This is a genomic window from Candidatus Thiothrix phosphatis, from assembly GCF_035668035.1.
In the GTDB taxonomy this organism is placed as follows: Bacteria; Pseudomonadota; Gammaproteobacteria; order Thiotrichales; family Thiotrichaceae; genus Thiothrix; species Thiothrix phosphatis.
In genome coordinates, this window is sequence record NZ_JAYMYJ010000012.1 from 1 (window position 1) to 57,170 (window position 57,170).

Genomic DNA, 57,170 nt, shown 5'->3' on the forward strand with positions numbered 1-57,170 from the left:
TCAAACTATGCACGTCTCCCCGGCAAAGCCGGGGGATTTCCCAATAGATTAAAAATGGCGTCACGCAGTTTAACACAGCAACAAAAACCTTGCTCCTGCCCGGAAAAGCAAAACACCCCCTTGCCCCCGTGACAAGACTTTTCCTAATACCATCCCCCAATCCAAGCATCCTGACGGACACTCCCTGAAAAGGCGCGCATGGAGGAAAAACCCTGTGCTAGAATGGTTATTATTTTTGGCGCCACACCCAGCAAACATGCCACGGAAATTTTTTCGCAAGATTTCACCCACTCCAGAAACCTTTAAGCGGCATAAGCATTTACAGTTCTTGGGCGATGCCTTGCATGTGGCTTGCCTATGGCATATCAACCGCCGCACAGCCGCCAAAGGGGTGGCCATCGGCATGTTCGTCATGTGGCTGCCGCTCCCGTTTCATGTGCTGATGACGGCAACGCTTGCCGTAATATTGCGCGCCAACCTCCCAATTGCCCTTATAACCGTATTCATCAACAACCCGCTGACCATGGGGCCGATGTTCTATCTGGATTACTGGTTAGGCAGGCATTTGCTCGGCGGACATTTTCATCCCTTCAAGTTCGAAGCCAGCCTGCACTGGTTGGTTCATGGCCTTCCCCACATTTGGCAGCCGCTGTTGACTGGCACCGTAGTGGTCGCCAGCATTTCTGCCCTGGCGGGCTATTATGGCGTTCACCTGCTGTGGCGATTGAGCATCCTGCATCACCTGAAAAAACGCCAGGAACGCAGGGCCGCCGCCATCCCCCCCTCAGAGCCAACCAGTTGAATTACCTGATATGGCAAACATAATAAAGATGCCACAGACGATAAAACCATGGATAATGAACGCCCTTCCCGACCTGTGATTGAATGACTCCATGCCACGGAAATTTTTGCGGAAACTGTCGCCCGACCCCGAGAAACTCAAACAGCAAAAGCACCTACAGTTTTTGGGCGACACTCTGTACTTACCCTGCCTGTGGCATCTGAACCGGCGCAATGTCGCCGCCGCCTTCGCCATCGGCCTGTTCTGCATGTGGATACCGATACCGTTTCAGAGCCTCCTGGCGGCGATTCTTGCAGTGTTTTTTCGCGCCAACCTGCCGCTTTCCGTTGCGCTGGTGTTCGTCACCAACCCAGTCACCATGCCCCCTATGCTGTACGCCGCCTACAAACTGGGAGTGTTTCTGCTCGGGGGCCCCGACGCCGGATTCAATTTTCAGGCAAGCCTGGAATGGCTGACCCACGGGCTGGTGCTGATCTGGAAGCCGTTTTTGTTAGGGATTATCCTGATGGCGGTTTGCTCATCCCTGCTGGGTTATTACGGCGTCCATCTATTATGGCGTTTGCATGTCTTACAGCATTGGAAAAACCGCTGTGAACGCCGTTCGCAGAAGCGCCAACTCAAAAAAGCACAACGGGCGGAGAAACCCTCCAACCCTGACGACACTCCCTAACCGCCTTGGTGGGTAACGGATCTTACACCCGTCCCAACACCCCGTCCGCCAGCCGGTACACCGTATCCATCTTGCCTGCCAGTTGCAGGTCATGGGTCACGACCACAAAGGCGGTTTGCAGGGCTTCATTCAACCCCTGCATCAAGTTGAACACCTGCTCGGCTGTATGCTGGTCCAGGTTCCCGGTCGGTTCGTCCGCCAGCACCGCTTTCGGGCGCGTCACCAAGGCGCGGGCAATCGCCGCACGCTGGCGTTCACCGCCGGAAAGCTGCGCAGGTTTATGGTCAAGACGCTCTTTCAAACCCACTTTGCCCAACATATCGGCAGCCTGATCCCGCGCCTCGGGGACTTTTACCCCACGGATCAGCAACGGCATGGCGACGTTTTCCAGCGCGGTGAATTCCGGCAACAGGTGATGGAACTGATAGACGAAACCCATGGATTCATTACGCAGCACGCCACGGGCAGTGTCCGACAATTGGTCCATGCGTTGGCCCAGCACTTCCACATGCCCGGAGGAAGGCAAATCCAGCCCCCCCATCAGGTGCAGCAGGGTGCTTTTGCCGCTGCCGGAACTGCCAAGAATGGCGATCTTCTCACCTGCATGCACGTCCAGGTCGACGCCGCGCAGCACCTCCACATCCAGCCGCCCTTCCTTGAAACGCTTGCCCAGTTGCTGGCAGGCAATGATCACATGGTTGTCCGTGGTGTTACTCATAACGCAGCGCCTCCGCAGGCTGGACTTTGGACGCGCGCCAAGCGGGATACAAGGTCGCCAGCATCGACATGATCAGGGAACTGGCCATGATGACCAGCACATCGCCCGGATTGACCTGCGACTCCAGTTCACTGATGAAATAAACGTCCGAATTGATGAAATGGGTATTGAACAGGCGTTCCAGCACCGGCACGATGACATCCAGGTTGGAGGCCAGCAGCACGCCCAGCACCACCCCCAAAAACGTGCCCAGCACCCCGATCAGGGTTCCCTGCACCATGAAGATTTTCATCACCCGCCCGGATGACAGCCCCAGGGTGCGCAGGATGGCGATGTCGCCTTCCTTGTCCGTCACCACCATCACCAGCGTGGACACCAGATTGAACGCCGCCACCGCAATGATCAGCAGCAGGATGATGAACATCACCGATTTCTGCGCCTGGATAGCCTTGAACTGGTTTTTGTTCAAGTTGGTCCAGTCATTCACCCACATGTCCGGCCAGTTCAGGCTCATGCGGCTGAGGATTTCCTGCCCAACCTTGGGTGCCAGATACAAGTCGTCCAAAGTCAGGCGCAAGCCGGTCACATGGTCGCCCATTTCGAAGGTTTTGGCCGCGTCCTGCAAATTGATGTAGGCGAAACTGCTGTCATACTGCTGCATGTCGACACGGAAAATGGCAGCGATGGTGAAACGTTGCAGCGCAGGCAATTCGCCGGTTTCCAGCGCATTTTCTCCAGGGCTGACCAAGGTCAGGGAATCCCCCACCTTGACCTTGAGTTCTTTGGCCATGGTTGCGCCGATGGCGATATTGAAACTGCCCGGCACCAGCTTGGCCATATCACCGGAAACCACATGCTTGAACACCGTGCTGACCTGGCTTTCCATATCCGGCTCCACCCCCTGCAACATGGCACCACGCGCCTCATCACCCTGATTGAGCATGGCTGCCTTTTCGATGAACGGGGAAACTGCCTGCACATGCGGATAATCCAGCAATTCTTCCCGCACCTTGCGCCAGTCCGGCACCATCAGGTTGGTTTCAGACACGGTGATATGCGCCAGCATCCCCATGATGCGTTCGCGCATGGTCTGTTCGAAACCGTTCATCACCGACAGCACCGTAATCAACACCAGCACGCCGATGGCGATGCCGACGATGGACGCCAGCGAAATGAAGGAAATGAAATGTTTCTGCCGCCGCGCACGGGTATAGCGCAGGCCAACGAACAACTCCAGCGGGTGGAATATCTTGTCATTCATAACGCAGGGACTCCGCAGGCTGGACTTTGGATGCGCGCCATGCCGGATAGACCGTCGCCAGCACTGAGGCAATCAATGACGCAAGCGCAATCCACCACACATTTTCCCAACGCAGGTCGGACGGGATCTCACTGATATAAAACACGTCGGAGGAGAAGATCTGGAATCCAAACGTTTTCTCAATCGCCGGAATCACAACATCGATGTTCAGCGACAGCCACACACCAAGGGCGACGCCGACCAGGGTGCCGAACACGCCAATGATGCTGCCCTGGATCATGAAAATACGCATGACACGCCCGCCATCCATGCCGAAGGTGCGCAAAATGGCGATGTCCGACTCCTTGTCATTCACCGTCATCATCAATGACGCCACCAAGTTGAACAGCGCCACGCACACCACCAGGAACAGGATCAGGGTCATGGCGATGCGCTCAGTCTTGACGGCGCGGAAGAAATTGCCGTGCTCCTCGCTCCAGTCCGTCACCTCATATTGTTTGCCCAGCCTGGCCTGCAACGCATGGCCGACATCCTGCGCCGCAAACATGTCATCCAGCTTCAAACGGATGCCGCCGACATCGTCCCCCAGCCGGAACAGCCGTTGGGCATCGCTGAGTTCAATAAAGCCGGTCATGCCATCGTATTCCGGGTGGCCGATCTGGTAGATGCCGACCACCGTAAAACGTTTCAGGCGCGGCAAGATACCAGCGGGCGTCACCTGCACCTGCGGCACAATCACCGTCACCTTGTCGCCTGGCGTCACGCCTAGACCGGAGGCCACTTCCACACCCAGCACAATGCCGTATTCGCGCGGTTTGAGCTTGTCGAAACCACCCTCCAGCATCTTGAAATTCACATCGCTGACCTGCCCCTGCAAGGACGGGTCAATACCCTGCAACACAACCCCCCGCATCAGGTTGCCATTGGTCAGCATCACCTGTTTTTGCACGTAAGGTGCCGCACCAATCACACGTTTTTGCGCCTTTAATCCATCCAATTTCGCCGTCCAGTCAGCAAGCTGGCCATTTGTCCCTGAAACCGTGACATGCGAAACCACCCCCAGTATCTTGTCCCTGAGTTCCTTTTCAAACCCGTTCATGATCGACAGCACGGTGATCAGCACCAAAACCCCCAACAGGATGCCGAGCATTGAAGCAAACGAGATGAACGAGATGAAACGGTTACGCCGCCGTGAATGCGTGTACCGCTGACCGATGAATAATTCGAGTGGTGTAAACATGGCTGGCGATTGTACCGTGCTGACTGTAAAAACACAGCATTAACTATTGAGTGTCGTCCAATAATAAAAGTATCGGGAGATAAGACATGCGTCTGTCCAAATGGTTTAGCGTCCTGCTGCTTTCCGTCCCATTTTTCATCACTTCAGCGTTCGCCGACTACCCCACGCGCGGCATGAGCATGAAAACCGTCAAAGCCCACTATGGCGCGCCCTATTCCGTGCATAAATCCGCCGGGCCTGTCAAAAAACGCTGGCCGCGCATCACCGTGTGGAATTATGGCGGGTTTTCGGTTTATTTTGAGCGCAACACGGTGCTGCATACAGTAGTGCATTGAACTTACACACCAAGTTCAGCCATCTGTGGATTCGGCAAAGTTGGCTTCAATTTCAACAACGCCTTCTTTTTCCGGCGAAACATCACCCATGGCACTGACCGAGCCTGAATCTTCCCGTGCGAGTTCAACACCCTGTGTATAACCCAAAGTTTCCATCGACTCCGAGCGGCGGATGACTTCATCACGTTGCTCCTCCAGCAATGGATAACGCACGGTGCAAAAACCCAGCCCATTATAAACAATCCGGCAAAACCGCTCCTTGCGCGATAACCATCATCCTTTTACATGCGGGCACCCTGAGTCGACCACCAGAATTAGCTGAAATTTCTGTAAGTTTGTCTACAATTGGCAACTTTACCGTAAGACTCGCAGGCATCCAGTTTGGCGTTCACCCAACTTCAACAAGCAGAAAACCCATGACAACACATCACCAACCCCACAACCTGCTCGTGACCGGCGGCGCTGGTTTCATCGGCACCAATTTCGTCCATTACTGGCTACAGCAATATCCTGACAACCGTTTGGTGGTGCTGGATGCGCTGACCTACGCTGGCCGTCACGAGAACCTGCAACCGTTGGAAGGCCAGGCCAATTTCCGGTTTGTGCATGGCGACATCCTCGACCAAGCGCTGGTGGAAACGCTGCTGCGCGAAGAAAACATCGACACCATTGTGCATTTCGCCGCCGAATCCCATGTCGACCGCTCGATTTACGGGCCGGACGCCTTCCTGAAAACCAACATCGACGGCACCCACAGCCTGCTGAAAGCGGCGAAAAAGGTCTGGCTGGAGGAAAAACCGGGCTTCGCCCACCGTTTCCACCACGTTTCCACTGATGAGGTGTACGGCACGCTGTCGCCAACTGACCCTGCGTTCACCGAAACCACGCCGTATGCACCGAATTCGCCCTATGCCGCCAGCAAAGCCTCATCCGACCATATTGTGCGCGCCTACCAGCACACCTACGGCTTGCAGACCACCACCAGCAACTGCTCCAACAACTACGGGCCGTACCAATACCCGGAAAAGTTGATCCCGCTGGCGATTTCCAACCTGCTGCAAGGCAAGCCGGTGCCAATTTACGGCGATGGGCAACAGGTGCGTGACTGGTTGTATGTGGATGACCACAACCGTGGCATCGACCTGATCATCCGCACTGGGCGAACGGGCGAAACCTACAATATCGGCGGCAACAACGAACAGGCCAACCTGAGCCTGATCCATGAATTGTGCGCGTTGCTGGATGCGTGCTTCCCGGATTCCCCACATGCGCCGCACCAACAGCACATCACTTACGTGGCTGACCGGCCAGGGCATGACCGCCGCTACGCCATCGACAACCGCAAGATTTGCCGCGAACTTGGCTACGAACCGGCTGAAACCTTCCAGTCCGGGCTGGCGAAAACACTCGACTGGTATCTGGCGCATCCGGCGTTCTGGCAAGGCGGCGTCAAGCTGTTCGGCGTCCATGGAGGCAAAGCTTGACACAGTGCCGTATCTGCGGCAGCGAAGGCGCGCACCGGAGCTATGTCGCCAGGGAAATGATGCTGGGATTGCGCAGCGAACACCGCTATTTCCAGTGCATGGACTGCGAGTGCCTGCAAATCGAGCAAATCCCGGACAATCTGGCAGATTATTATCCGGATCATTACTATTCCTACCGCGCCCCTGGCGGTTCCGGCAACCCCTTGCAGAAAGCCCTGACCCGGATGCGCGACAGCTATGAAATAACCGGCAAAAACCTGCCAGGGCGCATCATGCACCTGCTGGCGCCGAACGCGAAACTCGCCACCTTGCGCCCCCTCCAGCTTTCCCAAGACGCCCGCATCTTGGACGTAGGCTGCGGCGCAGGCATTTTGCTGCATTCCCTGCGCGAAACCGGCTTCCACAACCTGTTGGGCATTGACCCTTTCAACCGCGACGACATCGTTTACCCGAATGGCCTGCGGATCGAAAAGCGCGACATTTTCAGCGAACAGGGGCAGTGGGATCTGGTGATGTTCCACCATTCGTTTGAGCACCTGACCGACCAGCAGGCGCATTTGCAGCAAGCGTTCAAGCTGTTGCAGCCGGGCGGTGCGGCGCTGGTGCGTTTGCCGACAGTTTCTTCCTATGTCTGGCAGGAATACGGTGTGAACTGGGTGCAACTGGATGCGCCACGCCATCTGTACCTGCATTCGCTCAAAAGCATGGAAAGGCTGGCGCAGCAGTGCGGGTTCCTGAGCGAACGGGTTGTGTATGATTCCAACGCCCTGCAATTTTGGGGCAGCAAGCAGTACGAACAGGACATTCCCCTGCGCGACCCGCGCTCCTGGACGGAATCACCGGAAAACTCACTGTTTACCGCCAAACAAATCCGCCATTTCGAACAGCGGGCGCAAGAACTGAACGCACTCAACCAGGGCGACCAGGCGGCGTTCTACCTAAGGAAACCGGCATGAACAGGCCGCCGAAATTGCTGGCCATCTCTTCGCCGGGCGGACATTGGATCCAGCTAACCCGTTTGTGCCAAGGGCTGGAAAGCCGTTACACGCTGGTTTACGCCCTGCCCTCGGCCTTGTTTGGCGCGCCGAAGATGGCGGATGGCCAGAAAGTCTATTCCGTCCTTGATGTCAGCGCCGATGACAAATGGCGGCTGGTTCCCTGCGCCCTGCAAGTGCTGTATATCCTGCTGAAGGAACGCCCCAGGGCGATCCTTTCCACCGGCGCGGCTCCCGGCGCCATCGCCATCTGGTTGGGCAGCCTGCTCGGCGTGCGCACCATTTGGGTGGACAGTATCGCCAATGTCAAACAGTTGTCCAGGGCGGGCAGGCTGGCGCAAAAGCGTGCAGATGTGTTCCTGACCCAGTGGGAACACCTGAGCAATGGGCAAACCATCCTCTACAAGGGAGCCGTGCTGTGATTTTTGTCGCCGTCGGCACCCAGTTTCCGTTTGACCGCCTGATCCGCTGTGTGGACGAATGGGCCGCCCCGCGCCACATCGACGGCGTTGCCCAGATTGCCGATGGCACTTACCTGCCCCAACACCTGCGTTGGGAACGCTTCATGAACACCGATGTTTTCAACCAGCACTTGCAGGCCGCCAGCCTGATTATTTCCCATGCAGGCATGGGCAACATCATCACCGCGTTGGAAAACCGCAAGCCCATCATCGTCATGAACCGCCAACACGCACGGGGTGAGCACCGCAACGACCACCAGCTTGACGGGCTGGCATGGATGGGCAAACTGCCCGGCGTTTACACCGCTTCGACCTGTGAGGATTTGTGCGCCTTGCTGGAGCGGCGGCATGAACTGGCGGCGGCAGCCGTCAGCACGGCGGCGCGCAGGCAAGCCCTGGTGGATTTCATCGACCAGGCCATCCGCGCATGACCCGGAAAGATCCTTCCCTGCTCCTCACCAGCATACTCTCCACGATCGCCCGCTTTGCCGGGGTCGGGCTGAATTTCGTGGTCGCCATCACCCTGACCCGCACCTTGCCGATGGACGAGGCGGGAATGGTCTTCATGCTGATGACGCTGGTGACGGGCGTTTCCCTGTTCAGCCGCATGGGGGTGGAACAGTGGCTGGTGCGGGATGTGGCGCGCATCCAGGAAACCGCCACAGACCAACAGGGCATGCATTTGCGCGCCGCCTACCGCCTGGTGCTGGTCAGCAGCGGCGTTTTCATGTTGGGCTGGCTGGTCTTCGCGCCATTGTCGCAACACTGGCTGTTTGATGACGCCATCCGGATGCCGCCGTTGCTGCTGGCGGGCGGCGGCATCCTGTTCTTCAATCTGGTGATGCTGAATTCATCGTTTTTGAAAGCCATCCGCCATACATCCGAATCCATCCTGGTGCAGAATTCATTGCCAGCGGTGGCCTATATGTTGCTGATCCTGGCGTTCTGGCCGGTGTTCAGGGAAAACCAGCATTACCTGTTGCTGTATACCGCTTCGCTGTTGCTGGCGGGCGTTGCGTCCTTTCACTGGCTGCGGCCATGGTGGCACTGCCTGCATCCGACCCAGAGCGGCCACTTCAGCGTGCGCGATGTTTTGGCGCAATCACTGCCGCTGGCGCCAGTGTCGTTTTTTTCTTTCCTGATGCTGTGGGCGGACACCCTGCTGACCGGCCTGCTGTTGAACAACGCCGATGTGGCGCTGTTTACGGTGGCGGCCCGGCTATCGTTTGTCAGCCTGTTTTTCCTGGGGGCGCTGGACGCCACCATCTACCCGCGCCTGCTGAAGATCCACAAGCATCAGCCGGAACAACTGGCGCGCTTTTTCTGGCAGGCAACCGGATTGGTGGCGGGCGTGCTGGGTGCCGTCACCTTGCTGCTGCTGTTGCTGGGCGATACGTTGCTGGCAGTGTTCAAGCCGGAGTATGTACAAGCAGGAGGGACGCTGGCGATCCTGCTGGCAGCGCAACTGGCGCGAGCATTGAGCCTGACATTTTCCTTCATGTTCATCATCCAGGAGCAGGTTCGCCACCTCAACATCATGTTGGGAATGGCGCTGGTTGTGAACATTATCGCCAACCTGCTGCTGATTCCGGCCTACGGCATTGAGGGTGCCGCCAGCGCCACGCTAGTGGCCAATCTGGCGCTGACCAGCGGCGTGGCGGCGCTGTTCTTTAAAAACCATCTGCTGGGCAAACATGATGGGGTTTTATAGGGCAGCTGCATGTTGAGAGTCATCGCCATCCTGTTTGTCATTTCGATTTTCATCCCGGTGGAGTTCTATACCATGCTGGGGTCGGTGCGGATCGAAGCCTACCGCGTTGTGCTGGGGTTGGCGCTGCTGTATGCAGTCTTCAATTTCCGTCAGGTGTTACAGGATGCCGATCTGGTGGATATTCTGCTGGTCGCCCTGACCGCCTTGGTGTTCGCCAGCTTCTGGGCCAATCACGGCATACAAAAAGCGGTGGAGTCGACAGGGATTTTCGCTATCGAAACCCTTGGCGCGTTTTATCTGGCGCGCCTGTTCATCAATTCACCGCAGCGTTTTTACTGGTTCAACCAAATTTTTATTACGGTGTTGGCCTTGCTGACGGCCTTCACCTTGTACGAAGCGTTCACCCAGCACCGTGTCCTGCATGAAATCGCTGAAAAAATTACCGGGCATCAGGCGTTGGACCCTAGGCTATACACACACTATTACATTCGTGGCGGCATCATGCGGGCCACCAGCCTGTTTGCCCATCCAATACTGTACGGGACGTTGCTGGCGATGTTTTTCCCGTTTGCAGTGCTGCTGGCATGGCGCAGCCATAGGCTGGGAACTTGGGCCAGTTTGGGCGGGCTGGTGACATCCATGGTTCTGACGCTGTCTTCCGCCCCGTTGCTGTCGATCATTTTTCAGACGCTCATCGGCATCCTGGCGACCTTCTGGCATAACGCCCGTAAATTCTGGGTATCGCTCTTTTTTGGCGGGCTGGCGACGGCGATGCTGATTGAGGCGATGTCCAACCGGGGTTTTTTTGGCGTCCTGATTTCCTACCTGACCTTCAACCCCAACACTGGCTATTTCCGCATCCTGCAATGGCAGTACACGGCTGATGACATCGCCGACAACCTGACCCTGGGGATCGGCCATCACGACTGGACACGCCCGTATTGGATGGAATGGATGGGCAACAGCATCGACAGTTTCTGGCTGTTGCTGATCCTGCAACATGGCCTGTTTGCCCTGATCCTGTTGTTGGCCGCCTGCCTGTATGCGGCCTTCCACACCCTGAATCTGGCGCACCGGCATTGCGGGCAGCACCGTTGGATGGTGACAGCCTGGATATTGTCATTCATGTCGCTGATCCTGATTGGTTTTACGGTGGATTACTTCGGCAAGCTGCACCCTTTGTTTTTCTTCATGCTGGGGGCGATCAGCTGGGCGCGTGACTACCCGCAATGGAACCGTCAAGCGGAAGAACTGGCGTCCAGCGGCGATTCCTCCAATACTGTCAACCGCGATGATAGGGAAACGACGGCATAAAATGAGACTACGTTTTATCAACCAAAGAGTGTTTATGTGGCTGGTGGGTCTCCGTAATGGCTTATTATGGCTACGGACATGGGGCTTCCGCACGTTGTACGGCATGAATATCGCCCCTGACGTGCGCATTTCCTTCAAGGCACGCTTGGACAAGACCAACCCGCGCTGCATCGAAATCGGGGAAAAGACCTACATTGCGTTTGACGCCATCATTCTGGCGCATGACTACGCCACCCGGCGTCACGGCGGCCGGTTTGAGCAAAAAACACGTATTGGCTGTAACTGCTTTATTGGTTGCGCCGCCATTATTTTGCCGGGCGTCACTATCGGCGACCAGGTCATCGTGGGCGCTGGCAGCGTTGTCACCCGAGATGTCCCCGCCCATTCCATTGTGGCAGGCAATCCGGCCAAGGTGGTGCGCTCCGGCATTCAAACCATTGCCTATGGGAGGCTGGCATGAGCCAAACAGCCCCTGAAATCAGCGTCATCCTCGTTTCCTACAACACGGTTGGCTATATCCGCCGGGCGTTGGAGTCCCTCTACCGGGAAACACAACTGGCCACCTTTGAAGTGATTGTGGTGGACAATGCCTCCAGTGACAATTCCGCCGCCATGATCCGGCAGTTTTTCCCACAGGCCACGCTGATCGAATCCGGCTCCAACCTGGGGTTTGCAGGCGGTGTGCAATTGGGGGCCAAACAGGCGCAGGGGCAATACCTGCTGCTGCTCAATCCCGACACCATCATCTTGAACGCCGCTGTTGACCGCTTGTTGCACTTCGCCAAACTGTGCCCTGACAATGGCATATGGAGCGGCGTCACCCGCAATCAGGACATGAGCCTGAACACCCAGCACGCCTGGGCCAGACCCAGTTTCCCCGACCTGTTGTTCAGCGCGTTGGGCCTGAGCAAACTGTTCAGCAACACCTGCCTGTTCAATCATGCCAATTACGGTTGCTGGAAACGTGACAGCGTCAAGGAAGTCGATATTGTTTCCGGCTGCTTTTTTCTCACCAGCCGCGCGTTGTGGGACAAGCTGGGCGGGCTAGACCCCAGTTTTTTCATGTACGCCGAAGAAGCCGATTATTGCCTGCGGGCCAAAGCGCTAGGTTATCAGCCGATTGTGACACCTGACGCCCAGATTGTTCACCATGGCGGCGTCAGCCACAGCCATTTTTCCGGCAAATTGGTCAAGCTGTTGAAAGGCAAGGTGGAACTGATCAACCGGCATGTCTCCCCGGCCAAACGCCCGGCATACAGGTTTCTGCTGTACCTGTATGTCCTAAACAAATACTTGTTGCACAGCCTGTTGAAGCCCCGTTCCGAACAGCGCCGGGAATGGCAGGCTGTCTTCGCCCAACGCGCCGACTGGCTACAGGGATACCGTTGATGGCCACCGTCATTGTCCCTGCGCATAATGAGGCCAGCGTCATCCGCCGCTGTCTGGATAGCTTGGTGAAACAGCCAGGGATGGATACCCTGATTGTCGCCTGCAACGGTTGCACCGATAACACCGTTGAAATTGTCCGCAATGAATACCCACAGGCGATCTGCCTGGAAATTGCCAAGCCTTCCAAAGTCCATGCATTGAATGAGGCGGAAAAATGCCTGACAAGTTGGCCGGTGTTCTATATCGACGCCGACACGCAGCTGGCACCGAACGCTGTCCAGGCCATTACGCAAGCATTGGCGGCGGACAGCGGCACCCTGCTGGCGGCACCAGAGCCAGTGATTGACACATCCCAATCTTCTTGGCCAGTGCGGCAGTATTACCGCCTCTGGCTGCAACTGCCGTATATCCGCGATGGCGTGGTGGCGACTTGCAGTTACGTCATTACCCAATCCGGCCGCCAACGCTTCCGTGAATTCCCGCCCATCATCAATGATGATGGCTTTGTCCGCTGCCAGTTTGAACGCCAGGAACGCCGCAATATTCCAGGGGCGCAAATTTTCATTACTGCGCCGCGTAACCTTGCGTCACTCATCAAGATCAAGACCCGCGCCCGGCTTGGCAATATGCAGCTGGCTGCTGCCAGGTTGTGTCCCAAAACAGACAAAAAGCTTTACGCGCGTATCTTGCGCGACAAACTCCTCAGCTGGGAGTTCATTCCGGCCATCGTCTATTTGTTGATTGCCAGCGCCATCCGCTTTCGGGCTTCCCGGCAATTCCGCCAGATTCATAGTTATACATGGGAGAAAGACCAGTCTTCCCGGTGATGCAATTGCAACAAAATGTGTCCCTGCCACCCCAATCAGGAGGTTGTTACTTGTGTTTTTTTTACGACAAAGCTGCTGTAAATAAGCTATATTAGGAGGCAGTTTAAGCAGCCGATGAGTGTCTTCAGGCTGCGTGGCGGTTGAACAATCATATTATATAACAAATGGATGGTTGTTTTTGTGCCACTTATGAGCTTGCTTGTAAAGTAAAATGAGGTGTTGTTTTCTTGCATCAGCCATCACGCCTATTGCGCGAGGGGAAAGTTGGTTCATTAATAATACACTCCATGGCGATGTCTGCGGCAGACGCCATTAGAGGACAACAGTTGAATGGAAAATTTGAAAGCAAACAATAAAATCAGCTCCGAACTGATCTACCGGACAACGGATACGCTCATCATTATGGGCATCCTCCTGCTCGCTTCCCTATATTCCCGCACCTACAACATGGAAGGCTATCTGGCCGTCGCATTAGGCGGCGCACTCCTGTTTGGTTTTGTTGGCCGCTTCAGCGACATCTACACCTCCTGGGGCGGACGCCCATTTCTGCGCGATGAGGTCATACGTTTGGTTATGACCTGGCTGATCACCTTTTTGTTCCTGATCTTTTTCATTTTTGCATTAAAAATATCCGAACAGTTTTCCCGCTTTATATTGATCAGCTGGCTATTGCTCACACCACTCTTACTGATTGGCAACCGTTACGCCCTGCGCTCCCTGCAACGGTCGCTCAAGCGCATTGGCCTTAACAACCGCACCATCGCCATTGCGGGCATTACTGAACAAGGCTTGCATTTTGCTGAAATGCTTGAAAAACAACCAGAATCAGGATTTCAGATTGCCGGTTTCTACCATCTTGACGACGAGGCAGACGCCACGAATTTGCCTAGCTGCTACGCTTGCCTGGGAAATATCCAAACCATGGTGAAGGCAGCCCGTACCGGCGAATGGGACCAAATCTATCTGGCTCCGGCGGCAGGGCAATCCGCATCCTCCTTGCGCTTAATCAATGAACTTGCTGACACGCTGACCCCTATCCGCCTGATTCCTGATGACTTCACCAATTCATTGCTGCACAGCCGTTACATGGAAATCGCCGAGACACCCGTCCTGCATATTTATGACGCGCCTTTGTCATTGCAAAGTGCTGTCATCAAACGCCTGGAAGACCTGTTCCTGGGGTTGTTGATCCTGTTGCTGGTGTCCCCGTTATTGGCCATGATCGCCATCGCCATCAAGCTCGACTCCCCAGGGCCGGTGTTGTTCAGGCAAACCCGTCATGGGTTGCGCGGCGAGAAATTTGCCGTGTTGAAATTCCGTACCATGCGCGTCTGTGAAAATGGCTGCAACATCAGGCAAGCCACCCGCAACGACCACCGGATCACCCGTGTAGGCGCATTTTTACGTAAGACCTCCCTGGACGAACTGCCCCAATTCATCAATGTCCTGCAAGGTCATATGTCCATTGTCGGCCCCCGCCCACACGCCGTCGCCCATAATGAAGAATACCGCCAACTGATTCCCGGCTACATGCTGCGCCATTTGATGAAGCCCGGCATTACCGGTTGGGCGCAAATCAATGGTTGGCGGGGGGAAACCGACACCTTGTTCAAAATGCAGAAACGCGTGGAGCTTGATATGGAGTACATCCGCGCCTGGAGCCTGGGGTTGGATTTGCGGATTATCCTGGTCACCGCCGTTAAGACCTTGTATGACAAAAATGCTTACTGAGCCGGTCATCCAGTGAGGGTTGAACAGCTTACCTTTACCCGTTACGTGGCGGCGCTGACGGTGGTCTTTTTTCATTATGGCAAAACGGTTTTTCCTGCCGACATTCCATTGCTGAATCCTGTGGTGGCGGCTGGGCCGGTGGCAGTGAGCTACTTTTATGTCCTGTCCGGCGTCATCATGGCGATTGCTTATTACCAACCAGGCCAGCAACGGCCCTTGAAGGCATGGCGCTACTGGCTGGCGCGGGCGGCGCGCATTTACCCCGTTTACCTGTTGGCGCTGTTGCTGATGATTGCTGCCAAGCGGCATGCATCCGGCAGTGACCCGGTAACAGTTGGGTTAAGCCTCAGTATGTTGCAGGCTTGGTTTCCAGGCTTCCCGTTGACGCTGAATTCGCCGGGCTGGTCCCTATCGGTGGAGGCGTTTTTCTACCTGTGTTTCCCTTGGTTGGTCATGCTGGCGCATCGCCGCATCCGGCAGCTTGGCATTGCGGCGCTGCTGTTGTGGCTGGCGACACAAACGGGGCATACGTTATTGCTCAACTCCGGGTATTACGCGCCATTCAATTGGCTACATGACGCCATTTTCTACAACCCGCTGATGCACCTGAACACCTTCCTCATCGGCTTCGTCGCAGGCGTATGGCTACTGGAAGGCAAATTGCGCTGGCTGCACGATCCTGGCATGAATTTGGCCGGATTGGCGGTGGTTTCATTCCTGACCCTTGCATTGCTGATGCTCCGGCCGCTATTGATCGAATACAGCGGGATAAAATTTGACTACACCAATGGCCTGATCGCGCCGTTATTCCTACTATTCATTCTGTTGCTGGCGCTCAATGATGGCGGAATCAGCGCCTTTTTGCGCCATAAGTGGCTGGTGTTGCTGGGGGAAGCCAGCTTTTCACTGTATATCCTGCAAAAACCCCTGCACGGCCTGTATGAAAAGCTGGTGCCTGCCGCCATACCGCCCGACAGCGCCGTGCATTTCTACCTGTTCGTCATTGTGCTCACGGCTACAGCGCTGTTTTCCTTCTGGTTCTTTGAAACCCCGCTGCGCCGTTCCATCAACAACTTTGTTAACCGCTCCCCATAAGAATTGCTACAATCGGGCGCTGAAAATCAATCTGCCCATACAGACCATCCAACCATGCAATACGACAAGCACAATACCAACCAAAACCGCAATAACCCTGCCCAGAACCCCAACCTAATGAAAGCCCAAGACAATCTTGACTTGCGTGAATTTGGGCGAACCCTGGCGCGGCGCAGGCGGATGATCCTGCTGGTCACCGCCGTCACCATTTTTCTGACGCTGCTGATCACCCTGTTCAGCAAACCCGTGTACCGTGCAACCGCCACTGTGCAGATCGAGCGTGAAGCCGCCAAGGTGGTCGACATTGATTTTCTGGGGGCTGGCGACATCCGCGACACCCGCGACTTTTACCAGACCCAGTTCGAACTGATCCGCAGCCGTGCATTGGCGGCAAAAGTCATCAGCAGCCTGAACCTGGGGGAAAAACTTTCCAGCACCTCCATCCTCGGCCAGATCAAGGAATGGCTCCACCTTGTCGACAAGGAAAGGGAACAGGCGGCGCTTGAAGAGCTGCTGCTGGATAACCTGACGGTGGAGCCGGTCAAGAATTCACGCTTGGTCGCCGTCAGTTATACGTCGTCAGAGCCGGGGCAGGCGGCGGAAATCGCCAACGCTGTCGTGCGCACGTTCAAGGACATGAATACCGAACGCCGCCTTTCGGCCACGTCCGAAGCCAAGGAATACCTGGACAAAAGCGTTCAGGAAACCAAGGCCAAACTGGATGAATCCGAGGCACGCTTGAACCAGTATGCGCGTGAACATGAAATTTTCCAGCTGGAGGGGGAAGACTCCACCACCTCTGCGTTTGCCCTCAAGCAGCTTTCCGAAGAGCTCGTCAAAGTGCAAAAGCAACGTATCGAACAGGAAAGCAAGCTTGAAATCCTGGCGGACAAGAACCGCTCCCTGAGTGACCGTGCCGGAGTCCTTGAACATGACGCCGCTTACCTTCAGGAACTGGGGCAGCGGCTGGACAAGCTAAAAGTCCAGCAACGGGAAACGCCCAACAACAATATCACCACCCAGATTGACAAACTCGAACAAGATATAGGGCTTGAGATCACCGCCCGGCTCGACACCATGAAAACGGAACTGGATGCAGCCAAGAAGAAAGAAGCATTGATCCGCGAAGGCATGGCCAGAGCCAAAACAGAGGCCATGCAGGAACAAGACAGCGCCTCCGCTTACAACACCCTCAAGCGCGAAGTCGCCACCAACCAGGAACTCTACCAAAACCTGCTGCAACGCCTAAAAGAGGTCAATATCGCGGGGGGCGTCAACACCAACAATATCGCCATCATTGACCCTGCGCAGGCACCGCTGGAAAAATTCAAGCCCAATTTGCCGACCAACCTGCTGTTTGGCTCCTTGTTGGGAGTGTTGCTGGGCATCGCGGCTGCATTTATGCGTGAATTCCTGGACGACACCGTCAGCGATGCTGGCGAATTGGAGCGCATCACCCAACTGCCGTTGCTGGGTGTCCTGGCGGAAACGCCTGGGGTAGGCAGCGGACAAATGGCGCGCATGAGCGTCAACAAGCCGCGCTCGCCCATCGCCGAAGCCTTCCGCTCCTTACGCACCAGCCTTCGATTCCAGTTGCAAGATGTGGAAAAACCAATCAGTTTCGTCACCAGCACCAACGCCAGTGAAGGCAAAAGCACAACGTCTGTCAACCTGGCAGGTTCCTACGCCAGCGCTGGCAACAAAGTCCTGTTGATAGACGCTGACCTGCGCAACCCTTCCCTGCACAAGCTGATGGGGATCAAGGCCGCGCCCGGACTGGCCAATTACCTTTCCGGAGCCATTGACGCCCGCACACTGGCGCAGGAAACCGACATCCATAACCTGTACCTGATTCCGGCGGGCGGCTTGCCGAATGACCCGACCGAATTGTTGTCCTCCCCCAGTATGCAAGCGCTGCTGGACGCTTTCCGGAAAGAGTTTGACCAAATTATCCTGGATGGCCCGCCCGTCCTCGGGCTGGCGGATGCGCCGATATTGGCGTCCTTGTCCCATGCGACCATAGTGACAGTCCGCGCTGGACACACCCGTAAGGGAATGCTGGAAAACGCCCTGACCCGCTTACGCCGCTCACACGCGCCATTGGCGGGTGTCTTGCTGAACCGGGTGGATTTGGATAGTGGTTACGGTTACGAATACGGCAGCTATGTCTATCAGGCTGAAAGTGTGGAGGCCAAGCACAGCGCTTTCAGCAAGTGGATCAGCGCCCTGAAAAAACTGTAATTCACCGGCTGCACCCGTAAAATGTGTGCGACTTAGATCATCAGGAGAAATATTGTGTCTGTTGCGCTCGCCTTACATGTCTTGTCTGTTGTCGTCTGGGTCGGCGGCATGCTGTTTGCCCACCTGTCATTGCGCCCGGTTGCAGCCTCTGTGCTGGAGCCACCGCAACGGCTGACATTATGGGTGGGTGTTTTTGGCCGTTTTTTCCCTATGGTGTGGGTGGCGATAGCCCTGATCCTCACTTCCGGTTACTGGATGCTGTTGGGGCCATTCGGTGGTTTCGCCAATGCGCCTGTCTTCGTCCATATCATGAATGGCTTGGGCATCATCATGGTGCTGATTTTCCTGTACGTCTATTTCATGCCTTACCCACGCTTGTGCAAAGCCGTTGCTGAACAACGCTGGCCGGACGGAGCCAAAGCCTTGGCACAAATCCGGATGCTGGTTGGCGTCAATATGAGCATCGGCGCGCTTACCATCGTGATCGCGGCGGGCGGAAAGTATTTTCTGTGATGGATGATGTCTTACGCTTGCAGGATATTGGCGCGGCTCCCATTGTCGCCTTGCTTGCACGGTATGGTTTGACGCTGCGGTTGGTGGCCGACAACACCCCCATTCCGGGCAGCTACTGGCATGAGGACGAGGCCGGAATCATCGCCCTGGATGTGTTCGCGCGCCAGGACACGCCCTTGCATTCCATCCTGCATGAAGCTTGCCACACCATCTGCATGGATCAGTCGCGTCGCGCCGCGCTGCACACGGATGCCGGGGGCGAATATGCGGAGGAAGACGCCGTCTGTTATCTGCAAATCTTGTTGGCCGATGGCATTCCCGTGTTTGGACGCAGACGCATGTGGAAGGATATGGATGCATGGGGCTACACCTTCCGGCTGGGTTCGGCCAGACGCTGGTTTGAAGACGATGCGGAAGATGCGGAGGCATGGTTGATCCAGCACGGACTGCTGATGGCCAACGACGAAATAATTTTCAGGTTGAGGGCTTAAAGGATAAGCATCCTGGGGATTGAAAGCCTTCCCCCTCGTCGGAGGAAGGCTTGGGAAGAACTTATCAGTTCTTGCTCTTGTCCACGATTTTCTGAATCCACGGCATCATGGCACGCAGCCTAGTACCAGTCGTTTCGATTGGGTGCGCTGCATTGTTGCGGCGGTAGGCAGTCATGGACGGGTAGCCCATCGCGCCTTCGGTAACAAACATTTTGGCGTATTCGCCGTTCTGGATGTCTTTCAACGCTTGGCGCATGGCCGCGCGGGACTGCTCGTTGATGACCTTCGGCCCGGTGACATACTCACCATACTCCGCATTGTTGGAGATGGAGTAGTTCATGTTGGCGATGCCACCTTCGTACATCAGGTCAACAATCAGTTTCAGCTCGTGCAGGCATTCGAAATAAGCCATTTCAGGCGCATAACCGGCTTCCACCAGGGTTTCGAAACCTGCCTTGACCAATTCAACCGCACCACCGCACAACACCGCCTGTTCGCCGAACAGATCAGTTTCAGTTTCATCCTTGAACGTGGTTTCGATAATGCCGGTACGGCCACCGCCGATAGCGGAGGCGTAAGACAATGCCAGATCCTTGGCCTGCCCGGACGCATTGCGGAAAACCGCGATCAGGTCAGGGATGCCGCCGCCCTTGACGTATTCGTTGCGGACAGTATGGCCCGGTGCTTTCGGCGCCACCATGATGACGTCCAGGTCAGCGCGCGGCACAATCTGGTTGTAATGGATGGCGAAACCGTGGGCAAATGCCAAGGTTGCACCTGGTTTCAGGTTCGGCTCGATTTCCTGGCGGTACAATTGGCTTTGGAATTCATCCGGGGTCAAGACCATGACCACATCAGCAGCAGCGACCGCTTCCACAACAGACGCCACTTTCAAGCCGGCGTTCTGCGCCTTGGCGACGGAGGGGGAATTCATGCGCAAGCCTACGGTAACATCAACGCCGGAGTCTTTCAGGTTGCAGGCATGGGCGTGGCCTTGGGAGCCATAACCAATGATTGAAACCTTTTTACTGCGAATAATGGAAAGGTCAGCGTCTTTGTCGTAATAAATATTCAGTGCCATGTCAGTACCTTAAATCAATCAACTATTGAGTTAAACACGCAAGGATGTTTCGCCGCGCGCAATGCCCATGCTGCCGGAACGCACCACTTCCACAATACGGAATTCCTTCAGGGCGTTGACAAAAGCATCCAGCTTGGTGCGGTCGCCGGTCAGCTCGATCGTATACATCTTGTCGGTGACATCGATAATGTTGCCACGGAAAATGTCCGACAGGCGCTTGACCGCCTCACAGGCAGTGTTCTTGTCCACCGCCACTTTGATGAACATCATTTCGCGTTCAATGTGCGAATTCTGGTAAAGGTCCATAACCTTCACCACGTCGATCAGCTTGTGCAATTGCTTGACAATCTGTTCAACAATTTCCTCGCTGCCGCGCGTCACCAGGGTCATGCGCGACAGGGTTGCGTCTTCGGTCGGCGCAACGGTCAGGGATTCAATATTGTAGCCGCGGGCGGAGAACAGTCCGGCCACACGCGACAACGCGCCTGATTCATTCTCCATCAGAATGGAAATTACATGCCGCATCGTGTCACCTATACCAGAATCATTTCATTGTGGCCTGCGCCAGCAGGAACCATGGGGTAAACATTGTTTTCCTGGAGCGTGATGAAGTCCATGAACACCAGCCGGTCTTTCATCGCCAGCGCCTCCTTGATGGCACCTTCCACATCGCCCGGCTTTTCAATGCGCATGCCGACATGGCCGTAGGCTTCCGCCAACTTGACGAAATCCGGCAATGCCTCCATGTAGGACATGGCGTAACGCTTCTGGTAGAAAAATTCCTGCCACTGCCGCACCATGCCCAGGAAGCCGTTGTTCAGGCACAAGATTTTGACCGGCAGGCGGTATTGCAGGCAAGTCCCCAGTTCCTGGATGCACATCTGGATGCTGCCGTCGCCAGTCACACAGGCCACGGTTTCTTCCGGGAACGCCATCTGCACGCCCATGGCGGCGGGCAAACCGAAGCCCATGGTGCCCAGGCCACCGGAGTTGATCCAACGGTTTGGCTTATTGAACCGATAGTATTGCGCCGCCCACATCTGGTGCTGGCCGACATCGGAACAGATGTAGGCATCGCCATTGGTGATTTCCCAGAATTTCTCAATGACATACTGGGCGCGGATTGGGCCATCCATGTCCTGGTTGTATTTCAGGCAATTTGCCTTGCGCCACTCCTCAATCTGTTTCCACCACCCAGCCAGCGCCGCCGCGTCCGGGCGCTCCTGGCGATGGCGCAGCTCTTCCAGCAAGTCAATGATGACATGTTTGACATCGCCCACAATCGGCACATCCACCTTCACATTCTTGGAGATCGACGCAGGGTCGATGTCAATGTGGATGATCTTGGCATACGGGCAGAACTTCTCGATATTGCCAGTCACCCGGTCGTCGAAACGCGCGCCGATGGCGATGACCAGATCGGCATGGTGCATGGCGTTATTGGCCTCGTAAGTGCCATGCATCCCCAGCATGCCGATGAACTGTTTGTCCATCGATGGGTAAGCGCCCAGCCCCATCAGGGTTTCGGTAATCGGGAACCCCAATTCCTGGGTAAGCTCGGTCAGCTCATTGGCCGCGCCAGACAACACCACCCCGCCGCCGGTGTACAACACTGGCTTTTTGGCTTCCAGCATCAGGTCGATGGCGCGGCGCACCTGCCGCTTGTTGCCTTTGTAGGTCGGGTTGTAGGAGCGCATGGTGATTTCCTTCGGGTAATGGAATTCACAACGCGCGGTCGTAATATCTTTCGGAATGTCCACCAGAACCGGGCCTGGACGGCCAGTGCTGGCGATATAAAACGCTTTCTTGATGGTGGAGGCCAGCTCCTTGACATCGGTCACCAGGAAATTGTGCTTAACGCATGGCCGGGTGATCCCTACGATATCCACTTCCTGGAATGCGTCGTTGCCGATCAGGTTACGCGGCACCTGCCCGGTAAACACCACCAGCGGCACCGAATCCATGTACGCATCCGCAATGCCGGTCACCGCATTGGTCGCGCCGGGGCCGGATGTCACCAGCGCCACCCCCGGTTTGTTGGTCGCTTTGGCATAGCCTTCGGCTGCATGCACAGCCCCCTGCTCGTGTCTTACCAGAATATGGTTGACTTTATCCTGCTGCTTGTACAATTCATCATAGATGAACAGCACAGCCCCGCCGGGATAACCAAAGATGGTATCAACCCCTTCTTCCTTAAGACACTCGACGAATATCTCGGCACCGGTCAGTTCCACGCTAAACTCCGTAAATCGCTAATGGCGAAGGAAAAGACTCGCATCATAATACGAATTATTCGGGAATACACCCCCGAACGTTTACGATTCATGCTTTTTTCAGAAGGTGAAAAATCGCTGTGCGTCACGCTGGAGCGGACATTGGCAGGAACAATATGGCGGCGGCCGATGGCATAATAACATTCCGGATCGGCCCGGGGACTAATCTGTTTGCCCGCATGGTGCGCACCCATTACAATTGCGCCCTTATTGCAGATTTAACATTCTACTGGAGCAACAACTGTGGCTATTGAGCAAACCATTTCCATTATCAAACCCGACGCTGTCGCCAAAAATGTCATCGGGCAGATCTACAGCCGCTTTGAAAACGCCGGTCTGAAAATTGTCGCGGCCAAAATGGTCCATCTGGACAACAAAGGCGCTGAAGGTTTCTACGCCGTTCATAAGGAACGCCCTTTCTTCAAGGATCTGGTCGCGTTCATGACATCCGGCCCAGTCATGGTGCAGGTGCTGGAAGGTGAAAACGCCGTCGCCAAAAACCGTGAGCTGATGGGCGCCACCAACCCGAAAAACGCTGACGCAGGCACTATCCGCGCCGACTTCGCCGAATCCATCGACGAAAATGCGGTTCATGGTTCTGACAGCCTGGAAAACGCAGCCATCGAGATTGCATATTTCTTCAGCAAAACAGAGCTGTGCCCCCGCACTCGCTAATTACAAGGTGAACGTCATCTGTGTCCGACACTGTCAATAAGGTCAACTTACTGGATTTCAGCCATGAAGGCATGAAGGCGTATTTCACCTCTATCGGTGAAAAGCCCTTCCGTGCCACCCAAGTCATCAAGTGGCTGCACCAGATGAATGCCAGCAGTGTTGACCAGATGACCAACATCAGCAAACCGTTACGCCAATTTCTGTCGGAACATGCGGTTATCCGTGCGCCAGCCATCATTATGGATCAGCAATCCGCCGACGGCACCCACAAGTGGCTGTTGCGGCTGGATGACGGCAATGCCATTGAAACCGTCTTCATCCCGGAAGATGACCGTGGCACTTTGTGCGTTTCCTCCCAAGTTGGTTGCGCGCTGGACTGCACCTTTTGTTCAACGGCACGGCAAGGCTTCAACCGGAACCTGACCACAGCGGAAATCATCGGCCAGTTGTGGGTCGCCAAACGCACCTTGCAGGCCGACCCCAAAGGCGCACGCGTCATCAGCAATGTCGTCATGATGGGCATGGGCGAGCCTTTGCTGAATTTTGACAACGTGGTCGATGCGTTAAAGCTGATGATGGATGATAACGCCTATGGCCTCAGCAAACGCCGCGTCACCTTGAGCACTTCCGGCGTCCTGCCTGCCCTTGAGCGTCTTGCTGAGACGATGGATGTGTCGCTGGCGGTTTCACTGCATGCGCCCAATGATGAAGTGCGCGACCAACTGGTGCCGCTTAACCGTAAATACCCCATCCAGGAGCTGTTGGCGGGCTGCCGCCGTTTTCTTGCCAAAAAAACCACCGAACGCAACCACATCACTTGGGAATACGTCATGTTGGAGGGCGTCAATGACCAAGACGAACATGCCCGCCAACTGGCGAAGCTATTGCAGGGAATTCCCTCCAAAATCAATCTGATCCCTTTCAATCCATTTCCGGAAACCCGCTATAAGCGCTCCAGCAATAACCGGATACACCGCTTCCGTGATATTCTGGTTGAAGCCGGATATACTGTCATTACAAGAAAAACACGGGGCGATGATATTGACGCGGCATGTGGCCAACTGGCCGGAAAAGTTAATGACAAAAGCCGCCGTGAAATTCATTTCGCCCGCATTGAACAGGGATAAAAAACAATGAAAACAATAAAATATGGCATTTTCTTGATGCTGTTTATCGGCATTCTAGTGGGGTGTTCCAGCACAGGCTCTTCGAAATCTGCCAAAGCGGCGGACTATTACTCCCAATTAGGCGTCGGTTATCTGCAAAAAGGCCGTTTGGATCTCGCCACCCTAAATCTGGAAAAAGCCTTAAAGGAAAACTCACGGTCGGCTGACGCCCACCACTATTATGCGTTGTTGCAGGAACGGCTAGGCAATGATGACATGGCAAACAAACATTTCCGTGAAGCCCTCAGCATTACGCCCAAGGATTCTGACCTTCTGAACAATTATGGCTCCCACTTGTGCCGCACCGGCAAATATGCCGCCGCCGAAGAGGCATTCATTGCGGCAGTGCATGATCCACTCTATAAGACTCCAGAATTTGCCTATACTAATGCTGGCATTTGTGTGCGTAAGACCGGAAATGTGGCACGGGCGGAAGAATATTTTCGGCTGGCACTGGAAAAGAACAACCGCTTTTCGGAAGCCCTATACCAGATGGCCAAACTGAACCGGGAAAAAGGCGAATACGCCAAGGCGGAAGCATTTCTTTACCGCTATAATGAGAACGCGGCTCCCACCCCTGAAAGTCTGCTACTGTGTTATCAGGTGCAAACCAGCCTGCAGGAAATGGATAAGGCCGAATCCTGCGCCGTTGCATTACGGGGAAAATTCCCGGACAGTGCGGCGGCCAGTGAGGTTGATTGACATAAAAAGTCGGAAGTCGGAGGACACGTGACAGATACAGCTCCCCCAGTTGAAGAAAAGGCTCCATTTGCGGTACAAGCCGGTGATTTGACGGCAAAACTTGTGGAATGCCGGGAAAAGGCTGGCCTTGATATTGATCAGGCGGCAGAAGAACTACACCTGTCTGTTCATATTTTACGGGCGCTGGAAAAGGAAGACTTTACTCATTTACCCGAACCGCCCTACGTCCGCGGCTACCTGCGCGGCTATTCGAAACTGGCCGACACGGATGCCCGTGACCTGATCCGGATTTATGAGGCCCTGCGCGGAGCCAATCCGGATGACACCGCCCATCATTTCGCCCCATCCCGGCCACTCAACAAAGTTGTCCAGCCTGCCATTTCCAGCTCAACCCTCAAATTCATCGGTTTTGGTGCATTGGTGTTGCTATTGGGGCTGGTTTCCATGATCCCAGGCGTGCGGGAGTGGGCAACGCACACATGGTCTTCATTTTCCGCCCAGACCAATCCACCGGATGTTCCGCGCCCGCCATCCGCAATGGAAGCCTACGTGGCCGAAAAGGCAGCCCAGGAACGGGAAAAAGAGCGGGAAGAACAACAAGCACAGCCCCCTCCCGCAACCCAGCAGACAGCACCACAGAGCCAAGCTCCTGTAGCGGCAGCCAGCATTCAGGATGCCCCGCACAGCGACAATACTGCCGGGGTCGCGCCCACAACAAGCGTTTCGACAGCGGCAGCCACACCTCCCGCCTCCACCACTGCCGGAAATGCCCAAGCAACAACCACTACAGCCAATACTACCCCACCAGCGAATGCAAATACGGCGGCCAATACCGCCACACCCCCAAGCCCAGCCGATGCACCTCCAGCAACTGCTGATGGAGCAACCACAACCCCGGCACCTGCGGGTGAGATCAATGTCAAAATGGAGTTTGCTGAAGATGTTTGGATGCAGGTCAAAGGCGGCGACAGCAAACCCCTGTTCGAATCCCTCAACACCGCAGGCAGCATCAAAGAGTTCAAGGCCACGCCGCCGTTGAGCTTCAAGGTTGGCAACGCCCCTGGGGTAAAAATCTTTGTCAATGGCCAACCATTCGATCAATCCCCATACATTAAAGGCAGCGTCGCCCGTTTCAAGGTCGAATAAGCATGAGCAAGAATATCCAATCGATCCGGGGCATGAATGACATCCTGCCGGATGCCACCCCTGCATGGCAGCACTTCGAACAAACGACCCGCACATTGCTGAAGCGTTACGGTTATAGTGAAATCCGTATGCCCATCGTGGAGCAAACCGAGCTGTTTTCCCGTGCAGTAGGCGAAGTCACCGATATTGTCGAAAAGGAAATGTACACCTTTGAAGACCGCAACGGCGACAGCTTGTCATTGCGGCCTGAAGGCACAGCGGGCTGCATTCGCGCAGGAATCCAGCACGGATTGCTGCACAATCAGCAACAGCGTTTATGGTACATGGGGCCAATGTTTCGCCATGAGCGCCCGCAAAAAGGCCGCTACCGCCAGTTTCACCAGATTGGTGTGGAAGCCTTCGGTATGGCGGGGCCAGACATTGACGCTGAACTGATCGCCATGACAGCCCGGCTATGGAAATTGCTCGGGTTGCGCAATCTTCGCCTGGAACTGAACACACTGGGCACGCCCGAATGTCGGCAGGCCTACCGTGCGCTGCTGGTGGAACATTTCACCGCCCATTACGATAGCCTGGACGAAGACTCCAAACGCCGCCTGCACACCAATCCTCTGAGGATATTGGACACCAAAAATCCTGACCTAAAGGACATCGTCACTGCCGCGCCCAACCTGCACGACCATCTGGATGACATATCCCGCGAACATTTTGCAGCGCTGCGTGCTTTGCTGGACGCAATGGGCATCCCATATGAGATCAACCCACGGCTGGTGCGTGGGCTGGATTACTACACGCATATGGTGTTCGAGTGGGTGACGGATGAGCTTGGCGCACAAAGCACTGTTTGCGCCGGTGGCCGCTATGACGGGCTAGTGGAGCAGCTTGGCGGCAAACCAACACCTGGCGTAGGTTTCGGTATGGGTATGGAACGCCTGATCCTGCTGATGGAGACCCAAGGCGTATCCCTCCCTACCGCTGCCCCGGATGTGTTCTTGGTCATGGCTGGCGCTGGCACCCTCCAAACCGGCCTTGCCTTGGCGGAAACGTTGCGCGACGCCCTGCCTGGATTGAACCTGACCAACAACTGTGGTGAAGGCAGTTTCAAGACCCAAATGAAACGCGCTGACAAATCCGGTGCCGCAATTGCCCTGATCCTGGGTGAAAATGAGGTGCAGCAAGGCGTTTGCGGATTGAAGCCCTTGCGCGGCGGCGGCGAGCAGATTAACCTGCCCATCATTCAGGTGGCGGAGCAACTTTCCGTTTTTCTAACAAAAACACAGCAATAGCAATGTTTAGCAAAAGGGCGTACCGATGAGTGATTACAAGACCGATGACGAAAAAGTTGAAGAGCTGAAGGCTTGGTGGAAAGAAAATGGGACTTCAGTAGCCGCAGGAATAGCTTTGGCCATTGCCGCTTTGTTTGGCTGGCAATACTGGAAAGAGTACAAGGAAAACACCTATGCTGAAGCTTCCGCCCTCTACGCAAAGGTCGATAAAGCTGGCAAAACTTCCCAGGATCAGGCGCAGGCCGATATCCAAACTTTGCAGGATAGCTATGCATCAACCCCATACGCCGCCATCGCCAGCTTGAAGGCTGCCCAACAACATGCAGAAAAGGGGGAGTATGAACCAGCCGTTAAGGCTTTGCGTTGGGTAATCGACAATAGCAAGGAAGAAGATTTCAAGAACCTTGCCAAAATCCGGCTGGCCCGCACCCTTTTGGTGATGAAAAAAGCGGACGAAGCATTGGGGTTAGCCAACCAGACTTATCCGCAAGCCTACCAATCCCTGCTTGAAGAATTGAAAGGTGACATCTACACCGCCCAGAACAAACTGGCGGAGGCTCGCACCGCCTATGACAAAGCCATCGCCAGCAGTGCAAGCAATGGCTCGACAGAGCTTATCAAAATCAAGCGAGACAATCTCGGCGAAGGAGCCTGAGGACTATTTATGAAACGGATCACCGCTGCCCTTTTGATCACCCTAAGCATTTCCGGTTGTAGTACTTTTGAGCAGATGACGTCAGCCATCATGCCGACTAAAGACACCAATCCGCCCAAAGCGCTGAAGGAGTTCAAAGCGACCGCCAGTGCGCGCACCTTATGGCAGGTGAGCACCGGCAGCGGGGTAGGCAAGGAATCTGTCCGCATACACCCTTATATTTCAGGTAACGGTATTTTCGTCGCGGGAGGCCACTCCGTCAGCGCCTGGGACAAAACTAGCGGTAAACGTTTGTGGCAAACAACAGTTGATGAAGAAATCACCGCTGGTGTCAATGGTGGGGAAGGCGTCATTTTTCTTGGCGCTGACAACGGCAGCGCCATTGCGCTGGATCAGCAAACCGGCAAGACCCTGTGGAAAGTCGGGCTTGGCAACGAAGTGCTGGCTGTTTCCACCGCCCAAAATGGGGTAGTGGCGTTCCGCACCAGTGGCGATGCCCTGTATGGATTGTCCACCCGGACGGGCGAGGGGCTATGGCGGCAGGCGCGGCAAAGCCCAACCCTTTCCCTGCGAGGGGCGAGCACTCCACTGGTCGTTGGAAATGCAGTCATTGCTGGCTTTGACAGCGGCGTTGTCGCAGCCTTTGAGCTACAAAAAGGTACGGAATTATGGGAAATCCCTTTATCTGTTCCCCGTGGCAGCAGCGACCTCGACCACATGACCGATGTGGACGGCAAGATGAAAACGCTGGGTGAAGCCCTATTCGCTGCCAGTTACAACGGCCAGATTGCTGGAATCAACATGCGTACCGGTGGTGTTGCATGGGCGGAGCCTTATTCCAGCTACACTGGCGTCGATGCCGACCCGAATGGCCTGTACACCAGCAGCGACGAAGGTGACTTGTGGAAACTGGATCCACAGACAGGCCATCCATTATGGAAAATGGATGACCTTGAACGCCGCCAGCCTACTGCCCCAACCCTGATGGGCAACTATCTTGTCGTGGGCGACAAAGAAGGCTACCTGCACTGGATCAACACTGGCACTGGCCAATTTGCCGCTCGTGTGCGTGGCGATTCTGCAGGCTACACGGTTGCGCCGGAACTGGATGGCAGTGTTGTCTATACCTTTGGCAAAAGTGGGCTGCTATCCGCTTTCAGCGTCCAATAAGCTGCGCCAAGCAGGATGGGCGGCGATCAAGGCTAGCGCATCCTGCAACAGCGTTTTACCAGGCTCCATCCGTGGCCAGGTTGACGCGCCGGATGGATGTGGCAGCGGGATCAAATCCGTTGCACGCCCATCCAACAGGACAGCATGGCGCTTGCCCACAACATCCTCCAGCTTCTTTGCCGCCAAAAACTGGTTGATTGCCAGTTTACCGACCAAAATGATCAGCTGTGGCTGTAGTATCTGTATTTCTGCTTGTAGCCAACGGGAACAAGCAGCAACTTCATCAGCAGATGGAACCCTGTCGCCACCTTGCGGATTCTTGCCGGGAAAACATCGGCATACTGCGGACATGTAGACCCGCTGGCGAAAAAGCGTCTCCTCCAAGCCAATAGCTTCAAACCACCTGAATAGCGTTTTGCCTGCCGTCCAGCCAAACGGGCGCATGACTTTAGCTTCATGGACACCTGGTGCCTGCCCTATCGACATCACCGGCGACATCACAGGGTCGCCGGTGATGACCGGTGGGGTCATTTGCGGACAACACCTACACGCTTTCAACGCCTGTTGATGGGCAACAAGCGCTGATTGCGAATAGACGGCATCCTTGCCCATTACGGTATGATTTTCCTTAACCTGCAATTGACAGGTACAGGTACAACAAACCCAAGGTCAACGCCACACCAACCAACCCCATTAACACCGTGCCGAAATATTTTTTCCGTACACCATACATGATCCAATAAGTCTCCAGCCCCACAAAAGCAGCAGCAGCCCCGTAGGCAATGAAAATATTGGTGTTTTCCAAGTTAGTGGCAGAAATGAACACCACATAAAAAACAAATGCAACGCCGATGGGCAGCAACGAAAACATCCAGTTCGCCACCACATCCGGGCTGGAGCGCATTTCAGTGGCTTTGTCTGTAGCGCTGTTATTTTCCATAAACCTCTCCTCTCTCTCATGATACAGGAAACATACACTACGAAATTTCCATAACACGCGCCATGATTTATGCCTATCCGCAAGCAAATAACCAGGCATCACCGGGCTATGCAAGACAGAGGTTGCACAGGCATGCCTGACCCTGCCGTCAGACCGTGTTAAACTCATTGCATCCCAACCTCGGACACAACCCATGCAAGATCCCAATCAAGACCCCGAACAAAGGCGCAATTTCTGGATTGGCAACGGATTGTTGGCGATTGCCCTGCTGATGCTGTTCTTTATGGAGCCACTCTCGCGGATGCTGGGCATGGGGGCGGTCGCTTTATGGATGATCTGTGCGGCTATCGGCACTTACTTCATCATGAAAAAATAGCTTCCGCGCCACAGGCCAGCTCCTATCAGGCAATCAGGCAGTAAGGCCACCACTCACATCACTTTAGGTTCTGTTGTGGCGTCTTATGCTATCCTCCGTTGTGGCCGCAGAGACAAGGCTTTTGGCAGAAAAGCAGTAAAATCCCCACCTTCAGAACGGCTCATTTTAAACAGCCATTAGACATTGCCAAACACTTTTATAGTTAAGCTATCAAATTGAAAACAAACGAAAACCATACCCCGATGATGCAGCAATACTTCCGCATCAAGGCCGAATACCCCGACATCCTCCTGTTCTACCGTATGGGGGATTTCTACGAGCTGTTCATGGAGGATGCGAAAAAAGCCGCCTCTTTGTTGGACATCACCCTCACTGCACGCGGCTCTTCCGGCGGTGAACCGATCGCCATGGCAGGCGTGCCGTACCACGCGGTGGAACAGTATCTGGCCAAACTGCTGAAGCTGGGCGAATCCGTCGCCATTTGCGAACAGATCGGCGACCCGGCCAAATCCAAAGGCCCAGTCGAGCGCAAGATCACCCGCCTGCTGACCCCTGGCACTGTCACTGACGATTACCTGCTGGATGATCGCCGCGACAACCTGTTGATGGCGGTGCACAGGACACAAGAGGGGGAAACCTGCGGCATTGCCTGCATCGACTTGAGCACTGGCCGTTTCACCGTACAGGAGGCTGATTCCACTACAACCCTGCTCAATGAGATCGAGCGCCTGCAACCGGCAGAAATCCTGCATGACGAAGACTGGAAGCTGCCCTTCGCCCGCAACCAACGCTGCACATCCCGCCCGGCCTGGCACTTTGACCTTGAAACTGCCCAACGCCTGCTGCTGCGCCAGTTCGGCACACATGACCTGTCCGGTTTCGGCTGCGGCCACTTGCCTCTGGCCATTACCGCTGCCGGAGCCTTGCTCAATTACGTGCAGGAAACCCAGCGCACCGCCCTGCCCCACATCAACAGCCTGACGGTGGAGCTGAGCGACGAAGGCATCATTCTCGACGCCGCCAGCCGCCGTAATTTGGAACTGGAAAGCAGCCTCAGCGGCGAGCACAAAAACACCCTGCTGTCCGTCATCGACAAAACCGCCACCAGCATGGGCAGCCGCCTGTTGCGCCGCTGGCTAAACAAACCGCTGCGTGACCGCTTCGCACTGCGCAACCGGCATCAGGCGGTTGGCGCTTTGCAAGACCAATACCGTTACGAAGAGTTGCACGGCGTATTGCGTGGCATCGGCGACATCGAACGTATCGCCAGCCGCATTGCGCTCGGTTCCGCACGCCCGCGCGACCTTTCCACTTTGCGTGATTCACTGCATGTATTGCCGCGTATCCACGGGCAAATCCAGCCTCTGGACAATCCTCGCCTGCAAGCCTTGTTGCAGGACATTGACCTGCACGAAGAACTGCTCCACCTGCTGGATAGCGCCATCATCGACAACCCGCCAGTCGTGATCCGCGATGGCGGCGTCATCGCCCCCGGTTTTGATGCCGAACTGGACGAATTGCGCAACCTCAGCGAAAACGCCGACCAATACCTGCTGGATCTGGAAACCCGTGAAAAAGCCCGTACTGGCATTGACAAGCTGAAAGTCGCCTACAACCGTGTGCACGGCTACTATGTGGAAATACCACAAAGCCAACTCAGCCGCATTCCCGCCGATTACATCCGCCGCCAGACGCTGAAAGGGGTGGAACGCTTCATCTTGCCGGAACTGAAAAAGTTTGAAGACAAAGTGTTGTCCGCCCGCGAACGCTCGTTGGCGCGCGAAAAAGCCATCTACGAAGACCTGCTGCACATGCTCGCGGAACACCTGATTCCGCTGCGCCAAAGCGCCCAGGCGATTGCCGAACTTGATGTGCTGGGGAATTTTGCCGAACGCGCCAGCACGCTTAACTACAACTGCCCAGCATTGGTGGAAGGCGCTGGCATCCAGATCGAAGGTGGCCGCCATCCGGTGGTCGAACGCACCCTCGATAACCCGTTTGTGCCCAATGACCTGTATATGGATTCGCGCCGCCGCATGTTGATGATCACCGGCCCCAATATGGGTGGGAAATCCACCTACATGCGGCAGGTTGCCCTGATCGTATTGCTGGCGCACATTGGCAGCTATGTGCCCGCGCAAACTGCCCGCTTGGGCAATATCGACCGTATTTTCACCCGTATCGGCGCACACGACGACCTTAGCACCGGGCGCTCAACCTTCATGGTGGAAATGACCGAAGCCGCCAATATCCTCAACAACGCCACCGCCCACAGCCTGGTGCTGATGGATGAAATCGGGCGCGGCACCAGCACCTTCGACGGCCTGTCGCTGGCCTGGGCGTTTGCGGAATACCTGGCGCGCGAACGCAAGGCTTTCACCCTGTTCGCCACCCACTACTTCGAACTGACTTCACTGGCCGAACAGATCAGCACCATCGCCAATGTGCATATCGATGCGGTGGAACATGGCGACAAGATCGTGTTTTTGCATGCAGTGAAAGACGGCCCGGCCAACCAAAGCTACGGTTTGCAGGTGGCGCAATTGGCAGGCGTACCCAAACCCGTGATTGTTCAAGCCAAAAAGAAACTGGTGTCGCTGGAAAAGCACAGCCAGCAAGCCCCGCAACCGGGCCAAACCTTGCCACTGGTGTTCGCCGAACCCACGGAACCCAAAGATGAAATTGCGGAGACAGTAAAAGCTGCGCTGGAAGCCGTTGACCCAGATGAGCTGACACCCCGGCAAGCGCTGGATGAATTGTATAAGCTGAGGAAATTGTTGCGGCGTTAAAAAACAAGGGCGGCCTGTTGGCCGCCCTTCCGAAAATCAGGCGTGAAATCAATTCACCTTGGTTTTTGCCTCGGCGTCATCCAGCATTTTCACCAATTGGTCTGCCGGACGGAAACCTGGAATCATCAGGCCATCCGCAGTCACCAGCGCAGGGGTGCCGTTCACGCCTAGCTTTTGCCCCAAGGCAAACTCATCCGCCACTGGGTTTGGGCAGTCCTTGGCAGGCAATTCCTCGCCATTTTTTGCTTTAGTTATGGCGTCCTGCTTATTGTCAGAGCACCAAACGCTGACCATTTTTTTATACGCAGGGGAACCGACACCCGCGCGTGGATAGGCCAGATAGCGCACAGTCACGCCCTTATCATTCAGCGCCGACACTTCCTTATGCAATTTTACGCAATACGGGCAGTCCACATCCGTGAAGGCGTACAGGACATGTTTTTCCTCGCCTTTGGCCTTGAACTCGATGGTCTTGCTGGCATCGACCGTTTTCATGATTTCTTTACGGCCTTCGGCGCGCGCTTCTTCTGTCAGGCTGGATTTGCTCTTGGCGTCAATCAGTTCGCCTGACAGCACATAATGGGCGTCGCCGCTGACATAAATGATTTCCCCGCCAAATTTGGCTTCGAAAATACCGGCCAATGGCGTCGGCTTGAGGGAGTCTGGCGCGCTGCCAAACAGCGGCTTCATTTTATCGGCCAGATCAGCCGGAACATCGTCCGCCAGCGCCCAGTTAGCTACCAGCGCGACACCAATCATTGCGCCCAAAATCATTTTTTTGTACATGGTCTCTCTGTTCCTGAAATAAAAATATAGACGATGAAACTGCTTATTGTTTAATCACATAGGAATAGTACATTATCATGGCTTACCGTAGCGTGTATACGTTTCCCCATTTGGATGCCAGTATCCGGCGCAAGTTCAACCTGCTAACCCCGTGGATGATGCTGGCGGTGCAAATCCTGCAAACGCGCCTGTGCGACATGGGTATAAATCTGCGTGGTGGACAGGTCGCTATGGCCAAGCAGCATTTGCACCACCCGCAAATCAGCCCCATGATTCAGCAGGTGGGTGGCAAAAGCATGGCGTAGGGTGTGCGGGGAAATGTGCCGCGTAATGCCACTTTCCAGCGCATAACGTTGGATCAACACCCAGAACATCTGCCGTGTCATGGCTGCACCACGCGTGGTTACAAATACGTGCTCATCCAGCGCCTTGCCCTGCATCAGCAAAGGGCGGGCGTCACGCAGGTAAGCCTGGATCCAGTCATGCGCCTCCTCCCCTATCGGCGTCAAACGTTCCTTACCACCCTTGCCGGTAATCCTGATGACCCCGTTTTGCAGCGACACTTCCCCCAAACGGACACCAACCAGTTCGGAAACCCGCAGCCCGGTGGCGTACAGCAGCTCCAACATGGCGCGGTCACGCAAACCAAGTGGATTACCCACGTCAGGGGCTTGCAGCAAGGCCTCCACTTCCTCTTCTGACAATGAAGCTGGCAAATGCCGCCCTTGCTTGGGCATTTCAATTTGGGCGCTGGGGTCATCTTTGCGCAGGTCTTCCCGCACCTGCCAACGGTAAAAGCGCCGCAGACTGGAAAGCAAACGGGCCGTTGACGATGCTTTTGCCCCTTCCTGCACCCGGACTGCCAGATATTCAAGCAAGTCTCCACGGCTCGCCTGTTCGAGCTGTACGCCGCGCGCTTGCAACCAATGGCATAACAGGCGCAGGTCACGCTCATAACTGGCTAACGTATTACGACTGACACCCCGTTCTGACCAAAAAATATCCAGGAAACGGTCAATTAATGCCTGATTAAGGCAATTTACACGCATTATAGCGGGCGAGGATTTTTTTTCTGGTTTCATGGTCTTATTTGGCAAGAGTGAAATACAGACATTCTCTAATAATATCCAAAGGGCCAATAATAATGACCAATAATGAATTCCAAACGATGATGATGTCGCATTACATGCTGCGCGAGTTTCAAGATCAGCGTAAACAGCAAGAGACACAATCGACGGAAGCAGCAAATATAAGCCATTACCAGCATTTCCAGAACGAAGTGCTGACTTATCCTATTTTTTCCAACCACTCCTGTGGCAATCAAAATGGCAAGGAGCTGCTGGCCGCCAACTTGGATGATGGTTTTTGCCGTCGCTGGCGTTTCTTCTATTCGCCAAACCCCATGCAGCTACCCCAGACAAATTACCAACAGCAACTGGAACAAGACCTGGAACAACTGCAACGACAGTTACGCATTCTCAACTCCCCTCGCCTGATCCTGTTTGTCAGCACTTTTTTCACCATCATCTTCCTAGTCATACGCGGTCATTTTTTACTGCCGCTGGTTCCCATTATGGCGCTAACTTGGTACTGGCATGCGTCAACTCTCAGAATCCGGCAGACCCATGCACAATTGCATCAGCATCATCATGAATTACATGGCCTGCTTAATCAACAAAAGGAAATGGCGCATCAACTCAATAGCCTGCCCCCGCCCGCTGAACTGGATCAGCTTACCTGCCATTACCAACAAGCGGTCGAATACCTATTACGTGAAACCCTGCTACAAGTGCTGAACCCGCATGAAGCCAATGATATTGACGCGGCCTTAACAATACGCCGTTGGGAGGGTTTCATGATGGAAAGCTGGGGCTACTTGCAAACACCGCTACACAATCAAACCAATGCCGAGATTAAACGCCTGTTACTGGATGATGATCATGTCATGTTGAGCGCCATGCAAGATGACCCATCTGGCCGTAAAGGACACGGCGTTTTTAGAATACAATACTTGCATATTTGGGTATTGGCCCAAAATGGCCTGCTAACGGGAGAAGGCTACTATGACCGGGTAGAGAACCAGTTTCTCTCTGAACAATATGAGTTCCATCCCTACCTGAAATTAAGCCATTTCCATTTGGCGGAACAACCTCTCGCAGAACTCACATTATTGAAAAAACGTTTGCCAGAAAATATTTACCAGCGATTTTTTCAGAGACCCGTCAGCATTTTGTCACTAACCACAACAGATGGAAAAGTGTACGAATGCGCGTCATTACCTACTACTGAACGCCCTCTCCGGCAATCAGGCTGGAAACACCGCTATGGGCTGGACACTGACATGCAGCAGCTGACACGCCGCCTGCATGAACGTTTCTCCACTATAGCCAAGACGGCTTAACTCGCCATCAACGCAGCAATCTTTTCCGTGGTGGGGCACTCAACTACACCTTTTTCGGTGACCAAGGCATCCACTAAACTGGCTGGCGTCACATCAAATGCAGGGTTCCATGCCAAAGTATGATGCGCCGCAATGCGCTGGTTGGCGACATTGAGCACCTCCTCCTGCGGACGCTCCTCAATTGGAATGTCCGCACCGTTGGCAGTACCCAAGTCAATGGTGCTGGTTGGTGCCACCACCATGAATTTGACGCCATGATAGCGGGCATTGACAGCCAAGCTGTAGGTGCCGATCTTGTTCGCCACATCGCCATTGGCGGCGATACGATCAGAACCAACAATCACCCAAGAAACTTTTCCCTGTTTCATCAGGTGAGCCGCCGCACTGTCACACAACAGGTGGGCAGGAATTTTGTCCTTGACCAACTCCCATGCCGTCAGGCGGGAGCCTTGCCACCAAGGACGGGTTTCATCGGCGTAAACATGCTGGATTTTACCGTTGCTATAGGCGCTACGGATAACGCCCAACGCTGTGCCATAACCGCCAGTCGCCAGGGAACCGGTATTGCAATGGGTCAAAACACCATGGGATGGCGCAATCAGGGCACTGCCCAACTCGCCCATACGGTAGTTGGCATCAATGTCCTCCTGATGCAGACGTTGGGCAAGCTCCAGCAAAGGCTCCTCAGGATCACCCTGCACTTCATCCAACGCCGAACACATGCGCCTTAAAGCCCACATCAGGTTGACAGCCGTCGGACGGGCGTTCTGGAGGATCTCGATTTCGGCCTCCAACCGCTTGCGCCAGTCATGCGGATACTGCTTGTAACTCTTGCGAGCCGCCATCACCACTGCGTAAGCAGCAGCGATACCAATGGCTGGAGCGCCCCGCACCACCATGTTGCGGATGGCTTCAGCGGTTTCTTCTGCGCTGTACAATTGCACATACTGTTCGTTATGCGGCAATTTACGCTGGTCGAGCAGCACCAAATGGTTATCCTTCCACTCGACTGCACGGATTGAATCGTGTTGACTCATGAGGGTTTTCGGCATAAATAGGTTGCTTTTAAAGTGGCGATCTTACAACACTCTGATGGAAATTGAACTACTCATTGTTCCCGAATGGATTATTACCGTCAATCCGGAAAACCAAGTTTTGCGACACCACGCCTTGGCAGTGAATAATAGCAGGGTCGTGGACATCCTGCCTGCCTCCGCAGTGGAAAAGCGCTATCATCCCCGACGAACTGTCGTTTTACCACAACATGCACTGTTGCCCGGGCTGGTGAATACGCATACGCACGCGGCCATGTCATTGCTGAAAGGGCTGGCTGACGACCTGCCGCTGATGGAGTGGCTGCAACACCATATCTGGCCTGCCGAAGCCCGTTGGGCGAATGCTGAATTCGTATATGACGGCACCCAACTGGCGATTGCCGAAATGCTCCGCTCCGGCTCCACCTGCTTCAATGACATGTATTTCTTCCCGGAAGCGACCGCACAGGCGGCTGAGGAAGCGGGCATCCGCGCTTGTATTGGCATGATAGTGATCGACTTTCCAACAGCATGGGGAACTGGGCCGCAGGAATACCTGCAAAAAGGGTTGGCACTGCACGAACGCTTGCGGGCAAACCCACTCTTGACCACCGCATTGGCTCCCCACGCCCCCTACACCGTGTCGGACGGGCCGATGGAACAAATCCTGCAATTGGCGTCTGATCTGAATATCCCTATCCACATGCATGTCCACGAAACTGCATTTGAAGTCCAGCAGGCGCAGGAACAGCATGGCATGCGCCCATTGGAACGGCTGGCCAACCTTGGCCTGCTCGACAAACACTTTCTTGCCGTGCACATGACCCAACTGTCAGACAGCGAAATTGGCATGTTGACGCAAAAAGGCGTGCACGTTATCCATTGCCCGGAGTCCAACCTTAAGCTGGCCAGTGGTTTCTGCCCGGCTGCAAAGCTGTCAGCCAGCGGGATTAATGTGGCGTTGGGCACAGATGGCAACGCCAGCAACAACGACCTCGACATGTTGGGTGAAATGCGCACCGCCGCCCTGATCGCCAAAGCTGTGGCGCAGGATGCCAGCGCGCTTCCCGCCAACGAGGCGCTACGCATGGCCACCATCAATGGTGCCCGCGCGCTGGGGTTGGATCAAGAGATCGGCTCGCTGGAAATTGGCAAGGCAGCAGATATGATCGCCATCAACCTGGGCGCATTGGAAAGCCAGCCGTTGTATGACCCGGTTTCCCATCTGGTCTATTGCGTTGGCCGTGAACAAGTCACCCATGCCTGGGTAGCGGGCAAGCTGCTGCTGGAAAACCGCACCCTGACCACCTTGGACGAAACCGCCCTGATTGCAAAAGCCCATGAATGGCGCCAAAAAATTGGAGAAACCCCCCATGACTGACACAACCGCCAATGTTGACCCCAACGAAATCCGCAAATTTGAAGAGCTGGCCTGGCGCTGGTGGGATCGTGACAGCGAATTCAAACCGCTGCATGACATCAATCCCTTGCGGCTGAACTACATTGACGACTACACCCGCCTGCAAGGCAAACAGGTCATCGACGTCGGTTGCGGCGGCGGCATCCTGGCCGAAAGCATGGCGCGGCGCGGCGCACAAGTGACGGGCATCGACATGGGTGAGGCACCCTTGTCCGTCGCCAAATTGCACGCCCTCGAATCCGACGTGGGAATCACGTACCGGCAAATCAGCGCCGAAGCCATGGCGGAAGAAGCCCCGCAACAATTCGACGCAGTCACTTGCATGGAAATGCTGGAGCACGTCCCTGACCCTGCATCCGTGATCGCCGCTTGCGCAAAACTGGTCAAACCGGGCGGCGATGTATTCTTTTCATCCATCAACCGTAACCCAAAGGCTTTCCTGTTCGCCATCGTAGGCGCGGAATACGTGTTGAACATGCTGCCCAAAGGCACCCATGAATACGGCAAATTCATCAGGCCATCCGAGCTGGAGCGCTGGGCCCGTTCCGTCGGGTTGGAACTGCGTAATATCTCGGGAATGACATACAATCCGCTGTTCCAGAGTTACCGTCTCGGAGCGAATGTTGATGTCAACTATCTGATGTATTTTAAAAAGGAAACCTGATTAATGTTTGAATTAAAGAGGTTGCTGTTGCTGGCGCTGATGACGGTGTTCATGTTCAGCGGCTGCGCCGTCCATTATAATGATGTCTACCTGACACAAAACGGCAATCCACGCTTGAAAAGCCTGACGCCGACAATGAAGAAAAAAATGGACGAACTGACCACTGCGTTGATCGCGCTTGACCCGGCCATCATTGATCCACAGGAAGCGCAGGATGTGGCACATGACGCCTACGTCTACCCCATGTATCTGGCCAATGACTGGAACCTGACATGGCCGCCGCTGATACACAACACCTTGCGTAACGCCAAAGAGCGCAAGGCTGGCTTATGTGTTGACTGGGCGCGTGCCATGCGGGCGCGGATGCGCAGCAAGCACCTGAAAACCTTTGATTTGTATTGGGGTGTGGCCTATAAAGGCAACCCATGGCGCGAGCACAGCACGCTGATCGTCACCGCCAAAGGCAAGCCCTTTGCAACCGGTATCCTGCTCGACCCTTGGCGCAACTCCGGCGAGCTGTACTGGAGCCATATCCAGGATGACCTCAATTACCCATGGAAATATTTTGAAGGGCCGGGTTGATTTCAACCCCTTGCCTTGTGGAAGGTCAACACCAGCACATCCCGCCAAGCAGGGTGTGCTGGGTCAGCCGGGCCAATTTCCGTCACCCCATGATAGACCGCATGGTCATTCACCAGCATCAGATCCCCCGTTTCCTCCAGTACGCCTTCCGCCAGCGGGTGCATGCCATTGTTGTAGACCTTGCTGATCCCTCCCCGAATATTCTGCCGATCCATCATCATGATGAGGATGTATTCAGCGCCATCCTTGTGCACGCCCTCTGGCGTTGGCCTGCCTAGCTGGTCTTCACGCGCAACGATACGGAACTGGTGCGCCTGTATCCGCCACAGCGTCGCCGGGTCAGCAGAAAATTGGCCAACCGCCCAACGGATGATTTCCCCCAACACCGGATTGCGCAACGTGGCTGGCAACCATGCACGGAAATGCCGGTTAAAGCCGCCATGTACGTGGTTATAATGGCTGCTTTGGTAATGCGGCTCGTGAGGAAGCACTTTCAGTAAATTGTTTTTCCAATGAAAAACAGAATAGCGCCGGTATCGGTAATCGCCGCCGTCACGCAGGTAAGGGTCAGGCAGCAATCCATCCCAACTTGTACGGAAACGCCTGTACGCCTGCCCCATCCGGCGGGCAAGCTGCTGATGAAGGCGGTTGGATTCCCCCTTCGCCATGATAAATCCGGGTTTCTGTAATAAGGTGTTCACTCGGCTTACTTCAAATTCAATGCTTAAACGTATTGTAATAAAGCGATATGCAACTGAACAAGTCAGCTGGGGGTGCTGGCGATAATCGTCGCCCGAAGTGGGGCGGGATAACCTTCCAGCGTGCGGCTGTTATCCTGCGGATCAAGGAAATCCGCCAGCGATTCGCCCTTGCTCCATGCCGTGCAACGCTGCTCCCCCACGGTGGTCGGGGTTATGTCGGCAACCCGCAGATGGGTGAAGCCCAACCTTTTCAACCACAGTTCCAACATGGGTACCGAGGGGATGAACCAGACATTGCGCATCTTCGCATAACGGTCATGCGGCATCAGGACAGTCTTCTCATCGCCATCCACCACCAGTGTTTCCAACACCAGCTCACCGCCTGCCCGCAAGGCGCGGCGCAATTCCTGCAAATGCCCCAGCGGATCGCGCCGATGGTAGAGCACCCCCATGGAAAACACCGTATCGAAACCTTTCTGGTGAAAATCAGGCAAATCCTCACTTTTCAACGGCAGCATCCATACCGGCAGATCACCAGCATAGCGCTTTACTGCCTGGAATTGGCTGAGAAACAGCAAGGTTGGGTCGATGCCGACCACCGCTTCCGCGCCTGCGCCGTGCATGCGCCATAGGTGGTAGCCGCTACCGCAACCAACATCCAGCACCAGCCGCTCTTGCAGTGGGCTGAGATGGGGGAAAACCCGTTCCCATTTCCAGTCAGAACGCCATTCGGTGTCAATGTGGACGCCAAACAGCTCATACGGCCCCTTGCGCCACGGGATCAATGCTTGCAGCGCCGCCTTCAGTTGCGCGCGGGCAGTTTCATCCACATCGCCAGCCATGCCAATCCGCACGGCGCTGGCATTGAAATCCATGCTGGAAGCCGACAATTCCGGCAGCGCATCCAGCGCTGCCCGCCATTCCGTCTGTTTGCCATGCGGATTGCCTTCCAGCGCCTGTTGCAGTTGGGCAGGCAGCGTATCCAGCCATGGGGCCAGCCGGGAAGCTTGCAAGAAACGGTAGAGTGGGTCGGGCATGATGGCTTCATCCAGTGGATGGGGGTAAGGAAGGCGATAGTAACCATTCGCGCCTGCCAATGACAACCCGCAAAATCACTTTGCAAATTCACAAAGCAATGCATATAATAACGTATGCTTACTATATGGAACACACATGAAACTAGCAGAAAACAGCCTTGGCTTCTTGCTGAAAGACGTTTCCCGCCTGATGCGGCGCGCTTTCCAGCAACAACTGGAAGGCAGCAGTTGCCTGACCTTGGCGCAAGCGCGGGTGCTGGTGCATGTGGCGCGCCATGAAGGCATCCGTCAGGTTGACTTGGCCGAGTTATTGGAAATACAGCCAATCACCCTCGCCCGGCAGCTTGACCAATTGGCGCAAGAGGGGCTGGTGGAGCGCCGCCCTGCCCCCAACGACCGCCGCGCCTACCTCATTTACCTGACCGAAGCCGCCACACCGCACCTGGAGGCCATCCAGCAGGTTGGCGGCATCGTGCAGGCGGCGGCGCTGCGCGGGCTCGATGCGCAGCAGGCCGAACTGGTGCTGATGGCCCTCAGCAAAATACGGGAAAACCTGAGTTCAGGTTAAGACTTATAACGGAGACATTCACATGAACGAAAACCATAATCCGGAAGAAATCTCCCCCACCCCTCCTGCACGGAAACGCGGCATGCAGCGGTTCATCCTGCTCATCGCCATCCCACTGGTGGCGGCGTTGGCGGGTGGTTTCATCTACCTCAAAGGCGGGCGCTACGTGGAAACCGACAACGCCTATCTCAAGGCCGACAAGGTTCCAGTCAGTGCGGAAGTGTCCGGCACGGTCAAGGAAGTGCTGGTCAGCGAAAACCAGGGCGTCAAGGCCGGACAATCGCTGTTCCGCCTTGACACGGCCCCTTTCGAAGTCGCCAAAGCCAAGGCGGAGGCGCAACTGGCGCAAGCGCGCACCGACCTGACCGCGCTCAAGGCCAGCTATTACGCCAAGCAGGCGGAAATTACCCAGGCGCGCACCAAATACGACTTCGCGCTCAGGGAGCAGCAACGCCAGTCTGACTTGGTGGCCAAGCATTTCATTTCCTCCACCGTATTCGACCAGGCGAAAGAAGCCACCGAGCTGGCCAAACAGCAGATCGATGTTTTGCAGGAAGATCTCAAGAGCATTGCGGAATCACTGGGTGGCAACCCTGATACCCCGCTGGAACGGCAGCCCGCTTACCAAAGCGCGCAGGCCGAACTGGCCCAGGCCAAACTCAACCTGTCACGGACGACGGTCTACGCCCCGTTGGATGGCTCGGTCAGCCAACCGCCCAAACCGGGGCAATACGTCACGGCAGGCGGCATGGCGTTGGCGCTGGTGGGCAGCAACAACCTGTGGATCGAAGCCAATTTTCCGGAAACCGACCTGACTTACGTGCATCCCGGCCAGCCGGTCACCATCCGCGTGGACACCTACCCCGGCAAAACCTGGGATGGCGAAGTGGATAGCCTGAGCCCGGCAACTGGCGCAGAGTTTTCTATCATTCCGGCGCAGAACGCCACCGGCAACTGGGTCAAGATTGCCCAGCGGGTGCCGGTACGGATCAAACTGGCATCATCAGACGCCGACAACGTGCAAGAACTGCGCGCCGGTTTGAGCACCGAGGTCGAAATCGACACCGGCCATCGCCGCCATGTGTTCGGCGTGACCCTGTGAGGCCATACGCATGAACGCTACAACAGCCCAACAACCGGCCAATGCGCATCAGGGACTGGTTACACTGTCCGTGATGTTGGCGACCATCATGCAGGCACTCGACACCACCATCGCCAACGTGGCCCTGCCGCACATGCAGGGTTCGATGGGGGCGACCCAAGACCAGGTTTCCTGGGTGCTGACCTCCTACATTGTGGCGGCGGCCATTTTCATGCCGCTGACCGGCTTCCTGACCGCGCGCTTGGGGCGCAAACGGGTGTTCATGTGGTCAGTGGTCGGCTTCACCATCACCTCCATGCTGTGCGGGGCGGCGCAGAACCTGGAGCAGATCGTCCTGTTCCGCCTGTTGCAGGGCGTTTTCGGTGCCAGCCTGGTGCCATTGTCGCAGTCGGTGCTGCTGGACACTTACCCGCGTGAACAGCACGCCTCGGCAATGGCATTGTGGGGCGTCGGTGTCATGGTGGGGCCGATCCTGGGGCCTTCGCTGGGCGGCTGGCTGACGGAGTATTACAACTGGCGCTGGGTGTTTTACATCAATATCCCCTTCGGCGTGTTGGCGTGGCTGGGGCTGGCAACGTTTGTGCAGGAAACGCCGCTAGACCGTTCACGCCGCTTCGACCTGTTCGGCTTCGCCCTGTTGAGCCTGGCCATCGGCGCTTTGCAAATGATGCTTGACCGGGGTGAAACCCTCGATTGGTTCGCCAGCCGCGAAGTGGTGACCGAAGCCATCTTGGCGGGGCTGGCGTTCTACCTGTTTGTGGCGCATATATTCACCGCCGAACAACCCTTTATTGAGCCTGGGTTGTTCAAAGACCGGAACTTCACGGTCGGCCTGCTGTTCATTTTCACCATCGGCGTGATTTTGCTGGCGACCATGGCGTTATTGCCACCTTTCATGCAGAACCTGATGGGCTACCCGGTGCTGGATGTTGGCCTGTTGCTGGCACCGCGTGGGGTTGGCACGATGATCGCCATGATGACGGTGGGCAAACTGTCCGGCAGGGTTGACGTGCGTTACCTGATCTTTTCCGGCCTTGCCCTGACCAGTTTCTCGCTGTGGGAAATGACCGGCTTCACCACCGACATTTCCGGCTGGGACATCGTCCGCACCGGCATTGTCCAAGGTTTGGGGCTGGGGTTCATTTTCGTGCCGCTATCCACCATCAGCTTCGCCACCCTGGCGCCGCGTTACCGCAATGAAGGCACTGCATTGTTCAGCCTGATGCGCAATATCGGCAGCAGTATCGGCATTTCCGTGGTGATCACCTATCTGGCGCAACGGATACAGATCAACCATGCCGCCTTTGCCGACGCCATCAACCCGTTCAACCTGGCGCTCAGGCAGGCGGTCGAGGCGGGCGCATTCAACCTGTCCACGCCGCAAGGGCTGGCGATGCTTGACGCCCAAGTCAACCAGCAGGCGGCGACCCTTGCCTACTTGCAGGATTTCCGCCTGATGATGTGGGTGACGCTGGCGGCGGTGCCGCTGGTTGTGTTGCTGCGCGCGCCCGCCAAACCGGCTGCGGCAGAACCGGCCAGCAAACCTGCAACAGCTGCCCAGGCGCAGCCCGCCCAACCGGCGGAGACGGCCAACGCCATCCCACCCGCGCCGCCAACACCTGGACGGCGGTTGCAGGAATATGAGGAAGAGGAACTCGCCGCCTAAGCCTTCAACGCCAGCAGCGAGGCGAAATTGAACCCCTGGAACCAGTTCACCACTTGGGCAAACCCCGCCGCCTGCAAACGTTCCGCGTGCTCCCCGAAAGTGTCGGGGAGCAGCACATTTTCCAGTGCGGAGCGCTTCTGGCTGATTTCCAGTTCGCTGTAGCCGTTGGCGCGCTTGAACTCCAGGTGCAGTTCCGTCATCAGCTCCTGTTCGGCGGGGTCGGCAAAACGCAATTTTTCCGACAACAGCAATACGCCACCTGGCCGCAAGCCGTCGTAAATCCTCTGCAACATCACCAATCGATCGGCGGGCTTCAGAAATTGCAGGGTGAAATTCAGCACCACCACCGAGGCATTTTCCAGCTTGACATCCTGAATGTCGCTGCATGCCACTTCGCAATGCCCGTCCGGCAACCGCCGCCGCATAATCTGTGCGCAACGGCTGGTCATGGCTGCGGAATTGTCCACACACACAAACCTGACACCCGGAACCCGCACTTGGGAAGCCATTGCCAAGGTCGCCGCGCCGAGGGAGCAACCCAGATCGTAAATCCGGCTGTCCGGCTGCGCGAAGCGACGTGCAATCACGCCCAACAGGTTGATGACGGTTTCATAACCCGGCACCGAACGCTGGATCATGTCGGGAAACACATCCGCCACCGCCTCGCTGAACGCAAAATCACCGAGCTGTTCCTGCGGCTGGGCGTAGATGGAATCGCGCGCCATCAGGCCGCCTCACCCGGCCAATGGGCGTCGGCTGGCTGCCGTCCGATTTTCAGGTGTTCGCCGGTGCGGCGTCCGGCATCTGAGCCGAGATAAAACAGGAATGGCCCCACCAGCGCTTCCGGGCGGGCGACACTTTCCGGGTTTTCGCCTGGGTAGTTCAGCGTGCGCATGCTGGTGCGGATCGGCCCGGTGTCCACCGCATTGACGCGGATGAAATGGGCAGGATTGTCATACTCCGCCGCCAGGATGTCGCAGTAAGCGTCCATTCCAGCCTTGGCCACCCCGAAAGCGCCGAAATACGCCCGGTTGGATTCATGCGCCGCCAACACAATGGCGGCATCCGGTGACTCTTCCAACAGCGGCAACACTGCCCGGCTCAACAGGAAATTGGCGTGCAGGTTGACCATGATCATCTTCGACCACAGTTCAGCTTCATAAAACTTGATCGGGGTAAAGGCGGCCAGCCATGCGGCGTTCAGCACCACGCCATCCAACCGCCCCAATTGTTCGCGGATATTGTTGGCGAGGTCGTCATAATCCTTGGCGGTGGCACCCTGCATGTCGAGCGGGTAAATGGCGGGTTCCGGATAGCCTGCGGCAACGATTTCGTCGTAGGTCGCCTCAGCCCGGCCCACTTCCTTATCGAGCATGACGACCGTGGCACCGAATTGCGCACAAGCTTTGGCGACCGCCTTGCCCAACCCGGCGGCGGCACCCGTCACCAGAACCACACGTCCCTGCAATGCGCCTGCTGGCGGCATATAACCCAATAAATCTTCCTGCATTCCTGTCTCCGCTTGGGGTCAGCCTGAAAAGGGGGGAGTTTAGCGCTTATCGCCACGGGGGTGTAGGGCGCAGCTCAAGAAAGCGCAGGCTCGCGCCGACCAAGATTGCCGGGTAAAGCGCGCATTGGCACCCTGCACCGGGTGCAGGACGGCGTTCAGATGATCGCCAGCAACCGCAACCCCAGCACAAAGACAAACGCCGCCGCCAGCCCGGTCACCGCGCCCTTGATGAAGATGCTTTGCGCCCCCGCGCTGTGCTTGACGACGCTTTTGTCCAAGCGGTCAATCTGGCGGTCACGTTGGGCGATGATCAGATCCCGCTGATGCAAGGCATCATCCCGGTTCTGCAATTGCTGGACGTGCTCTTTCAGGGCGTTCTCAAGGTGCTGGATGCGCAGGGTCAGTTCCTGAAGGCGGTCATCACGGCGGCGGATGTGCGCTTCCTTGGCGACGATGGTCTGGTCCCGCTCGTGCAGGCTAGTGTCACGGTTCTGCAACTGCACATCACGCGACTGCAACTGCGCATCGCGCCCTGACAGCATGGTGTCGCGTTCGTGCAAACTGGCGTCACGGCGGGTTATTTCGGCATCACGGACATTCAGTTGGGTGTCACGTTCCTGCAACGCCTCTTCCTTCCGCTGGATTTGCAGGTCGCGCTGCTCCAGTTGGGCGTCACGCTCGGCAAGGGCGGCGTCGCGTTCGGCGATGGTCTCTTCCCGCGCCGTCAGCAGTTCATCCCGATCCTGCACGGTCTGGTCGCGCAACTGCACTTGCACATCACGTTCGGCGATGCTTTGGTCACGCAACTGGACTTCCAATTGCAGGCTACGCACCTGTTCATCGCGGGCGGCGATTTCGGTGTCCCGCGTCTGTAGGCTGGTGTCGCGCGCATTGATGAACCCACCCAAGTTCTGGATTTGCTGGTCACGTTCATGCAGGGAAACATCACGCTGCTGGATGGTCTGCTCGCGCTCGTTCAACTGGAAATCACGTTCGCGGATGGAGTCGTCACGCTGCATGATGACACTGTTGCGCTCGGTCAGCAGGGTGTCACGCGCATGGATGGTCTCATCCCGTTCCTGCATCTGCGCATTCAATTGTGCGATGTGGGAATCGCGCTGCCGGATGCCGTGGTCACGTTCACCAATGGTGACATCGCGGCTTTGCAATTGGGAATCGCGCAACTGCAATTGCTTGTCACGTTCACGCAGTTGCAGATCCTGGCCGCTGATGCGGGTGTCGCGCTCCCGCAGGGAAACGTCCCGCTCCTTGATGCGGCGGTCGCGCTCAGTCACCTGCACGTCGCGCTCCTCAATGGTGCGGTCGCGGCTGGACAGGCGGGTGTCGCGGTCGCGCAGGTCTTCATCCGCCTTGTTGATGCGCTCATCGCGCATCGCCAGTTGCCGGTCGCGCTCACTCAGTTGGGCGTCGCGCCCCTGTAAGTGGTCTTCCAGCTCGCGGATGGTTTGCAGGAAATCCAGCCCCTGCTGGTCGCGGTTGCGGATAGCCTCCTCACGCAAGCGCAATTCGGCGTCACGGTCGGCGACAGTGCGGTCGCGGTCAGCCAGTTCACGGTCACGCTCGGCCAAGGCACCGTCACGTTTTTCCAACTGTTGCTGCTGGAAGCCAATCCGTTGGTCACGCTCCTGCAACAGGGTTTCCTTTTCCTTCAGCAGCAGTTCGCGTGCCTGTACTTGCTGGTCACGGTCGGCGATGGTGCGGTCGCGTGCTTGCAGGTGCTGGCCAGCCAGGTCGATGTGGCTGTCGCGGGCGGCGAGCTGGCGGTCACGTTCCGAAATGTGGTTATCGCGCTCGGTCAGATGCCGGTCACGCTCCTTGAGCATTTTTTCCTGTTCCAGCGTCTGGCGGGTGCGCTCCTGCAACAGGGTTTCGCGGTCAACCAATTGCTGGTCTTTTTTAATGATGCTGTCATCACGGCTTTGCAGCAGCTTGTCCTTGCTCTGGATCGCCTGGTCAATACGCAACAGGGAACGGTCTTTGTCCTCCAGGCTGCGGTCACGCATCTGGATTTGCAGTTCCTTTTCCTGCAACAGCTTTTCGTAATGGGCAAGGCTTTGCTCAAGGGTTTTCAGGCGGGCTTCACGGTCTTCCAACATGGTGTCGCGCTGCTGCACCGCCCGGTCGCGCGCATTCAGGTTTTCATCGCGGACACGCAGGACTTTCTCTTTTTCCGCCAATAATTGGTTTTGCTGGGTCAGCAGCTTTTCCTTTTCCACCAGCAGTTTGGCAATGGTTTCCAGACGCTTGTCACGTTCGTCAATGCGCGCGTCGCGCACCCGGATGTGCCCGTCCTTTTCCAACATCAGGCTGGAGACTTCCTGCAAACGCTTGTCTTTTTCCACCAGGCGCTGTGCCAACACATCCACGCTGCTACGCAACGCCTGCTTGTCATTGAGCGTAAGATAAACGTTGGAATCCAGTTTTTTGAAAATTTCGAGATCCTTTTCTTCCAGCTTCATGATTGCTTCCTGAACACTACTTACCAGCACCAGCGGATAGATATTACCCTGCCCGTTAGGGGAGACTGTGGGGATTGCTGGAATTCTGGCATAAATAATAATGTTTCGCCACGTTACTTTTCAGGGCTGCGGTTCCAGGCATGCAGTTGCCCACGCCGCCATTCACGCAACTGTATGGCTGCGCTTGTTGCAGGAAAATCCAGTTGTAATTCCCCACTTGTCACTGTATCCAGCAATTTCACGCCACGGGCGGCATAACGCTGGACAACCATAGGGTTCGGGTGGTGGAAGCGGTTGAGATAACCGCTGGAGACAATGCCAAACACTGGGGAAACCGCCCGGATAAAATCTGGGCTGGATGAGGTTTTGCCTCCATGATGGGGAACCAGCAGCATTTCAGCTTGCAGCGCCGCCCCTTGCCCTATCAGCCATTGTTCCGCAGGCCGTTCAATATCGGCGGTTAATAATGCGCTGTGAACTTCATTCGCTATTTTTAATACGCAAGAACGGTTGTTTTCCGTCTGCTCCAGGAAATTCACATCCGGATGCAAAACGGTAAATGTCACCCCATCCCAATGCCATTTTTGCCCCGCCTCACATAAATCCGGCTGATAGCCTGACGCTATCCCTGGCGCGCCAACCAGGATGCGGTTGACCGGCATGGACGCCAAGATCGCTTCCGCCCCGCCGCTGTGGTCATTGTCAGCATGGGACACCACCAATGTGTCGACGTGCGTAATGCCTTGCCCGCGCAGCCAGGGCAGCACAACCAATTCACCCGTATCAAAACTGTCCGATGTTTTGGGGCCGGTATCAAACACCAGCGTATGGTTCGCAGTCTGCACCACACTCGCCAAACCCTGCCCCACATCCAGCACGCTCAGGCGGAAGGCACCCTGCCCCGGCCTTTCTGGAAGATAAAACAGCAGCGGCGACAACAGCACCAGACCCAACCAACGCCCTGGCATGCCGCGCGGTAGCCACAGCAGCCAAAAGCCTGCCATCGCCAGCAACAGCCAGGGCAACGGGATCAATGGCAGGTAGACGGATGACAGGGAAAAGCCCGCCAGCCAATCCAACGCCAGCATCAACCCCTGCAACAGCCAAGCGGCCACCTGCCAGACCAACGCAGCCAACACTGGCGTCACCCCTGTGAGCAGCACGCCCAGCAGCACCAACGGAACCACCAGCAGGGTGACATAAGGGATCGCCAGCAGATTGGCCAGCGGCGCAACCAGGGATACGCCGCCAAACCAAGCAGCGGTCAGCGGCAGCATGCCCAGCGACAGCGCCAGTTGCACCCACAGAAAAGCCAGCCTGCCCTGCTTGAGCCGCCGTTTTCCCAGCCACGCCAGCAATCCCACCGCGCTAAACGACAACCAGAATCCGGCGGACAAGCTGGCCAGCGGATCAACCAGCAACACCAGCAGCAAAGCCAGGGCGAACACACTGCTGAACGGGATACGCCGCCGCAGCAACAATCCCGACATCACCGCCAGCACCATCACCAGCGAGCGCTGGGTAGGGATGCTCAAGCCCGCCAGCACCGCATAGATGCAGGCGAACACGCCACCCACAATGGCACCTGCAATTTTCACCGGCAACCGCAAATACAGGGAAGGCAACAGCCGCCACAACAGCATTACCGGCAAAAAACCAAACCCCGCCACCATGCCGATATGCAGGCCGGAAATCGCCAGCAAATGGCTGGTTCCGGTCTTGCGCAAAGTTTCCCATTGTTGCGGCGTAATGGTGCTGCGGTAAGCGACCGCCAATCCCTGTATCAGCCCCGTCACCGGCGAATCCCCCAACGCCGCCTGGATCCGTTCCTGCAACAACTGGCGGATGGCGTTGGCGGACACTGCGGAAGCGGCAGCGAGCCGCCGGTTCTGCGCCGATTGCCGGACATAGCCGCTGCCGCCAATCCGCTGGGTGAACAGCCATTTCTCATAGTCAAAACCGCCGGGATTCATGAAGCCATTGGGACGTTTGCTGCGCACTTTCAATTGCCAGCGTTCCCCAGCACGGATGTCAGGCCGGTTCTGCTCATACCAGGCGACCCGCAAGCGCCCGTGATAACCCCCCCGATCAGCCTGCTCCACATCCAGCAGAAAACGCACGCCATCTGGCTGTAGTTCCGGCGCATCCACGACCACGCCGGTCAGCAGCACATCCTGCCCTTCCCAGTCCTGCGGCAGCCAGCTTTCCCGCACCTGCACTGCGGTCAAAAGCGCATACAATGCGCCAGCGCCAACCCCGGCCAGCAACACCGACGACCATAAAAGCCAGCGCCAACGGCGGCCATACCAGAATGCCGCCGCCACTGCCGCCAACCAGACAACGGCTGTCACCGCCAAGACAGCGCCGTCCGGCAATTGGGCAAGAACCAGTATTACCAGCGTCCCGGCAAAAAAACTTACTGAAAAGGTGCGCATGGAAGAAGAACCCTTGAAAGCATGAGCTGTTATTGTTGGTATTTCACCCAGTAGCCCCGCCCGTATAACTCGGGCGTCACCGTACCTTGACGTTCATACTACCTGTTCCAACGGCATAAGCCCACACGCAAAAAGGCCCCACGAAGGGGCCTTTAGCCATGAATCCATGCGGTAAGGGTCAGCTGATCCGCAACCGTTGCCCCACATAAATCGTGTCGTTGCGCAGGTGGTTCAGACGCTTCAAACGGGTAACACTGGTGTGGTATTTTTTAGCGATCTTGCCTAATGTGTCGCCACTGTGGACACGGATAAAGTGGACTTTTTGCTTTTTAGGGGCTGCATGTTTGGGTTCCTGCTTCATGGGTGGCTGATGTTGCTCCATTTGGACTGGGCTCTGCTGCCCCATCTGGGCTGGGCCTTGCTGCGCTTGCTCAGGCCCTTTGGCAAAAGCCCCGCCACTCACCGTGAGTGCCAGCGCAGTTATTAATGTGGCCGCGAAGGTATTATGCAGTTTCATGATTAATCTCCTAAAAATAGTTATGAATGGGCTTTCCGACTGGTCAGGTCGTATTTTCAGTTTAAATCGGCCTGTATTTTCTGCAATCCTTTCTCATGTAAAGTTATGTAAAGCTTTGTAAAGGTTCGTCAGCCCTCATTGCATCCTCATCCATTTATGAAATAATTCTCCGCAAGATGCAAAACAAACTGCATTCAAACTATCAAGTGTTAATTTTTTTAAACCAAAATTATTGAACAGGAGAATATCAATGAAATTAAAATGGATATTGCTGGCAATCACCCCACTACTGGCGCAGGGCGCATGGGCGGAAGACTATACCTGCCCGGCAAGCATGCAGGTCAAGGAGCAGCTAGTGTCGGATCCGGCAGACTGGTCAGTGATGTTCGCCAACGCGGCGGGCGACTTGGTTTACCTGGATGGCCGTGAAGCCAGCGACACCCTGCCTCTGGTGGAAATCACGCTGTACTCCGGCGAACCCAAAGACGGCTCCGCCATCTCGCAGGACAATGCTGACGAGCTGACCGAAGCGGAAGAAGGGACTAGCCTGTGGACACTGGGAAGCGCTGAAAACCAGCAGAAAAATCCGGTCTATATCGCTTGCAACTATGGCTCGAACATCAGCACCTTCAAAAAAACCAGCGCGCCTGTCAAATCCTGCTCATGGCACTTCACGCCCGATGGGACCAACAATGTCCTGAGCTGCACGCCGCTTTAACTGCGGGAAACATTAATCCGCCCAGTTTTTTGCGGGCGGATTAACCGGATGCGTCGGGCGTCATACCAGGGTCTCGCCTACCGCTGGGCTTGGCGGTGCCAGCCTATTGATGCGCTCCACTGCCGCAAGGCTGTTCACCGTACCTGTCAGGAAACCGCCATCCAGTGGCGACCAAGCGACCAGAGCAACACCCAGCTCCCGCATGGCGGGCAGCAGTTCAACTTCCGCTTCACGCCGCCACAGCGAATATTCATATTGCACGGCGGTGATCGGATGCGTCTGATGCGCCCGCCGAAGCTGTTCCGCCGTGACATTGCTCAGACCGAGATAACGCGCCTTGCCTTGTTGCACCGCTTCGGCCATGGTACCTACCGTTTTCAGTTCCTCATCCGTTTACATGGTTCGCCAGCACCAGAATTTCCGACGGCCCAAGCTGGTTGATCTCGATATAGCGGACACCGTTGCCGTCGAGCAGCACTTCACGGGTCTGGCCAACCTTGTTCTCACCCAGGCAGGCGGCTGAACCGGCCTCTTCACTGCTGGCGATCACGCACAGCTTGCCACCAGCAGGATTCAACATGGCGTCAACCAGAATTCTGGCTCCGCGCGGCTCCACGCCATGCGGATTCAGCACGACCACGATTTCTTCATCATCCAGGATGCGCGACCACGCAATAATTTCGCCATTGGCGTAAACCTCAAACGGCTTGCCCAGAAAAGACACCGGACGCAGATACTGCCGACCATAACGCAGCGCGGGAAACCCAGCGCGGATCGCGGCCAGATGACGGATGCGCCGATAAGCCGGGCTGGCCGTGTCGAAGCAGTGGCTGCCAGCCGTGCCGAAAGGGCCGAAACCGGGCAGTTCGGAATCCAGCCGCGCCCTCGCTTCCGACAACCCCGCCCGCCCATGTTTAAGCGGATGCGGCGCGCCAAACAGGGTTTCTCGCAAATACCGATCATTGTCGCCAAACTTTGGCAGCCAGTTGCGTTCAGTCGCTTCCGGCCCACCCAGACTTTGTTCAGTGCCGTAATAAATGCACGGAATACCCAGCGTAAACAATTGCAGGCCCACACCGGCGACCACCTGATGAGCCGAAGCCGCCTGGGTGGAAAAGCGTAGTTTCTCGCCAAACACATGGTCATGATCGTCCAGAACTGAAACATGCTTGGCACCCAGCGCCCGATGCGACCCCATCACCGATTTCCCCGGATCGAATCCGGCGAAGAAACTGTGCGGATCCTGCAAGCCTTTGGCAACCTGCCGCAGGTTCAGGCGCATTTCGCCAATATCCAGCGCCGCATTCAGGTTTCTGCCGATCACATCCAGGTAACGGTCCTCACTGTAATCGCCGCCCGCGATTTCCCCGACCAGAAAGAAATCCGCCTTGCCCAAGTTTTGTGCAAACTCCTTGATCGAGCCACAGAAATTTCTGGCCTGTTCAAAGGAGACATGCTTCAGCGTATCAATGCGGAAGCCGTCGCAATCCGTCAGCGCGATCCAGTATTTATAACAGGTGGCCAGTTGCGACAGCAGTTCCGGATCGTCGAGAAAAAAATCCTTCAGCGTCAGGAAGTCGGTGCGCTTGTGTTCAGCGTGAGGATTTTCCAGTTCCACATCGTCGCCCCCCAGGTTGCCGCAACCCGCGCGGGTGTATTTATCCGGATCCTGCAATTCGGTCGGCCAGACACCATCCTCGGAACCTTGAATCGCCTCAATACTCTCGCCCTCAATTCCGCGCCAGTGACCAAAACCATAACGCCCTTCAGTGTAGTGCGGCTGATAAACGCTGCCGGGAACACCTTCCGGATAAATCCAGTTCTCCCCGGAATGGTTAAAGATAATATCCAGAATAATGCGCATGTTCCGGGCGTGCGCCTGTTGGATCAGCTCGACCAATTCCGCGCGTGAACCGAATCGGGGGTCGACCTCAAGAAAATCCTGAATGCCATAACCGTGGTAGGTGTCCAGATGACCGCGCTGCTTGAACACCGGACTGAGCCACAGCGTGGTGACGCCCAGGTTTTGCAGGTAATCGAGCTTCGACGCCACGCCCTTGAGCGTCCCCCCCTGCCAGCGTTCGCCGCCCGATCTGGCCCAGTCTTCCCAACGCCATTGACCCGGTCTGGCATCGGCCAGCCTGCTGCGATCCAGTAAAGGGCGCTGATCTTCCTGATTATCGCTGAAACGGTCGACGAGCAGGAAATACAGCACTTCATCGCGCCAGTCCCCCGGCGAGGGGTGATAGCGGGTTCTGCGCGGCAGTGCAACCGAACGAATGCCGCTGGGCCGTGCAGCCCGTAGAATGCTTTCAACAAATGACATGGCTATCTCCTGTTAACGGTTGGTTGGATGATTACAGCCAAATATTTACGTATACGAGGAAAAATGGGCGGGCGTTATCAGCCATCCCTACCCCTGTTTTGGGCTAGGAGCATAATGTTCCCACAAGTCGTCATGATTTTCCCTCCGTATCAGGCAACTTGGTGCGGGCGCGGCCAGAAACCAGCAAATACCAGCCCAGCGCCGCCAGCAATATCAACCCAGCACTTATAGCGTAAGGCTCCACACCGTGCAGCACGCTTTCAACCTGCCCGAAATGCTTGCCCAGCAAAAACACCCCGCCGCCCCAGACGCCAACCCATAAGGCCGCCCCCAACGCATTGAAAACAATGAAGCGCCACCACGGCATGCGCATCCCGCCCGCCACCACACCGTTGAGCTGGCGCAAAATTTCAAAAAAGCGCGCCGCCATCACCACGCCGCCGCCATAACGCCTGAAAAAGGTTTCGACATGCTCCAGGTGCGCTTGCTTCACCCCTACTTTGAGGAACAGGCGACGGCCGCCCCAACGCCCCAGCAAGTAACCGAGGTTATCACCCAGCACCGCCGCCAGCCATGCAGTCAACAGCACCGCAACAGGGTTCAGCTCGCCCTGCCCTGCCAGCAGCGCGGACGCTATGATCAGGGTTTCGCCAGGGGCAGGCAGGCCGAAGCCTTCCACCAATACGCCACCGAACAGGGCGAAATAGCCGTATTGCTCCAGCCAGGGCTTGGCGACGGCAAGGTAATGTTCCAGCATGATTGTCTCCGTATCGGATTGCCCAGAAGGCACGCCGCCAGCATGAATCACTGACCGGCGTCAGTCCAGCAGGTTGGCACGCCTGAATTGTCGTTTTCAAACGTGGGGATTTGCTTGAAAGCTTCGGCAGATTTTTGATAAAAATCAATTACATGATTTTATTTACTTTTTTGCATTTGATCAATGCTGCACGGCCACATAGCCAAGTAAATTTCTCGGAAATGTCAGCGTATGGAGCAGTGATAAATGCAAGATGACAACACCATCAACCAAAGTCGGCGGCGGTTTTTGATTGCTGCCACTTCAGTCGTGGGCGCAGCGGGGGTTGCCGCTGTCGCCACGCCTTTCCTTGCATCCTGGTCGCCGAGCGCCCGCGCTTTGGCCGCTGGTGCCCCGGTTGAAATGGATGTGCGCAAGGTTGAACCCGGCCAATTGGTGCGCATTGTTTGGCGTGGCAAACCGGTATGGGTCGTTAACCGCACCCAGGAAATGCTGGATAACCTGGCTTCCAACGACCTGCGCCTGCGCGACCCTGCCTCCGCTGTCACCAGCCAGCAACCGGCTTACGCGCAGAACCCCTACCGTTCCCGCAAGCCAGAATACCTGGTGCTGATCGGCATTTGCACGCACTTGGGTTGCTCCCCCACCTACCGCCCAGAACTGGCTCCCGCCGACCTGGGCGCAGACTGGAAAGGCGGCTGGTACTGCCCCTGCCACGGCTCACGTTTCGACTTGGCGGGGCGCGTCTTCAAGAATGTGCCCGCCGCCACTAACTTGGTCGTACCGCCCTATTACTTCAAGGATGACAACACCATCCTGGTCGGCGAAGACGGTTCCAAAGCATAAACAAATGAGGTGACACCCATGAAAGTTGGCCCTATGAAAATCGGCGTAAGCAGCCAGAATTTCCGCACCATCACCGGCCATGC

At 56.0% G+C, this 57,170-nt stretch carries 58 protein-coding genes (1 of these 58 running past the window's edge); 36 read left to right on the forward strand and 22 right to left on the reverse strand.

Going from position 1 to position 57,170, the window contains the following annotated elements; translation table 11 throughout:
- The first annotated feature begins 256 nt into the window (after positions 1 to 256).
- Positions 257 to 802: a DUF2062 domain-containing protein gene (locus VSS37_RS01015; RefSeq protein WP_324692740.1), complete on the forward strand. Its 546-nt coding sequence runs from the start codon at positions 257 to 259 to the stop codon at positions 800 to 802.
- 91 nt (positions 803 to 893) lie between these two features.
- On the forward strand, positions 894 to 1,472 hold the full coding sequence (locus VSS37_RS01020) for a DUF2062 domain-containing protein (RefSeq protein ID WP_324692741.1): 579 nt from the start codon (positions 894 to 896) through the stop codon (positions 1,470 to 1,472).
- A gap of 22 nt (positions 1,473 to 1,494) precedes the next feature.
- On the opposite strand, the gene lolD is transcribed toward VSS37_RS01020, so the two are convergent.
- Genes lolD through VSS37_RS01035 form a run of 3 tightly spaced genes read right to left on the reverse strand, consistent with a single transcriptional unit; the run spans position 1,495 to position 4,691 of the window.
- On the reverse strand, positions 1,495 to 2,190 hold the full coding sequence (gene lolD, locus VSS37_RS01025; RefSeq protein ID WP_324692742.1) for a lipoprotein-releasing ABC transporter ATP-binding protein LolD: 696 nt from the start codon (positions 2,188 to 2,190) through the stop codon (positions 1,495 to 1,497).
- Positions 2,183 to 3,451, reverse strand: a complete 1,269-nt coding sequence (locus VSS37_RS01030; protein WP_324692743.1) for a lipoprotein-releasing ABC transporter permease subunit — start codon at positions 3,449 to 3,451, stop codon at positions 2,183 to 2,185. The genes lolD and VSS37_RS01030 overlap by 8 nt, the downstream gene beginning before the upstream one ends.
- Positions 3,444 to 4,691: a lipoprotein-releasing ABC transporter permease subunit gene (locus VSS37_RS01035; RefSeq protein ID WP_324692744.1), complete on the reverse strand. Its 1,248-nt coding sequence runs from the start codon at positions 4,689 to 4,691 to the stop codon at positions 3,444 to 3,446. The genes VSS37_RS01030 and VSS37_RS01035 overlap by 8 nt, the downstream gene beginning before the upstream one ends.
- An 86-nt stretch (positions 4,692 to 4,777) precedes the next feature.
- Between VSS37_RS01035 and VSS37_RS01040 the strand changes: the two genes are divergently transcribed.
- The gene (locus VSS37_RS01040; protein WP_324692745.1) at positions 4,778 to 5,026 is read left to right on the forward strand and encodes a hypothetical protein; all 249 of its coding nucleotides are present in this window, start codon (positions 4,778 to 4,780) and stop codon (positions 5,024 to 5,026) included.
- Positions 5,027 to 5,041: 15 nt separating this feature from the next.
- On the opposite strand, the gene VSS37_RS01045 is transcribed toward VSS37_RS01040, so the two are convergent.
- Complete coding sequence (locus VSS37_RS01045; protein ID WP_324692746.1) at positions 5,042 to 5,239, reverse strand: hypothetical protein; 198 nt, start codon at positions 5,237 to 5,239, stop codon at positions 5,042 to 5,044.
- Positions 5,240 to 5,442: 203 nt separating this feature from the next.
- On the opposite strand from VSS37_RS01045, the gene rfbB reads away from it, so the two are divergent.
- From rfbB to VSS37_RS01115, 14 genes are all read left to right on the forward strand, one after another.
- A complete protein-coding gene (gene rfbB, locus VSS37_RS01050) occupies positions 5,443 to 6,510 on the forward strand; it encodes a dTDP-glucose 4,6-dehydratase (protein WP_324692747.1) in 1,068 nt (355 codons plus the stop codon).
- Positions 6,507 to 7,466, forward strand: coding sequence for a class I SAM-dependent methyltransferase (locus tag VSS37_RS01055; protein ID WP_324692748.1), 960 nt, complete (start codon positions 6,507 to 6,509; stop codon positions 7,464 to 7,466). The genes rfbB and VSS37_RS01055 overlap by 4 nt, the downstream gene beginning before the upstream one ends.
- On the forward strand, positions 7,463 to 7,927 hold the full coding sequence (locus tag VSS37_RS01060) for an oligosaccharide biosynthesis protein Alg14 (protein WP_324692749.1): 465 nt from the start codon (positions 7,463 to 7,465) through the stop codon (positions 7,925 to 7,927). The genes VSS37_RS01055 and VSS37_RS01060 overlap by 4 nt, the downstream gene beginning before the upstream one ends.
- Positions 7,924 to 8,397 carry a glycosyltransferase gene (locus VSS37_RS01065; RefSeq protein ID WP_324692750.1) on the forward strand — a complete coding sequence of 158 codons (474 nt, stop codon included), beginning with the start codon at positions 7,924 to 7,926 and terminating at the stop codon, positions 8,395 to 8,397. The genes VSS37_RS01060 and VSS37_RS01065 overlap by 4 nt, the downstream gene beginning before the upstream one ends.
- The gene (locus VSS37_RS01070; protein ID WP_324692751.1) at positions 8,394 to 9,677 is read left to right on the forward strand and encodes a lipopolysaccharide biosynthesis protein; all 1,284 of its coding nucleotides are present in this window, start codon (positions 8,394 to 8,396) and stop codon (positions 9,675 to 9,677) included. The genes VSS37_RS01065 and VSS37_RS01070 overlap by 4 nt, the downstream gene beginning before the upstream one ends.
- Positions 9,678 to 9,686: 9 nt before the next feature.
- Positions 9,687 to 10,991, forward strand: a complete 1,305-nt coding sequence (locus VSS37_RS01075) for an O-antigen ligase family protein (RefSeq protein WP_324692752.1) — start codon at positions 9,687 to 9,689, stop codon at positions 10,989 to 10,991.
- A 34-nt stretch (positions 10,992 to 11,025) separates the two neighbouring features.
- Positions 11,026 to 11,451, forward strand: coding sequence for an acyltransferase (locus VSS37_RS01080; RefSeq protein WP_324692753.1), 426 nt, complete (start codon positions 11,026 to 11,028; stop codon positions 11,449 to 11,451).
- The gene (locus VSS37_RS01085) at positions 11,448 to 12,380 is read left to right on the forward strand and encodes a glycosyltransferase family 2 protein (protein ID WP_324692754.1); all 933 of its coding nucleotides are present in this window, start codon (positions 11,448 to 11,450) and stop codon (positions 12,378 to 12,380) included. The genes VSS37_RS01080 and VSS37_RS01085 overlap by 4 nt, the downstream gene beginning before the upstream one ends.
- The gene (locus tag VSS37_RS01090) at positions 12,380 to 13,207 is read left to right on the forward strand and encodes a glycosyltransferase (RefSeq protein WP_324692755.1); all 828 of its coding nucleotides are present in this window, start codon (positions 12,380 to 12,382) and stop codon (positions 13,205 to 13,207) included. The genes VSS37_RS01085 and VSS37_RS01090 overlap by 1 nt, the downstream gene beginning before the upstream one ends.
- A 330-nt stretch (positions 13,208 to 13,537) precedes the next feature.
- Positions 13,538 to 14,938, forward strand: coding sequence for an undecaprenyl-phosphate glucose phosphotransferase (locus tag VSS37_RS01095; protein ID WP_324692756.1), 1,401 nt, complete (start codon positions 13,538 to 13,540; stop codon positions 14,936 to 14,938).
- Positions 14,939 to 14,950: 12 nt separating this feature from the next.
- The gene (locus VSS37_RS01100; protein WP_324692757.1) at positions 14,951 to 16,033 is read left to right on the forward strand and encodes an acyltransferase family protein; all 1,083 of its coding nucleotides are present in this window, start codon (positions 14,951 to 14,953) and stop codon (positions 16,031 to 16,033) included.
- A gap of 54 nt (positions 16,034 to 16,087) precedes the next feature.
- Positions 16,088 to 18,274, forward strand: a complete 2,187-nt coding sequence (locus tag VSS37_RS01105; RefSeq protein ID WP_324692758.1) for a GumC family protein — start codon at positions 16,088 to 16,090, stop codon at positions 18,272 to 18,274.
- 54 nt (positions 18,275 to 18,328) lie between these two features.
- Entirely contained in the window at positions 18,329 to 18,787 is a 459-nt protein-coding gene (locus tag VSS37_RS01110; protein ID WP_324692759.1) for a CopD family protein, read from the forward strand.
- Positions 18,787 to 19,278, forward strand: a complete 492-nt coding sequence (locus VSS37_RS01115; protein ID WP_324692760.1) for a hypothetical protein — start codon at positions 18,787 to 18,789, stop codon at positions 19,276 to 19,278. Before VSS37_RS01110 ends, VSS37_RS01115 begins: the two co-directional genes overlap by 1 nt.
- A 64-nt stretch (positions 19,279 to 19,342) precedes the next feature.
- Here VSS37_RS01115 and ilvC read toward each other — a convergent pair whose 3' ends face one another.
- From ilvC to ilvB, 3 genes are read right to left on the reverse strand one after another with little or no spacing between them, the layout of a single operon-like run.
- A complete protein-coding gene (gene ilvC / locus VSS37_RS01120; protein ID WP_324692864.1) occupies positions 19,343 to 20,353 on the reverse strand; it encodes a ketol-acid reductoisomerase in 1,011 nt (336 codons plus the stop codon).
- 36 nt (positions 20,354 to 20,389) lie between these two features.
- Positions 20,390 to 20,884, reverse strand: coding sequence for an acetolactate synthase small subunit (gene ilvN, locus VSS37_RS01125; RefSeq protein WP_324692761.1), 495 nt, complete (start codon positions 20,882 to 20,884; stop codon positions 20,390 to 20,392).
- 8 nt (positions 20,885 to 20,892) lie between these two features.
- Positions 20,893 to 22,593: a biosynthetic-type acetolactate synthase large subunit gene (gene ilvB, locus VSS37_RS01130; RefSeq protein WP_324692762.1), complete on the reverse strand. Its 1,701-nt coding sequence runs from the start codon at positions 22,591 to 22,593 to the stop codon at positions 20,893 to 20,895.
- Positions 22,594 to 22,875: 282 nt separating this feature from the next.
- On the opposite strand from ilvB, the gene ndk reads away from it, so the two are divergent.
- The 7 genes from ndk (at position 22,876) to bamB (ending at position 29,432) form a co-directional block, all read left to right on the forward strand.
- The gene (gene ndk, locus VSS37_RS01135) at positions 22,876 to 23,307 is read left to right on the forward strand and encodes a nucleoside-diphosphate kinase (RefSeq protein ID WP_324692763.1); all 432 of its coding nucleotides are present in this window, start codon (positions 22,876 to 22,878) and stop codon (positions 23,305 to 23,307) included.
- Positions 23,308 to 23,378: 71 nt separating this feature from the next.
- A complete protein-coding gene (rlmN, locus tag VSS37_RS01140; RefSeq protein ID WP_375339114.1) occupies positions 23,379 to 24,434 on the forward strand; it encodes a dual-specificity RNA methyltransferase RlmN in 1,056 nt (351 codons plus the stop codon).
- 6 nt (positions 24,435 to 24,440) lie between these two features.
- Positions 24,441 to 25,175, forward strand: coding sequence for a type IV pilus biogenesis/stability protein PilW (gene pilW, locus VSS37_RS01145; protein WP_324692765.1), 735 nt, complete (start codon positions 24,441 to 24,443; stop codon positions 25,173 to 25,175).
- A 27-nt stretch (positions 25,176 to 25,202) separates the two neighbouring features.
- Complete coding sequence (locus tag VSS37_RS01150) at positions 25,203 to 26,321, forward strand: RodZ domain-containing protein (protein ID WP_324692766.1); 1,119 nt, start codon at positions 25,203 to 25,205, stop codon at positions 26,319 to 26,321.
- Between the two features lie 2 nt (positions 26,322 to 26,323).
- Positions 26,324 to 27,607: a histidine--tRNA ligase gene (gene hisS / locus VSS37_RS01155; protein WP_324692767.1), complete on the forward strand. Its 1,284-nt coding sequence runs from the start codon at positions 26,324 to 26,326 to the stop codon at positions 27,605 to 27,607.
- Between the two features lie 25 nt (positions 27,608 to 27,632).
- The gene (locus VSS37_RS01160) at positions 27,633 to 28,262 is read left to right on the forward strand and encodes a YfgM family protein (RefSeq protein ID WP_324692768.1); all 630 of its coding nucleotides are present in this window, start codon (positions 27,633 to 27,635) and stop codon (positions 28,260 to 28,262) included.
- A 9-nt stretch (positions 28,263 to 28,271) separates the two neighbouring features.
- Positions 28,272 to 29,432 (forward strand): outer membrane protein assembly factor BamB, encoded by a 1,161-nt coding sequence (bamB, locus tag VSS37_RS01165; RefSeq protein WP_324692769.1) that lies wholly within the window; start codon positions 28,272 to 28,274, stop codon positions 29,430 to 29,432.
- On the opposite strand, the gene VSS37_RS01170 is transcribed toward bamB, so the two are convergent.
- Entirely contained in the window at positions 29,409 to 29,963 is a 555-nt protein-coding gene (locus tag VSS37_RS01170) for a uracil-DNA glycosylase family protein (protein WP_324692770.1), read from the reverse strand. The genes bamB and VSS37_RS01170 overlap by 24 nt on opposite strands.
- A 97-nt stretch (positions 29,964 to 30,060) precedes the next feature.
- A complete protein-coding gene (locus tag VSS37_RS01175) occupies positions 30,061 to 30,372 on the reverse strand; it encodes a hypothetical protein (protein ID WP_324692771.1) in 312 nt (103 codons plus the stop codon).
- Between the two features lie 193 nt (positions 30,373 to 30,565).
- Here VSS37_RS01175 and VSS37_RS01180 point away from each other — a divergent pair, with 193 nt between their 5' ends.
- Both VSS37_RS01180 and mutS read left to right on the forward strand, forming a co-directional pair.
- On the forward strand, positions 30,566 to 30,748 hold the full coding sequence (locus VSS37_RS01180) for a hypothetical protein (RefSeq protein WP_324692772.1): 183 nt from the start codon (positions 30,566 to 30,568) through the stop codon (positions 30,746 to 30,748).
- A 242-nt stretch (positions 30,749 to 30,990) separates the two neighbouring features.
- Positions 30,991 to 33,537 (forward strand): DNA mismatch repair protein MutS, encoded by a 2,547-nt coding sequence (gene mutS / locus VSS37_RS01185; protein ID WP_324692865.1) that lies wholly within the window; start codon positions 30,991 to 30,993, stop codon positions 33,535 to 33,537.
- 48 nt (positions 33,538 to 33,585) lie between these two features.
- Here the strand turns inward: mutS and VSS37_RS01190 are convergent, their stop codons facing one another.
- Positions 33,586 to 34,323, reverse strand: coding sequence for a DsbC family protein (locus VSS37_RS01190; protein ID WP_324692773.1), 738 nt, complete (start codon positions 34,321 to 34,323; stop codon positions 33,586 to 33,588).
- Between the two features lie 143 nt (positions 34,324 to 34,466).
- Entirely contained in the window at positions 34,467 to 35,372 is a 906-nt protein-coding gene (xerD, locus tag VSS37_RS01195) for a site-specific tyrosine recombinase XerD (protein ID WP_324692774.1), read from the reverse strand.
- Positions 35,373 to 35,467: 95 nt separating this feature from the next.
- Between xerD and VSS37_RS01200 the strand changes: the two genes are divergently transcribed.
- Positions 35,468 to 36,724 (forward strand): hypothetical protein, encoded by a 1,257-nt coding sequence (locus VSS37_RS01200; protein ID WP_324692775.1) that lies wholly within the window; start codon positions 35,468 to 35,470, stop codon positions 36,722 to 36,724.
- On the opposite strand, the gene mtnA is transcribed toward VSS37_RS01200, so the two are convergent.
- Positions 36,721 to 37,776 carry an S-methyl-5-thioribose-1-phosphate isomerase gene (mtnA, locus tag VSS37_RS01205; protein ID WP_375339113.1) on the reverse strand — a complete coding sequence of 352 codons (1,056 nt, stop codon included), beginning with the start codon at positions 37,774 to 37,776 and terminating at the stop codon, positions 36,721 to 36,723. The genes VSS37_RS01200 and mtnA overlap by 4 nt on opposite strands.
- Positions 37,777 to 37,816: 40 nt before the next feature.
- Between mtnA and VSS37_RS01210 the strand changes: the two genes are divergently transcribed.
- Genes VSS37_RS01210 through VSS37_RS01220 form a run of 3 tightly spaced genes read left to right on the forward strand, consistent with a single transcriptional unit; the run spans position 37,817 to position 40,424 of the window.
- Positions 37,817 to 39,139 (forward strand): TRZ/ATZ family hydrolase, encoded by a 1,323-nt coding sequence (locus VSS37_RS01210; protein WP_324692777.1) that lies wholly within the window; start codon positions 37,817 to 37,819, stop codon positions 39,137 to 39,139.
- A complete protein-coding gene (gene ubiG, locus VSS37_RS01215) occupies positions 39,132 to 39,842 on the forward strand; it encodes a bifunctional 2-polyprenyl-6-hydroxyphenol methylase/3-demethylubiquinol 3-O-methyltransferase UbiG (RefSeq protein WP_324692778.1) in 711 nt (236 codons plus the stop codon). Before VSS37_RS01210 ends, ubiG begins: the two co-directional genes overlap by 8 nt.
- Before the next feature lie 3 nt (positions 39,843 to 39,845).
- The gene (locus VSS37_RS01220) at positions 39,846 to 40,424 is read left to right on the forward strand and encodes a hypothetical protein (RefSeq protein WP_324692779.1); all 579 of its coding nucleotides are present in this window, start codon (positions 39,846 to 39,848) and stop codon (positions 40,422 to 40,424) included.
- 2 nt (positions 40,425 to 40,426) lie between these two features.
- Here VSS37_RS01220 and VSS37_RS01225 read toward each other — a convergent pair whose 3' ends face one another.
- Both VSS37_RS01225 and cmoB read right to left on the reverse strand, forming a co-directional pair.
- Positions 40,427 to 41,092, reverse strand: a complete 666-nt coding sequence (locus VSS37_RS01225) for a 2OG-Fe dioxygenase family protein (RefSeq protein WP_324692780.1) — start codon at positions 41,090 to 41,092, stop codon at positions 40,427 to 40,429.
- A 95-nt stretch (positions 41,093 to 41,187) separates the two neighbouring features.
- Entirely contained in the window at positions 41,188 to 42,162 is a 975-nt protein-coding gene (gene cmoB / locus VSS37_RS01230) for a tRNA 5-methoxyuridine(34)/uridine 5-oxyacetic acid(34) synthase CmoB (RefSeq protein WP_324692781.1), read from the reverse strand.
- Positions 42,163 to 42,298: 136 nt separating this feature from the next.
- On the opposite strand from cmoB, the gene VSS37_RS01235 reads away from it, so the two are divergent.
- From VSS37_RS01235 to VSS37_RS01245, 3 genes are read left to right on the forward strand one after another with little or no spacing between them, the layout of a single operon-like run.
- Positions 42,299 to 42,730: a MarR family winged helix-turn-helix transcriptional regulator gene (locus VSS37_RS01235; protein WP_324692782.1), complete on the forward strand. Its 432-nt coding sequence runs from the start codon at positions 42,299 to 42,301 to the stop codon at positions 42,728 to 42,730.
- Between the two features lie 22 nt (positions 42,731 to 42,752).
- A complete protein-coding gene (locus VSS37_RS01240; RefSeq protein WP_324692783.1) occupies positions 42,753 to 43,832 on the forward strand; it encodes an HlyD family secretion protein in 1,080 nt (359 codons plus the stop codon).
- Positions 43,833 to 43,842: 10 nt separating this feature from the next.
- Positions 43,843 to 45,498, forward strand: coding sequence for a DHA2 family efflux MFS transporter permease subunit (locus VSS37_RS01245; protein ID WP_324692784.1), 1,656 nt, complete (start codon positions 43,843 to 43,845; stop codon positions 45,496 to 45,498).
- Here VSS37_RS01245 and cmoA read toward each other — a convergent pair.
- From cmoA to VSS37_RS01270, 5 genes are all read right to left on the reverse strand, one after another.
- Positions 45,495 to 46,223 (reverse strand): carboxy-S-adenosyl-L-methionine synthase CmoA, encoded by a 729-nt coding sequence (cmoA, locus tag VSS37_RS01250; protein WP_324692785.1) that lies wholly within the window; start codon positions 46,221 to 46,223, stop codon positions 45,495 to 45,497. The genes VSS37_RS01245 and cmoA overlap by 4 nt on opposite strands.
- On the reverse strand, positions 46,223 to 47,008 hold the full coding sequence (locus VSS37_RS01255; protein WP_324692786.1) for an SDR family NAD(P)-dependent oxidoreductase: 786 nt from the start codon (positions 47,006 to 47,008) through the stop codon (positions 46,223 to 46,225). The genes cmoA and VSS37_RS01255 overlap by 1 nt, the downstream gene beginning before the upstream one ends.
- 155 nt (positions 47,009 to 47,163) lie before the next feature.
- Complete coding sequence (locus tag VSS37_RS01260; protein WP_324692787.1) at positions 47,164 to 49,488, reverse strand: coiled-coil domain-containing protein; 2,325 nt, start codon at positions 49,486 to 49,488, stop codon at positions 47,164 to 47,166.
- A 113-nt stretch (positions 49,489 to 49,601) separates the two neighbouring features.
- Positions 49,602 to 51,923, reverse strand: a complete 2,322-nt coding sequence (locus VSS37_RS01265) for a DNA internalization-related competence protein ComEC/Rec2 (protein WP_324692788.1) — start codon at positions 51,921 to 51,923, stop codon at positions 49,602 to 49,604.
- A gap of 178 nt (positions 51,924 to 52,101) precedes the next feature.
- Entirely contained in the window at positions 52,102 to 52,440 is a 339-nt protein-coding gene (locus tag VSS37_RS01270) for a LysM peptidoglycan-binding domain-containing protein (protein ID WP_324692789.1), read from the reverse strand.
- Between the two features lie 250 nt (positions 52,441 to 52,690).
- Here VSS37_RS01270 and VSS37_RS01275 point away from each other — a divergent pair, with 250 nt between their 5' ends.
- A complete protein-coding gene (locus tag VSS37_RS01275) occupies positions 52,691 to 53,158 on the forward strand; it encodes an STY0301 family protein (RefSeq protein ID WP_324692790.1) in 468 nt (155 codons plus the stop codon).
- Between the two features lie 60 nt (positions 53,159 to 53,218).
- On the opposite strand, the gene VSS37_RS01280 is transcribed toward VSS37_RS01275, so the two are convergent.
- The 3 genes from VSS37_RS01280 to VSS37_RS01290 all read right to left on the reverse strand — a co-directional run bounded on the left by VSS37_RS01280 (position 53,219) and on the right by VSS37_RS01290 (position 56,241).
- A complete protein-coding gene (locus VSS37_RS01280) occupies positions 53,219 to 53,539 on the reverse strand; it encodes an aldo/keto reductase (protein WP_324692866.1) in 321 nt (106 codons plus the stop codon).
- A gap of 4 nt (positions 53,540 to 53,543) precedes the next feature.
- Positions 53,544 to 55,484: an alpha-amylase family glycosyl hydrolase gene (locus tag VSS37_RS01285; RefSeq protein WP_324692791.1), complete on the reverse strand. Its 1,941-nt coding sequence runs from the start codon at positions 55,482 to 55,484 to the stop codon at positions 53,544 to 53,546.
- A 130-nt stretch (positions 55,485 to 55,614) separates the two neighbouring features.
- Complete coding sequence (locus tag VSS37_RS01290; RefSeq protein WP_324692792.1) at positions 55,615 to 56,241, reverse strand: DedA family protein; 627 nt, start codon at positions 56,239 to 56,241, stop codon at positions 55,615 to 55,617.
- A gap of 246 nt (positions 56,242 to 56,487) precedes the next feature.
- Between VSS37_RS01290 and petA the strand changes: the two genes are divergently transcribed.
- Both petA and VSS37_RS01300 read left to right on the forward strand, forming a co-directional pair.
- Positions 56,488 to 57,087: a ubiquinol-cytochrome c reductase iron-sulfur subunit gene (petA, locus tag VSS37_RS01295; protein ID WP_324692793.1), complete on the forward strand. Its 600-nt coding sequence runs from the start codon at positions 56,488 to 56,490 to the stop codon at positions 57,085 to 57,087.
- Positions 57,088 to 57,105: 18 nt separating this feature from the next.
- Positions 57,106 to 57,170: the 5' portion of a NifB/NifX family molybdenum-iron cluster-binding protein gene (locus VSS37_RS01300; protein ID WP_324692794.1), read on the forward strand. Its footprint extends 337 nt past the window's final position; 65 of the gene's 402 nt are visible here — the first part of the coding sequence; the start codon lies at positions 57,106 to 57,108; the stop codon falls past the right edge of the window.

Coding starts and splice junctions, on each gene's coding strand:
- VSS37_RS01015 (WP_324692740.1), top strand. CDS start 257: ATGCCACGGAAATTTTTTCGCAAGATTTCACCCACTCCAGAAACCTTT.
- VSS37_RS01020 (WP_324692741.1), top strand. CDS start 894: ATGCCACGGAAATTTTTGCGGAAACTGTCGCCCGACCCCGAGAAACTC.
- lolD (WP_324692742.1), bottom strand. CDS start 2,190: ATGAGTAACACCACGGACAACCATGTGATCATTGCCTGCCAGCAACTG.
- VSS37_RS01030 (WP_324692743.1), bottom strand. CDS start 3,451: ATGAATGACAAGATATTCCACCCGCTGGAGTTGTTCGTTGGCCTGCGC.
- VSS37_RS01035 (WP_324692744.1), bottom strand. CDS start 4,691: ATGTTTACACCACTCGAATTATTCATCGGTCAGCGGTACACGCATTCA.
- VSS37_RS01040 (WP_324692745.1), top strand. CDS start 4,778: ATGCGTCTGTCCAAATGGTTTAGCGTCCTGCTGCTTTCCGTCCCATTT.
- rfbB (WP_324692747.1), top strand. CDS start 5,443: ATGACAACACATCACCAACCCCACAACCTGCTCGTGACCGGCGGCGCT.
- VSS37_RS01060 (WP_324692749.1), top strand. CDS start 7,463: ATGAACAGGCCGCCGAAATTGCTGGCCATCTCTTCGCCGGGCGGACAT.
- VSS37_RS01070 (WP_324692751.1), top strand. CDS start 8,394: ATGACCCGGAAAGATCCTTCCCTGCTCCTCACCAGCATACTCTCCACG.
- VSS37_RS01075 (WP_324692752.1), top strand. CDS start 9,687: ATGTTGAGAGTCATCGCCATCCTGTTTGTCATTTCGATTTTCATCCCG.
- VSS37_RS01080 (WP_324692753.1), top strand. CDS start 11,026: ATGTGGCTGGTGGGTCTCCGTAATGGCTTATTATGGCTACGGACATGG.
- VSS37_RS01085 (WP_324692754.1), top strand. CDS start 11,448: ATGAGCCAAACAGCCCCTGAAATCAGCGTCATCCTCGTTTCCTACAAC.
- VSS37_RS01090 (WP_324692755.1), top strand. CDS start 12,380: ATGGCCACCGTCATTGTCCCTGCGCATAATGAGGCCAGCGTCATCCGC.
- VSS37_RS01095 (WP_324692756.1), top strand. CDS start 13,538: ATGGAAAATTTGAAAGCAAACAATAAAATCAGCTCCGAACTGATCTAC.
- VSS37_RS01105 (WP_324692758.1), top strand. CDS start 16,088: ATGCAATACGACAAGCACAATACCAACCAAAACCGCAATAACCCTGCC.
- VSS37_RS01115 (WP_324692760.1), top strand. CDS start 18,787: ATGGATGATGTCTTACGCTTGCAGGATATTGGCGCGGCTCCCATTGTC.
- ilvN (WP_324692761.1), bottom strand. CDS start 20,884: ATGCGGCATGTAATTTCCATTCTGATGGAGAATGAATCAGGCGCGTTG.
- rlmN (WP_375339114.1), top strand. CDS start 23,379: ATGAAGGCGTATTTCACCTCTATCGGTGAAAAGCCCTTCCGTGCCACC.
- pilW (WP_324692765.1), top strand. CDS start 24,441: ATGAAAACAATAAAATATGGCATTTTCTTGATGCTGTTTATCGGCATT.
- hisS (WP_324692767.1), top strand. CDS start 26,324: ATGAGCAAGAATATCCAATCGATCCGGGGCATGAATGACATCCTGCCG.
- VSS37_RS01160 (WP_324692768.1), top strand. CDS start 27,633: ATGAGTGATTACAAGACCGATGACGAAAAAGTTGAAGAGCTGAAGGCT.
- bamB (WP_324692769.1), top strand. CDS start 28,272: ATGAAACGGATCACCGCTGCCCTTTTGATCACCCTAAGCATTTCCGGT.
- VSS37_RS01170 (WP_324692770.1), bottom strand. CDS start 29,963: ATGACCCCACCGGTCATCACCGGCGACCCTGTGATGTCGCCGGTGATG.
- VSS37_RS01175 (WP_324692771.1), bottom strand. CDS start 30,372: ATGGAAAATAACAGCGCTACAGACAAAGCCACTGAAATGCGCTCCAGC.
- VSS37_RS01180 (WP_324692772.1), top strand. CDS start 30,566: ATGCAAGATCCCAATCAAGACCCCGAACAAAGGCGCAATTTCTGGATT.
- mutS (WP_324692865.1), top strand. CDS start 30,991: ATGATGCAGCAATACTTCCGCATCAAGGCCGAATACCCCGACATCCTC.
- VSS37_RS01190 (WP_324692773.1), bottom strand. CDS start 34,323: ATGTACAAAAAAATGATTTTGGGCGCAATGATTGGTGTCGCGCTGGTA.
- xerD (WP_324692774.1), bottom strand. CDS start 35,372: ATGCGTGTAAATTGCCTTAATCAGGCATTAATTGACCGTTTCCTGGAT.
- VSS37_RS01200 (WP_324692775.1), top strand. CDS start 35,468: ATGACCAATAATGAATTCCAAACGATGATGATGTCGCATTACATGCTG.
- mtnA (WP_375339113.1), bottom strand. CDS start 37,776: ATGCCGAAAACCCTCATGAGTCAACACGATTCAATCCGTGCAGTCGAG.
- VSS37_RS01210 (WP_324692777.1), top strand. CDS start 37,817: ATGGAAATTGAACTACTCATTGTTCCCGAATGGATTATTACCGTCAAT.
- ubiG (WP_324692778.1), top strand. CDS start 39,132: ATGACTGACACAACCGCCAATGTTGACCCCAACGAAATCCGCAAATTT.
- VSS37_RS01220 (WP_324692779.1), top strand. CDS start 39,846: ATGTTTGAATTAAAGAGGTTGCTGTTGCTGGCGCTGATGACGGTGTTC.
- VSS37_RS01225 (WP_324692780.1), bottom strand. CDS start 41,092: ATGGCGAAGGGGGAATCCAACCGCCTTCATCAGCAGCTTGCCCGCCGG.
- cmoB (WP_324692781.1), bottom strand. CDS start 42,162: ATGCCCGACCCACTCTACCGTTTCTTGCAAGCTTCCCGGCTGGCCCCA.
- VSS37_RS01235 (WP_324692782.1), top strand. CDS start 42,299: ATGAAACTAGCAGAAAACAGCCTTGGCTTCTTGCTGAAAGACGTTTCC.
- VSS37_RS01240 (WP_324692783.1), top strand. CDS start 42,753: ATGAACGAAAACCATAATCCGGAAGAAATCTCCCCCACCCCTCCTGCA.
- VSS37_RS01245 (WP_324692784.1), top strand. CDS start 43,843: ATGAACGCTACAACAGCCCAACAACCGGCCAATGCGCATCAGGGACTG.
- cmoA (WP_324692785.1), bottom strand. CDS start 46,223: ATGGCGCGCGATTCCATCTACGCCCAGCCGCAGGAACAGCTCGGTGAT.
- VSS37_RS01255 (WP_324692786.1), bottom strand. CDS start 47,008: ATGCAGGAAGATTTATTGGGTTATATGCCGCCAGCAGGCGCATTGCAG.
- VSS37_RS01260 (WP_324692787.1), bottom strand. CDS start 49,488: ATGAAGCTGGAAGAAAAGGATCTCGAAATTTTCAAAAAACTGGATTCC.
- VSS37_RS01265 (WP_324692788.1), bottom strand. CDS start 51,923: ATGCGCACCTTTTCAGTAAGTTTTTTTGCCGGGACGCTGGTAATACTG.
- VSS37_RS01270 (WP_324692789.1), bottom strand. CDS start 52,440: ATGAAACTGCATAATACCTTCGCGGCCACATTAATAACTGCGCTGGCA.
- VSS37_RS01275 (WP_324692790.1), top strand. CDS start 52,691: ATGAAATTAAAATGGATATTGCTGGCAATCACCCCACTACTGGCGCAG.
- VSS37_RS01285 (WP_324692791.1), bottom strand. CDS start 55,484: ATGTCATTTGTTGAAAGCATTCTACGGGCTGCACGGCCCAGCGGCATT.
- VSS37_RS01290 (WP_324692792.1), bottom strand. CDS start 56,241: ATGCTGGAACATTACCTTGCCGTCGCCAAGCCCTGGCTGGAGCAATAC.
- petA (WP_324692793.1), top strand. CDS start 56,488: ATGCAAGATGACAACACCATCAACCAAAGTCGGCGGCGGTTTTTGATT.